Here is a 57,671-nt window from a genome sequence, read left to right as displayed (position 1 = left end):
CCAGTACCGGTGGACGGCCTTGAACTGAACGTGGCCCTGGGGGCCGTGATTCATCAGGGTGCGCCGCCCGAGCGAGCTGCTGTTCTCGTTGACCAGGCCCAGCAGGCCGGGCATGAACGCGCTCGTCCCCGGGGTCACGATGCCCGGGGCCAGCCTCTCCAGGGCGGCGACGATCTCGTTCTGGAGCGCGTCGCGCCCCCGGTCCAGGGTCACCTCGGTCACGGTGCCGAACCCGAGCTGCCCGTGGCTCCGGCGGAAGGGCAGTGGCAGCGGGAGGTCGGCGACGGGCGGGGTCAGGGTCTCCGTGAGGGTCTCGTCCTGGGCGACGGCCAGGTTCGCCAGCCGTGGATGGTTGTGCAGATCGTTGTCGGTGAGAAGGAACTGGACCCCGTTCGGCAGATTGACCGCCAGCTCGGCCAGGGGCTCGGCGCCCCGGCCCACCAGGTTGGTGGCGAACTGCTGGGTGCCCCGGCGGATCGACACCACGAACACCGCCGTGGCGTTGAACGGGTGCATCCTGATCGAGTCCTCCACCGTCACCCGCATCTCGCTGGTGTTGTCCACGGTCTGCTCCGCGTGGGTCGAGCCCGACCCGCGCACCAGCTGGCCGCCGGGGGCGGACCCGGCCGGCCCCTGCCCCTGCGCCCGGAGGGATCCCTGGAGGGAACTCGACGTGCTGACGCCCTCGCTGTGACCGGTGGTGGACTGCAACCAGCGCTCCCCGTCCATCGTGGGTGTGCGCGGCTGGGCCTTCACTCCCGTCAGGTAGCCCCTGACCTCGAGGACGACGTCCTGGCCGGCCCAGATGCCGGAGGTCGCCACCCCCTCGACGACGTAGGAGTCGCGCAGGATGCGCAGGGCGTGGGCGTGCAGGTGCTCGGCCGACAGAGCGCTGTGCAGAACGCCGTTGGCGTGCGACGAGGCCCGGGTCAGGTTCTCACCCACGATCGCCCGGGCGATCGTGGCCGGCCCGGCGGCCAGGACCTCCCAGGCGGCCCGGAACCAGCCGCCGATCACGCCCAGCGCGGTGCGGGGAACCCGTACGACAGCGGCTCCCGGGCCGGCCGGGACCACGTCGCCCGCCGGGACGGCCTCGGCGGCACCCGGCAGCACCTGGGCCGGGACCGCCGCGTCCGGCGGCCGGAGCGTCCCGAAGTTCTCGCGCACCAGGTTCTGCAGGGCCCCGCTGCCCTCGATCCATTCGATCAGGGCGGTTTCCGGCAGCAGGATCTGGCCCTCCCCGGTGAGCCGCACCCGGTCCTCGGGGGTCACCGTCCGCGTCGCCGGCCGCGCGGGCCGGGGCTCCGTGGAGGCCTGGGTCAGCAGCCGGAAGTCGGGCACGGCCAGGGTCATCCGGCCGGGCGCGGGCCCGAGATCCCGCTGTGGGCCGAAGGATCCGGTGACCGTCAGGGTGTGGGTGACCGGCACGTCGAACTGGGTGGTGCCCTGACTCGTCGGGCTCAGCAGGTAGTACTCGTGGCCGGTCCCCACGCTGGAACCGCTGAGGTACGAGGTGGCGCTGCTGCCGCCGACGCCGCCGCCCACGACGGCGCCGTCGGTGTAGTGCGGGTTCGCACCGGGGGTCAGATGACCACCGGACTGCCCGGAGACGTTCGCCTCGACGGTCGCGGCCGCGGGGGTGACGGACGACTGCCACTCCCCGGGGGTGCTCGAGGCGACGAAGTTCAGGGTCTGGACGCCGGGCAGCCGGAGTCCCTGGGTCACGCCGGCCTCGTCACCGCCGGGCTGGTAGCTGCGGCTGGTGTGCAGAGTGGCGGAGATCCGTTCCACGCCGCTGCGGGTGGGCTTCTCGAACGTGAACAGCGCTCCACCGGCGATCGCGTTGTCGACCGACGCGCGCAGCCCGGCCCGGCCCCGGAGCCGGTTCATCTCGCGGACGTTGGCCAGCCGGGCCCGGTCGAGGGTTTCCTGGTGGACCGCCAGGCGGGTGAGCGGGTTGTCGGCCAGCATCTCCAGCGCGTTCGCCACGTGGGTGCCGGGTTCCTGCGGCACGGGCAGGTATCCCTGCTCCCGCAGGAGGGTCTCCAGCTCACGGGCCAGACCGTCGACGCCCGTGACCCGGGTGGTCGTGGTGCTCAGCCCCAGGACCCGCAGGTGCAGCAGTTCCGGCGGAAGGTGCCGGGCCGGCGTCTCGGCCGTGTTCACGAGGGCGTCGTTCGAGGGGATCTGGAGGTTGACCGGGTACGACGCGTTCGGCAACCGGGAGGTCGCCACCGGGAGCAGGGGGGCCCCGGCCGGGCGCACGAGTTCGGCCTGCAGCCGGAAGGTCCCGGCGCTGCGCTGGGTCGGGCCCGCGGCCCGCAGGGAGCGGACGAGTTTGGTGCTGCCGCCGCTGATGAGCGTGTGCTCCGACCGGTACGCCACGGACGCACCGGCCGAGGCGCGGACGTCGGCCACCGGGGACAGGCCGTTGCGGAGCCCGAGGACGAGGCTCAGGGCGAACGACACGGCGTTGGACACGGTCACCGACAGCTGGGCGCGGGAAACACTGACGAGATAGGTCTCGACGACCCCGTTCTCCAGGTTCGGCCCGGCCGGCTGGAGGTTCTCCTCGAGCGGGGTCGAGAAATGCAGGAATCCCAGGGCCGATCCGGTACTGCTCCGCAGATCGGTGGTGGGCATGCCGTCACCGAAGGCGAGGTGCGGGAAGTTGGCCTTGACGTCGTCGGCGGACAGGAAGTCCTTCAGGTCGGCGAGCGAGTCCGGGTGCAGGTCGGCGAGGACGGGGAAGGCGGCCAGGACGTCCTCGACCAGCCGGTGCGCGGAGGGCACGTCCTCGACGCCGACCACCGGTGCGTGCTCGAGAATGCCGCGAACGGCCGGGTCGGGCCGGGTCGGGGCGAGCGCCGCCTCACCCCGGGCGACGGTGCTCTGGGACCGGGGGAACCAGACCCGCAGGCGCTCGCCCCGCACCCCCTCGCGCAGCGGCAACCGGGTCCAGGTGTGGTCGGAACCGGTCTCCAGCAGCCGGAACTCCCAGTTCATCGTGTAGTCGAAGACGTACGAGGGCTCCCGGCTGCGCAGGATCGTGTAGGCGGAGACCCCGCTGCCGGCGGTCACGATCCGGCTGAGCTGGTTGACGACCACCCGCACGAGGCCGTTGAGCGAGATCCGGCCGATCCCGTACCGGTCGAGGTCCCAGTGCCCGGAGGTCGCGAGGCCGCCGGTCCGCAGGTCGCTGCTGCTCGCGCTCGAGAGCTTCTCCGGCGAGGAGAAGGCCCAGCGTTGCAGCTGCACCGCCTGGCCGGACAGGCGTCCGGCCGCGTCGTTCTCCTCGACGGCCGCGGGGTCACTCGCGCGCAGGCGCAGGGCCAGCGCCGGGCCGGCGCCCGGCACCCGCGTCAGCGGGATCTCGAAACCGGCCTCCGAGCGCAGCTCTTCCCCGGCGGTGCTCAGCAGGCGGCTGTCGAGGATCGCGTGCAGACGGGTCCCGAAGGCTTCCAGCCCGACGTGACCGGCCGGGTGCGGGTTCGTGCGCATCGCCTCGAGCAGGCCGTCGCGCATCGAGGCGACCAGCGCGTCCGACAGCGGCCGGATGTTCACGAGCGGGTGGGAGCGCTCGAGGAAGTGCGGCTCGGCGCCGGGGTCCAGGGGCGGCCCGAAGTGCTCGACCTCGTCGGTCACGGGAGGGGGAACGGTGGACGCGGGGACGCCGGCGCCCAGTGGCACCATCTCGTGGATCTCGGGTGGGGTCGCGGACCCGGAGGAGGCCGACCCGCCGGCCAGACCGGAGGGCCTGAGATCGAGCGCCGCGACCGCCCGGTCCAGTGTCGTCCGGGCGGTCGTGAGGTCTCCGGACGACGACGCGGCCCCGGGAAGGAGCATCGCCACGATCGGCACCAGGGAGCGACCCGGCATCCCCATCACGCCCCCGGGGGCGACGAGCGCACGGTTGACCAGCGTGGTCGCCGTCTGAGTGCGGTCGGCGCGCTCGCCGGGCCCGAGTTCCCCGAGCCGCGCGGAGGCGACTTCACTCGTGCGGGTCAGCCACCGCGTCCGCAAGGCCTGCTGGAGCGACGGTTTCGATTCGAGGCCCAGCTCCCGTTCCAGGGCGTCCAGGCCGATCCCGTCGCCGGGGCCCGGATCGGACCTCTGATCGAAAAGGGTTTCGTAGTAACGACTCGTGTCGGCGTCGTGACCCCAGGTGCCGAACTCGATCGCGGTCGTGATCCAGCTGCTGGTGCGCCGCCGCAGGTCCTCGTACCGCGCGACCCGTGCGCCCGGCTCGGAGTGGGTCAGCTCCTGCGCGGCCGAGCGGAAGGCCTCGGTCGCCGTCCGGGCGATCGCCGGGCGCATTCCGAGCCCTTGCAGGAGCTCGAGCAGGCTGCCGGTGTCGGCGGCGATCCGCGCTCCCGACAGCTCACCGGCCTCGTCGACGACGCCGAGTCGCTGGGGGAAGCACCAGTCGCTCAAGGGCGGCATCAGATCTCCCGGCTCGGATGGTGAGCACGATGGATCGTCACCGTTGACGTCTGATTGACAGGTCACGCACGACGGCGCGGCGGGTTCGACGCCGGAACCGGACGGTCCGGCAATCGAACGTCAATGCCGGTCCGGCAGGCTCGGCGCGCATGCGCCCGGGCCGACGGCACGGACAGGTCCACGCCCGGCGGGCCCGGCCCGGCGCTCGTTCCGGGATCATCTCTTGAGAAACATGTTTCAGTGGAGCCCACGTGAAGACCGAGCAGGACGAGCCGACCCCGCCGAAGACCCCCGCCGGTGGTGAGGGGGCCTCGGGGCCCGGCTCGGGAGAAGGACCGGAACCGCGGCCTGAAGTCGGGCCGGGGCCCGAAGCCGGGGCCCGGGTCGGGGCCGGGCCGGGAGGCGGTGCTGGGCCGGGGGACGGTGCTGGGCCGGGGGACGGTGCTGGGCCGGGGGACGGTGCTGGGCCGGGGGACGGTGCTGGGCCGGGAGACGGTGCTGGGCCGGGAGACGAGGCCGGGTCGGGAGACGGGGCTGGGCCGGAGTCCGGGGTCGAGCCGGCGCCCAGGGGTGAGCCCGGGCCCGAGGTCGAGCCAGGGGCGGGGCCGGACCGGGAGCCGCCCTCCGAACCTGGTTCCGGGCCGGGAACCTCGGACTACGACGAGGTCCTGACCTCGTGGAGCCGCTCCGCCCTGGTGCGCCGGCCCTGGGTGCACGTGCCGACCCGAGGGCTCCAGGGCCTGGCTGTCCTCGGACTCGGCCTGGTGGTGGCGTGCGGGACGCTGGTCGGGGGCGTCCAGGGAGTGCGGGCGGCCGCCTCTGCGCTCGGGGCAGACGACTCGTCCACTGCCGTGGCCGGGCCCGCTCCGGTCGGGGGCAAGGGCACTCCCGGCGTCTCCGCCACCGCGGGCGTCTCGGCCGCACCGGGTTCACCGGCACCCGGGAAGAACGGCCCGGCCGGTTCCTCGCAGCTGCAGCCGGTGCCGGCGGGCGACAACCGCACCGCGCCGGCCCCGGCCGGGGGCGGTGGGCAGACGGGCAGCGGTCAGAGCGCCCAGGGTCAGAAACCCCAGAGCCAGAACACCCAGGCTCAGAACCCCCAGGGCCAGAACGCCCAGGACGACGCCACCTCGGGTCAGTCCACGCAGAGCCAGAGCTCCAGCACTCAGCCGGCTGCCGCCGCCGCCCGCACCAGCACCACGACGGCCGCGGGCCCGGTGTACAAGACGGTCGGCGTGATCCGGAACCTGATGACGCACTACTGCGCCGACCTGCCCGGCCGCACCGGGTCGGTCGCCGAGAACGCCCTGGTCGCGCAGTACACCTGCGACGGTTCCACCAACGACAACCAGGTCTATCAGACGGTCACCCAGGCCGACGGCACCTTCCTGCTGCGCAACCTGAGGTCGGGCTGGTGCCTGGACGTCAACGGTGGCGGGGCCGTGGCCAAGGGCACGGTGGTGAACACCCACAAGTGCCTGCTGGGCAGCTCCGACAACCAGATGTTCCGCAAGGAGGCCCACGGCAGCGGGTTCTTCCTGGTGAACGTGAAAAGCAACCTGTGCCTGAACGTCTCGAACCCGGACGGCGTCGACAACAAGGTGCTCGGGATGCGTCTGACGCTCTTCCCGTGCTCCACGAACGACGACCACATCTGGGTCTTCGGGTGAACATGCCGAAAGGGCCGCTCCCGCACGGGGGAGCGGCCCTTCGGGGTGGAAAGCCTAGATGTAGATGGCCTTCGCGCTGACGTTGCTGTTCCAGGCCGTGGCGTAGGAGTAGACGTTGTCCCGGTAGACGAGGATCGCCTCGGCCAGGCCACCGGTGTCCAGGTAGGCCGACCAGCAGTGCCCACGCGGGATCACGGGGGTGGTCCAGTTGTACCGGCTGGGAAAGATCAGGTAGCCGGAACTGACGTTCTGGACGCAGAACAGCACGGTGTTGGTGGCCGCCTGGGCGGGCGGGCCCGCCGAGACGAGGAGACCGGCGGTGGCGAGAACGCCGACGGCTGCCGCCACTGCCTTCTTCTTGATCCTGGTCATGATCACCTGGCTCCGATCGTGGCTGGGGACGAACGCACGAGGCGCCCGGGAGCGGTGGAACGGGCCGGCCGGCGCCGCACCGTGCGGTCGGCCCCGCTCCCGGGGGCGGCCCGGGCCGAGGAGGGAACCGGGCTGAGGCGATTCGACCAGGAAAGAATGGAAAAGTACTGAGCGGCGCCATGATCCGGAACGGAACCGGTGAAGCGGATGTTCAGACGCGAGAGGGCCGCTCCCGCAACGGGAGCGGCCCTCTCCGGGTCAGCGCGCCTTGACGCTGAAGAAGCTCATCGACTCCTTGTCGATGTTCGCCACGCGCAGCTTGCGCTTGTCGGCCTTGAGGTAGCCCCACTCGCCGGCGATGGCGAAGTTCTTGCCGTTCGGCTCGAAACTGAAGCGCTGGTTGGTCTTCTTGCTGTTGCAGACCACGACGTTGACCTTGCCGTTCGTCTTCTGCTGCAGGCAGTAGGCCTTGGCGCCCTCGCTGTCGTTGATGCTCTTGATCGTGTACGTGGTGGCCTTGCTGCTGCCGACCTTCTTGAGCACGAACGAGGTGCCGTCGGCCGAGAGGCCGTTGGACTTGGTGGGCTTGGAGCGGGACAGGTCGGCCGAGCCGTTGCCGCGCACGGTGAGCAGGCGGTCCTTGCCCTGGTACTTCGTCGCCTTGATCACCACGGTCTTGCCAGCCAGCGGCTTGGCCGCGGCGGCCGAGTACGACTGGCCGGAAGCCTGGGCCGGTCCGGTGGCCAGAAGTACCCCGGCGGCGACGGCGGGCACACCCGCGAGAACGGCGACGGTCTTCGCCCGGCGGGAAAGTCGACCCGGGAACATGTTTCCTCCTGAAGGGGCATGGGGAGATCCAGTGCTGCGCTTACCTGCGAAGACTGGGTCAGCGGGGTTGATGATTCGTTGCTGGCCGGTCCCGTTCGCCGGAGTAACGGTGAACTTCCAGTGGATTCGGCGTCCACACGCCGTCCAGCGATCGTTGTCAGGATGCGGGTCATGACGCAGATCCATCACCGTTTCGCCGAGGTCGGCGGTAGGGCGCTCTACTACCGCGAGGCGGGTCCGGCCGGTGCGCCGGTGATCGTGCTGCTCCACGGTTTCCCGGCCAGCTCGTTCATGTTCCGCCGGCTGATCCCGCTGCTGGCCGACCGCTGGCACGTCATCGCCCCCGACCTGCTGGGCTTCGGCCACTCCGACATGCCGCCGGTGACCGAGTTCCCCTACAGCTTCGAGGCGCTCACCGATCTCACCCAGGATCTGCTGCGGCAGCTCGGGGTTCGGCGGTTCGCGATGTACGTGCAGGACTACGGCGCCCCGGTCGGCTGGCGGCTGGCCCTGCGCGACCCGGAGGCGGTGACCGCGATCGTCACCCAGAGCGGCAACGCCTACGAAGAGGGCATGAACGAGGCTTTTTTCGAGACCCAGCGAGGGTACTGGAAGGAACAGACCCCCGAGACCGAGGCAGTGGCCCGGCAGGCCCTGACCCTGGAGGCGACGCGCTGGCAGTACGTGACCGGCGTCGCCGACTCCTCGGTGGTCGACCCGGACACCTGGGAGGGCGACTACGGGCTGCTCACCCGGCCGGGCAACGACCTGGTGCAGCTACGGCTCTTCGCCGACTACGCCACCAACGTCGAACTGTATCCGCGGGTGCAGCAGTACTTCAGGGACAGCCAGGTGCCGTTGCTCGCGGTCTGGGGCCGTCACGACCCGGTTTTCGACCCGGTCGGGGCGCAGGCTTTCGTGAGAGACCTTCCCCGGGCCGAGGTGCACCTGCTCGAGGGCGGGCACTTCCTGCTCGAGAGCGCGCTCGACGAGGTGGCGTCGATCGTGCGGGAGTTCCTGGCCGAGCACCTGGATCGTCGTCGGTGAGTACCGCGAGACCCCAGGGTGGACGCGTCGGTGCCCCGACGCGTCCACCCTGGGTTCGGTGGTGGTCCAGGGAGGTTCAGTTCAGGGCGGGTTCTTCGAGGTGCTGCTCGAGGAAGGCCTCGATGAGCGGCGTGACCTCGTCGAGAGCGCTCTCCAGCAGGAAGTGACCCCCGTCGAGCAGATGGATCTCGGCGTCGGGAAGGTCGGCGGTGAAGGCGAGCGCGCCGGCCGGGCCGAAGATCGGATCGCCCCGGCCCCAGACGGCCAGCAGCGGAACCTGATACGCCCGGAAGTACCGATGAACGCGGGGATACAGCGGTGGGTTGGAGGCGTAGTCGGCGAACAGGGCCAGCTGGATCAGGTCGTTGCCCGAGCGGGAGAGCAGGTGGTGGTCGTGGATCCAGGTGTTGGGATCGACCCGGGTCTCGTCGGCCACCCCGGTCAGGTACTGCCAGCGGGTCAGTTCCAGCGTCAGCGTCTCGCGCACCCCGGCCTCGGTGCGCGGGTTCGGCTGGAGCCAGTACTCCCGCAGCGCCGTGAAGAACTCCGGCTGCAGACCCTCGACGTACGCGTTGCCGTTCTGGCTGACCACTGCCAGCACCGCCTCCGGTGAGCGCAGCGCCAGGCGCCAGCCGACCTGGGCGCCGTGGCCCTGCACGAACAGGCCGTAGTGCTCGATGCGCAGCTGGGCGATCAGGGCCCGGGTGAGGTCGGCCAGGGCGTCGAACGAGTAGGTGAAGTCGTGGGTGGTGGGGGCGTCGGAGAGCCCGAAACCGAGGTGGTCGGGGGCGATCACGTGCCAGCGGTCCGCCAGCCGGGGGATGAGCTCACGGAACATCAGTGAGCTGGTCGGGAAGCCGTGAAGCAGGACCAGGGTGGGGCGTTCGCGGGCACCGGCCTCCCGGTAGAAGATCTGGTGGCCGTCGACCTGGGCGTACCGGTGGTGGGTGGTGACCATGGTCTGTGCTTCCTTCGACCGGTGGTGGGCAGTGCCTCGAACGTAGGCATCCGTTGTTGACGGGTTGTGGAGATCAGCTCTTGAGGATCGCGGCCATGACGCGTTCCAGGAGCCACTGCCGGGCCCGCTCGGTGCCCCAGCCGAAGGTGTCGGACGCGAGCACGAGCTGTGGGTGCCGGAAGTGGAAGTAGATGATCAGGGCCGCGTCGGCGACGGACAGGCCGTCGGCCAGGGCGTCGATGTCGGACAGGGCCTGGGTGACGGCCTGGAGGGCCTCGCGGTGGCGCTGCTCGCCGACGTCCATGAACTCGCGGGCGGGCGTCGAGCTGGCGGAGGCCAGTTCGAGGACCGTCATGATGTCGCCGGCCTCGGCGGCGTGCTCGATGTAGCCGTCGGCCAGCACCGCGAGGATGCCCGGGCCGGTGGGCTGGGCGATCGAGTCGGTGACCACCCGGGCGACCGTGGGGCTGGTGGACCAGACGTCCATCAGGGTCTGCAGCAGCCCTTCCTTGCCGCCGAGCTGGGCGTACACCGTGGCCGGGGAGACCTGGGCCTGCCGGGCGATGTCGGCGACCGTGGTCTGCTCGTATCCCTGCTCGAAGAACAGTTTTCGCGCAGCGTCGATCACGTCCTGCCGCGTCATCCGGGCGTACTCGTCGCGGCGGTTCCGGGGTGCTGTGCGGTCGGGCAACGCACGTCTCCGATCAGAAACTGACTGGAGTCTTACTCCAGTGACTATGGCTGGACTGGTACTCCAGCGAGTAGAGTGTACCCATAAGCTCCATTTCGGCATCTCCGATCTGGCCCGCAAAGGGGTCTTGACCTGGGTCGGGCCATTTCTAAGGGGTCAGAAATGACGGTGACTCAGTTTTCTGCTGACACCGACGGGCGGAGACCAGCGGCGGGCAGTGACGCACTGCGGTTGCAGGTTCTCGGCCCGTTACGGGTCTGGCGCGGTGAGACCGAACTCGAAACCGCGCCGCGCCAGCAGGCTTACCTGCTCGCTCTGCTCCTGGCCCGGGGAGGGCGCCCCACCGGCACCGGCGAGCTCATCGACCTGATCTGGGGCGAGGAGGCACCGGCCAGCGCTCTCAACGTCATCCACAAGTACATGGGGTCGCTGCGGCGTCTGCTCGAACCCGACCTGCCGCCCCGCGAGGCCGGGAAGTACCTGCTCAGCCGCCCCAACGGCTACCTCTGGGCGGGCGGCGCGGACGTGCTCGACCTGCTGCGGTTCCGGAAGCTGGCCGAGAGCGCCCGCGCTCAGGACGACCAGCAGACCGCGCTCGAGCACTACCTCGAGGCCCTCGAGCTGTGGACCGGCCCGGCCGGTGACGGGTGGGCCCACGGCCCGGTCGCCGCCCCGATCTTCGCCGGCCTCAACGACGAGTTCTTCCGGGTCTGCGTCGAGGCGAACGAGGCCGCGCTCGCGCTCGGCCAGGCCCACCGGGTGCTGCGGCCCCTGCACCGGGCCGCCGCGATGGCCCCGCTGCACGAGCCGGTCCTGGCCGGTCTGGTCTCGGCCCTGGGTGAGGCCGGCCACCAGGCCGAGGCCCTCACCCTGTTCGACGGGGTGCGCCGTCGTCTCGCCGAGCACCTCGGGATCGACCCGGGCCCGGCCCTGCGCGAGGCCCACCAGCGGGTGCTCGCACCGGCCCCCGCGGTGACGAGACCGGCCGTGGTCGCGCCGGTCGTGGTGTCCGGGCCCGGCGATCTGCTGGTGGGGCGCGAGCACGAGATCGAAGTGCTGGAGCGCGCTCTCGAGCCGGCCCTGGGCGGCCGGAACGCCGTCGTGCTGCTCGAGGGTGAGCCCGGCGCGGGCAAGAGCCGCCTCCTGGACGAGGTCGCGCACCGGGCGGGGCTGCGGGGCGCGGTGGTGGTGCGGGCGCACTGCCTGCCCGACGAGGGCACGCCCACGATGTGGCCCTGGGTCGAGACGGTCACCGAGCTGCTCGACACGCTGCCGCCCGCCGAGCGGGAGGAGTGGCTGGCCGGCGACCTCGGGCACCTGGTCGGCACCAGGAACCCGGCGGCGCCGCCGAGCCGTTTCCCTCTGCGCGAGCAGGTGCTCGACCTGATCGCCCGGTGGGCGGGTGAGCGTCCCGTCGTGCTGATGATCGACGACCTGCAGTGGGCCGACACCAGCTCCCTGCACCTGCTCGACCACGTCATCGCCCGGCTCCCGGCCGGCACCGCCCTGGTCGCCACCCTGCGCAACCGCGGCCCCGCCGCTCGTCTCGAGCTGGTGCGCACGCTCGCCGCGGCCAGCCGCACCGCCGGTCACCGGCGCGTCCTGGTCGGCCCGCTCGGTCCCGACGAGGTGGCCCGGCTGGTGCATCTGGAGACCGGGACCCGGCCCACCGCCGAGGTGGCGGCCCTCATCCACGCCCGCACCGCCGGGAACCCCTTCTTCGTGCGGGAACTGGCGCGGCTCCTGGCCTCCGACACCGTCATCACCCCGGAGACCGTGCTGGGCCGGGGCGTCCCGATGACCGTGCGCGACGTGGTGCGCGACCGGCTCACCGCCCTCGACCCGCCGGCCCGTGAGCTCCTGGAGATCGCCGCGCTGGTCGGGCGCAGCCTCGAGCTGCCGCTCCTGGCCCGGTCGGCGGCCCAGGACATGATCACCTGTCTCAACCACCTCGAGCCCCTGCGCCGCCTCGGCCTCGTCGACGCCAGCCCCGCCGACCCGTTCTCCTACCGCTTCACGCACGACCTGGTGCGTCAGGCCGTCGCCGAGGAACTCGCGCCCGCGCGGGCGGCCGGTCTGCACCGGCGCATCGCCGACGCCATCGAGCAGATCGGTCTGGACGACGAGTCCGTGCCCGAGCGCGTCGCCCACCACCTGTGGGCCGCGGGACCCCTGGCCGACCCGGCCACGACCGTCACCGCCCTGGTGCGGGCCGGGGCCCGGGCCGCCGCGAAGACCGCCCTGGCCGCCGCCGAACGTCACCTCGGCTCCGCGGTCGAGCTGGCCCGCCGTTCGTCGCTTCCCGAGCTCGAACTCGAGGCGCTGTCCCAGCTGATCGCCGTCGTCGGTATGCGCTCGATGTACGGGATGGCCTCGGCCAGCCTGCTGGAGCGGGCCGAGCAGGTGGCCCGGCAGCTGGGGCGCGAGCGGGAGGCCGCCGGATTCCTGTTCTCCCGCTGGACCGCTCACGGCCAGGCCCTCGAGCTGGACCGCAGCACCCCGCTGGCCCGGCGCCTCGACGAGCTGGGCCGCACCTCCGGCGACGAGGTGGTGCGGGCCTACGGCCAGGCCGCCGCCGGGATCCATGAGTGGTGCCTGGGCAACATCGGCTCCTCGTTCCGGCGGCTCAGCGCCCTCGGTGCCGCCCGTCCCACCGGCGACCCGGTGCGGGACGGGGTGCAGCTCATGTCCTCCGGCCTGTTCGCCGAGATCGCCGCGTACGCGGGGGAGACCTCGACGGCCCGGGCCCTGCTGACCGACCTGAACGCCGCGGCCGGTGACGACCCCTACGCCGTCACCGTCGCCACGTCCTTCGAGGCCCGTACCGCCGTGATCGTCGGCGATCCCGGGTGGGCCCTCCACGCCGCCGGGCGCGGGATCACCGCCGACCCGGACTTCTCGTTCCTGTCGCTGGGGACCTACCTGCGCCTGGCCCGGCACTGGGCGCTGGCGATGACCGGTGCGGACGCGGCCGGGGAGGCGGACGCGGCGGAGCGTCTCATCGCGACCCACCTGGCCGACCCGGTGCGCACCTGCGTGTCCACCTGGTACGGGTTGCTGGGGCAGATGCGCCTGGCGGCCGGTCAGACGAGCGAGGCGGGTGCGGCCCTGGACCGGGCGCACGAGTGCCTGGACCTCTACGGGCAGCGCTCCGCGGAGGGACTTCTCGTGCTGTTCCGGGCTCAGCTGGCCCGGGCCACCGGTGACCGCGCCGGGGCCCGGCACCACGCCCGCCGGGCGCGCACGGTGGCGCTGGGGCAGGAGGCGCACCTGTTCGTGCGCCGGGCCGAGCAGTTGCTCACCGAACTGGGGTGAGGCGAGGCAGGGGGCCGACCGGCCCCCTGCCTCCCGTCCTGCCTTCTCACCGGGCGGCGAGAGCTGCTTCCGGCGAAAGACGCCGGGCCGGTGCGATCGTGCGTGAGCGCCGCAACGCCACCAGGGCGGCCGGGGCGCTGACGCGGTGCTGGGGGTCCGGGTGCATCAGGGCCTCGATCACGGCGTGCAGCGGGCCGATCCGCCGCGCCGCCGCGGGGGTGGTCTCTTCGAAAGGGCTCTCGCCCGTGGCCGCCATGTACAGCGTCACTCCGAGCGCGTACAGGTCCGACGCCGTGCCGAACCGGCCCTCGGCGATGGACTCCGGGGCCAGCACCGACGGGCTGCCCTCGGCGATGCCGGTGATCACGGCGCAGTCGCCGCTGAGTTCCTGGGCCAGGCCGAAATCGGTGATCACCACGCGGCCGTCGTCGCACAGGTGCACGTTGGCCGGCTTCACGTCGCCGTGCACCAGGCCGCTGCTGTGCACCGCGCTCAGGGCCTCGAGCAGACGGATGCCCAGGTCCCGTACGCGGGCTGGGTCCAGCGGCCCGTCCTCGCGCACCACGGTGCCCAGGCAGCGGCCGGGCAGCAGCTCCATCACGATCCAGTCGCGGCCGTGCGAGGCGAGCACCACGTCGATGACCCGGACCACGCCGTGGTGGGTGATGCGCGCGGCGGCCCGGGCCTCCTGCAGGGCCGCGGCCCGGCCGCGGTCGCCGGTGAGCTCCTTCAGTGCCACGACGCGGTCGAGCAGCAGGTCGTACCCGGACCAGACCACGCCCATCCCGCCGGAGCCGAGGCGCGCGCCCAGCTCGTAGCGCCGGGCGACCATGCGGGTGGTGCGGCGGGGCGGCAGGGGGATCGGAAGGGCCGGGGGACGCGGCGGGCGGGCCTCGGGGACGAGGTGGCGGGCCTGCGGGGGGAGTGCGTTCGTGAGGGAGTGCGACACCAGGGGTCCTCCGAGGACGGGAGCTCGAAAAGGGGCCCGGAAAGGGGGCCCGGAATCCCGAGACTAGGCAACGCCTGTGGAGAAATTGTTCACTGCTGGGGAACGAGAAAGGAGCGGTGAACGGGCCTTTGAGGTCCGTCCCCCGCTCCTTCGGGGATGCCGTGCTCAGCAGGCGCTGGAGAGGAAGTCGTCCAGGTAGACCGCCGGGATCAGGGAGCCCTCCGCCGGCAGCGGATCCAGCCCTGGCGCCTGCTGCCGAGCCGAGATCACCCTGGTGACGGGCGAACTGGTGCCCGGTCCGGTCGACAGCGTGACCGCCCACGGGGTGAGGTTGCGGAACGACGACACGTGATTGTCCAGCGCGTTGCCGTTGTCGAACTTCTTGCCGCGGAAGTCCGCGTCGCACGGGGCGCCGCTGGCGAGCCGGGGCAGGATGTACCGGCCCCCACCGTAGTTGGCCTTCTCGTACATGCACATGTACCCCTCCGGGCACAGGGTATCGGCCTGCGCCTGCGAGGAGACGAGGACCGAAGCGGTGCCGGACAGCACCACGGCGGAGACGACGGCGGCGATCCGACCGACGAGTTTCATGCGTGACCTTTCGATGCGCGGGGGCCGGGCCGGCCGCTGGGGCGGCGGTGAACCCACGGCCCTGGACTTCAGCACTACGGGAGAACGAGTGACGTCACGCGCCGGCGGCCGCCCTGACCAGCTCGACCACGTGACCGGGCCGGGAGATGTAGGCGGCGTGACTCGCGGCCACCTCGCTCGTGGTGGCGCCGGCCCGGGCCGCCATACCGCGCTGCGCGTCCGGCGGGATGGTCTGGTCGTCGGAGGCCACCAGGTACCAGCTCGGCTTCACCCGCCAGGCCGGGTCGGTCACGGTGCCGGTCAGGGCCGCGACGCCCCACGGCACCTGCGAGTTCGCCAGGAAGCGGGCCTGCTCGGCGGGCAGGTCGGCCCCGAAAGCGGCCGGGAAACGGGCCTTGTCGATGCTCAGGTAGCCCTCGTCCGGGCCCTGGATCGGGCTGTCGGCCGGGGGCGTCCCGATCAGGGCGGCGACCGACTCGGCCTTGTCGGGGGCGAACGCGGCGACGTAGACGAGCGACGCCACCTTCTCGTGGTGACCGGCCACGGTGATCACGACGCCGCCGTAGGAGTGGCCCACCAGAACGGCCGGGCCGTCGAGCCGGTCGAGCACGTACTGGGTGGCGGCGACGTCACCGTCCAGGGACTCGGTGGGGTTCTGCACGATGTGCACGGCAAAACCCTCGGCCACGAGCTGGTCGTGCACGTCGCGCCAGCCGGAGCCGTCGACGAACGCGCCGTGCACCAGAACCACATTGCGAACGGTTGCTGTACTCACTGGATCTCCCTCGACCGTTGACCGATATGGCAGGAGCCTGAATCAGGGACGTTGACAGGTAGTTGATTCCTTGTGGATGAATACTTTTCACGGGGGCGGGGGTTGTCGCCCTTTCGGAGGCCCGGTTATGGTCGAAATCATTACCGACCCCCGATTCCGGAGTGTGTCCGTGTCTGTCCCCGTCATCCAGTACAAGACCGAGAACCTCGACGGCTTCGAGCTCTTCTATCGCGAGGCGGGGCCGGCCGACGCCCCGGTCGTGCTTCTGCTGCACGGCTTCCCCACCTCGTCGCACATGTTCCGCAACCTGATCCCGTTCCTGGCCGACAAGTTTCACGTCATCGCGCCCGACCTGCCGGGGTACGGCCAGAGCGCGGCGCCCGACCACACGCAGTTCGACTACACGTTCGACAACGCGGCCCTGTACGTGCAGAAGCTGCTGACCAGGCTCGGCGTGACCCGTTACGCCGTGAACGTTTTCGACTACGGCGCACCGACCGCGTGGCGTCTGGCCCTGGCCGATCCGGACGCGATCACCGCGCTGGTCGTGCAGAACGGCAACGCCTACGACGAAGGGCTCGACAACGACTTCTGGGCGCCGATCAAGCGGTACTGGGGCGACCGCACGCCGGAGAACCGGGAGGCCCTGCGCCGTCTGGTCACACTGGATCTCACCAGGTTCCAGTACACCGACGCGATGGCGCACCTCTCGCGGATCTCACCCGACAACTGGGTGATCGACCAGGCCCTGCTCGACCGGCCGGGCAACGACGAGATCCAGTTCGACTACTTCCTCGACTACGGCACCAACCCGCCGCTGTACCCCGCCGTCCAGGAGTGGCTGCGCACGAAGCAGCCGCCGACGCTGCTGGTGTGGGGCGAGCACGACACCATCTTCCCCGGCGCCGGCGCCCACCCCTACAAGCGCGACCTCGACGACCTCGAGTTCCACCTGTTCGACAGCGGCCACTTCCTGCTCGAAGACCGCCCCGACGAGGTGTTCCCGCTGATCCGCGACTTCCTGTCCCGCAAGATCGGCTGAGACGGATTGGGACGGCCCGGGTTCCGGGCCGTCCCGAGAGCCTACCCGCCGAACAGCTTGAGGAACTGCTTGCGGCTGTCCGGGAACGACGTGGTCAGGCTGTGCTCGCCGTACTCGGAGTTGAGGTTGAAGTAGTCGGCGTAGGCCACGTTGTTCGGTGCCCAGGTGATGTAGTCGTGCATGTACTTGATGAACTGCGGGTTGTCGGCGCCACCGGAGTGGTCGGCGTAGACGTCCCACAGCCCCCACTCGGGCAGTGAAACCGGTTTTCCCTGCTGCTTGGCGAAGTTCGTCCAGAACTCCAGACCCCGCGGCCCGCCGTAGATGTTCTCCTTCCAGGCCCGGCTCTGCAGGTCCTCCCGGCACGAGTCGTCACAGTTCCGCGGGTAGGGGTAGATGCCGCTGTGCAGGTCGTACACGTCCACACCGACGTAGTCCACGTATTCGCCGCCGGGGTAGTAGTCCTTGGCGTCGTAGGGGTTGAAGCCGTTGTTCGGGTTCCAGTCGAACTCGAACTGCTGGCCGTCCACCGAGCGCATCGCGTCGACGATCTGCCGGTAGAACGCGATGAACGTGCCCGGGTCGTCGATGCCCCAGGTCCACGACTTCAGGTTGAACTCCCAGCCGACGCGCAGAACGGCCTTGCTCTGGCCGTTCTCGACCAGGGTCTCGGCCAGCTGCACGAACTGGTCGTTGAACTTGCCCTGGGCCCCCTGCTCCATCGCGGCGACCTTCGTGGCGGCCATCGTGTCCGGGAGCATGGGCACCGCCATCACGATCCGGTAGCCACTGTCCTTCCACATGGTCACGTTCCGGCCCGGGTCGGCGATGTCGCTCCAGGTGGCGCGCTCACCGAACACCGTGGCGAACGTGAGATCCCGGCCCAGCCACTTCTCGAACGTCTGCGTGGCCTTCAGGTCGGTGCCGCTGAACAGGCCCAGACGGCCGTCGAGCGGACGCTGCAGGGCGTCGGACTGCCCGGCCGCCGAGACCGTCCCGGCCTGCGGGGTCTGCCTCTCGTGCTGCGACTGGCGCACGGTGCCCACCACGATCAGCGTCAGGCTGGCGAGAAGAGCCACCAGGGCCACGCTCTGGCGGGTGGTGAGGCGGAAACCGCGGCGTGCCGGGCGCCCTCGTCCGCGGAACTGGTGTCCGGGCTGGTCCTGGAGCCTCCGGCGCCGCCTTTTCGGGGCAGTCGCGCGGGTCTGGGGGTCCTGCGACGATCGGGTGACGGAATCGATGTCGGCCCAGGAGCCGTATTCCTGCGTCTTCAGGCCGCGCCCGGTCTCCCGGGGTTCCCCATCGGCATGGTCGTTCCAGCTCATACCCGAAGGATGCGCCGGGGACGTTGACGTCTCATTGCCTGACGTCACGGAAGAGTCCGCCGGGCGGGCCTTCTCGGGCCCGCCCGGCTCAGTTGTCGGCGTTGACCGCCTGGAACAGGGAGTTCACGCTGCCGCCGAAGAACGGGCCGTTGCTGTGCGCGGTGCTGCCCACGGGGCCCCACGATGTGATGGTCTTGAGATAGCCCCAGCCCTCGGCGTTGCTGTAGCTCTTCAGCCACGCCCCACCGGAGGCCCCACCGCCGAAGTTGCAGCCGTAGATGGTCGAGAACGTGTACCCCGAATCCGTGCGTGGCCCGGTGCTCCCGTAGCAGGCCTGCATGACGTTTCCGCTGCTGATGTTCCCCGGGTAGCCGAAGATGCTGACGTCGAAGGCGTACTCGCTGCCGCCGGTCACGATGCCGTGCCCGCCGACCGCGTCCACCAGCTTCTGGCCACCGGCGTTCAGGTAGGTGCTGACGAAGGCGACGTCCGAATTGAGGCCCCGGGGGGTAACTCCGTAGGTCACCCAGTCGGACAGCGTCTGGAAAGTCTTGGCCGAGAACGTGCCGTAGGGCCGGCTCCCGTTCTTGTACCCGGGCACGAAGACCCAGTTCTGGTGCCAGGTGCCGCCCGGCCCGGCGTGCATGCAGTGCCCGGCCGTGGACACGACCCGCTTCGAGCCGCTGTTGACGGCCGAACCCGAGCAGATGTAGTCCTTTCCGTCCTTGGCGTTGCGGTAGAAGATCTTTCCGTTCACGGGCGAGAAATTGGTGACGGGCGGTGCGGCCCGACCGGTCGGCGACGGTTCGGGGGACACGGGCTCGGAGAGCACGACCTCCGGGCCGGCGTCGGCCGCCGGCCTCCCGATCCGGGCGGCCTCGCGGGCGGGGAGCCGCGGGGTCCGGACCGGGGTCGCGTTCTTCATGCGCTCGGGGGTCCAGTAGTCCAGCACGCGCCGGTCGCCGCCGTTGCGGTCCAGAGCGGCCTGGTCGCGACGCTCACCCGCACGGGAGGGGAACACCGGGGCCGGGGCCGAGACGACCTCGTCCACCGGGCCTTCGGTGGTGGCGGCCGAGGCCGGGGTGGACGTGGACAGGGAGAGGGTGCCGGCGGCCAGGACGAGGACCGCACCGGTGACCCATCGCCTCGCTGCTGTGGAAGTGCTCATGCAACCCGACGTTAGGTGGCCGTACTGCATGAGCACTGGACAGCAGCTTCACAGATTTCCGGTCGCCCTCTCCACGTCCACCCGGATCGGCTCCGCCTCTTCGTCCCTCAGATCCAGCTGCACCGCCAGGGTCTCACCGCGCACGAAGTCGTCGTGGGCCCGCACGGCGTCGAGCACCGGGGTCGGTGCCCCGACGGTGACCGAGATGGTGTCCGTGACCTCGAGACCGGTGTCGCGGCGCGCCTGCTGGATCAGGCGCACCACGTCGCGCGCGACCCCCTCGGCCTCCAGTTCGGGCGTGAGCCGGATGTCCAGCGCCAGGGTCACGCCGCGCTGCGACTCCACCACCCAGCCGGTGCGGGGGACCTCGGTGATCACCACATCCTCCGGGCCGATGGTCACGGGCACGCCGTCCACGGGCACCGTCGCCGTACCGGCGGCGCGCATCTGCGCCGCCAGCCGGCCGGGGTCCTGTGCCTGGATCGCCCGGGCGACCAGAGGCGTCCGTTGCCCGAAACGCCGCCCGAGGTGCCGGAAACTGGGCTTGACCGCATGGTCGACCACGGCGTCCGCCTCGTGCAGGAGAAGCAGCTCTCTGACGTTCAGCTCGTCGGCCACGTCGTCGAGCAGCGCCGGTGAGATCGCGGCCGGTACGCCGGCCAGGGCCCGGGCCAGGGGCTGGCGCACCCGGATCTTCCCGGTCTTGCGGGCCGCCCGGCCGGTTTCGGCCAGCACCCGCGTGATCCTCACCTGGGCCTGCAGTTCCGGGTCGAGGAGGCTCAGATCGGGCACCGGCCAGGTGGACAGGTGCACCGACTCGGCGGACTGCGGACGCCGCGGGCGCACGACCTTCTGCCACACCTCCTCGGTGATGAACGGCACGATCGGCGCGAGCAGCCGGGTGAGCACCTCCAGGCACTCGAAAAGCGTTTCCAGGGCGTCGGGATCCCCCTGGGCGAAGCGCTGCCGGTTGCGTCGCACGTACCAGTTGGACAGGTCGTCGACGAACTGGGCCAGCAGTCGCCCCGCGCCGGCGGTGTCGTAGTTCTCCAGGCGGTCGTCGACGGCATCGGCCAGCAGGTGCACCTCGCCGAGGATCCAGCGGTCGAGCGGTGGACGCTCACCGGCCCGGGGCCCGCCGGCCCGGTGAGCGTGGAGGGTGAAGAACGACGCGGTGTTCCAGTAGGTCATCAGGACCTTGCGCACGATCTCCTCGAGCGGGCCGCTGCCCACCCGCCGCGCCGACCAGGGGGAGCCGGAGCAGGCCATGAACCAGCGCAGGGCGTCGGCGCCGTGCGCGTCCATCAGCGGGATCGGCGCGAGGATGTTGCCCAGGTGCTTGCTCATCTTGCGTCCGTCCTCGGCCATGATGTGGCCCAGGCAGACGACGTTCTCGTAGGGCGAGCGGTCGAACACCAGCGTGCCGACGGCCATCAGGGTGTAGAACCAGCCGCGGGTCTGGTCGATGGCCTCGCAGATGTACTGCGCGGGAAAAGTTCTCTCGAAGAGTTCGGCGCTGCCCTCCACGTGTGGGTAGCCGATCGAGGCGAAGGGCATGGCGCCGGAGTCGTACCAGGCGTCGATCACGTCGGGCACCCGGGTGGAGATCTCGCCGCAGTCGGGGCAGGCGAGGGTGATCTCGTCGATGAACGGGCGGTGCGGGTCGAGGCCGGAGAGGTCGCGACCGGTCAGTGCGCCCAGCTCCCGGCGTGAGCCGATCGCGGTGACGTGCTGATTGGCGCAGCGCCACAGGGGCAGCGGTGTGCCCCAGTAGCGTGAGCGCGACACCGCCCAGTCGATGTTGTTCTCGAGCCAGTCGCCGTAGCGGCCGTGCTTGATGTGCTCCGGATGCCAGGTCGTGGACTCGTTCTCGCGCAGCAGGGCGTCACGCACGCGGGTGGTGCGGATGTACCACGACGGCTGCGCGTAGTACATGAGCGGGGTGTGGCAGCGCCAGCAGTGGGGGTACGGGTGCTCGAAATGCTGCACGCGCAGCAGGAGGTCGCGGTCGGTGAGGTCGCGGATCACGACGGCGTCGGCGTCCTTGAAGAACAGGCCGCCGACCAGGGGCACGTCGTCGTGGAAACGGCCGTCGCGCCCGACCGGGTTGACGACGGGCAGGTTGTGGGCCCGGCTGACGCTGAGGTCGTCGGCGCCGAAGGCGGGCGCCTGATGGACCAGACCGGTGCCGTCGGCGGTGGTGACGTAGTCGGCGAGCACCACGATGTGGGCGTCGGGGATGTCGACGAGGTCGAACGGCCGGTGGTAGCGCAGCCCGGCCAGGTCGGACCCGGGAATTCGGGCCAGCACCTCGGGTTCGGCGTCGTGGAGCACGTCGAGCAGCGGTTCGGCGACGACGAAGGTGCCCAGCGGGGTGCGCGCCAGCACGTAGGTGATCTCCGGGTTGACCGCGACCGCCGTGTTGGCCACCAGCGTCCACGGGGTGGTCGTCCACACCAGGAGATCGACGTCCCGCTGCCCCCGCAGCGGGGCCTGGAGCCGGAAGCGCACGAACACCGAGGGGTCGGTGACGGTCTCGTACCCCTGGGCCACCTCGTGGTCGGAGAGCGTGGTCTGGTCGCGCGGGCAGTACGGGGTGACCCGGAAGTCCTCGGTGAGCCGCCCGTCGGCGTGGATCTTCGCGAGCGACCACCACACCGAGTCGACGTACTCGGGGGACATCGTCTCGTAGGCGTTCTCGAGGTCGATCCAGTAGCCCATCCGGTCGGTGAGTTTCTCGAACTCCCCGACGTGACGCAGCACCGACTCCCGGCAGCGCTCGTTGAAGAACGCGACGCCGACCCTCTCGACGTCGGGCTTGCCGGTCAGCCCCAGCTCCTTCTCCACCGCGAGTTCGACGGGCAGGCCGTGGCAGTCCCAGCCGGCCCGGCGGGGCACCGAGTATCCCTTCATGGTCTTGAAGCGGGGGAGGACGTCCTTGAAGACGCGGGCCTCGACGTGGTGGGTGCCGGGGGCGCCGTTCGCGGTGGGTGGGCCCTCGTAGAACACCCACGCCGGGCCGTCGGCGGTGCGGGCCAGGCTCCGCGCGAACACGTCGTTGGCCTTCCACCAGGCGGTGATGCGGTGGTCGAGCTCGGCGAGATCGATGCGCGGAGGAAGGATTTCGGACGGTCGGGTCACGGGGGTGGGGCTCCTCGGGTGCGTCAGGGCACGGCACGGTTACGGTACTGCGGCTTCCGGGCACGTGGAGGTCAAGAATTCGTCCATCCGCCGTCCAGCGTCCCTCCCTAACGTACTGCGCGCCCTGGAGTTCCGACGGAAGGATCGTTCGTGCGATTTGCAATGCGAGCCACGCTGGCCGCCTCGGCAGCGGTGGCGTCCGTGGCCGTGACGGCCCTGATCAGCCCGGCCACCGCTCAGGCGGCGGCCTCCGACTGCAAGTCCGGCCAGGTGTGTCTCTTCGAGAACGCCAACTACACGGGCGGCATGATGACGCTGGAGAACGGGTGCGAGAAGTACCTGGGCGACAACTGGTTCAACAACGGTGTGGCCGCTGACAACCACACCTCGTCAATCATCAACAACAGCGGGTCGGCGGTGTTCTTCTACAACCTGGCCCAGTGGCCGAGTGCCCAGGCGGGCTGGCACTTCGGTGTGAGTGGCAATTCGAGAATGGCCTCACTGGTGCAGGTGACGGGGTTCTGGGACGGTGCCGGCAGCGACGGCAAGGGCTACACCATCAACATGAACGAGGACATCAGCGCCGCCTGCTGATCGCCGTGCCAGGGGCGGCCGGGTTCCCGAGGGAAGCCGGCCGCCCTTTTCTCACTTGTACTCGACCAGCCTGACGGTGCCGGTGAACGTGCCCTCGGCGCCCAGGGCGATGGGGACTGTGCTGTTCCAGAAGCCGTAGCCGATGTAGCGCCCGGCGGTGGAGGTCTGGGTCGCGGTGCCCCCGACGTTGAACCGCACGCGGACGCCCTGCGTGTTCAGGATCGTGTCCCAGCAGGTACCCGGCTTGATCTTGGGTGTGCGGACCCAGAGGTTGCTGCCCGCGGTGTCCTTGTAGATGACCGCCTGCGCCCAGTAGTCGCCCTGGGCGCAGAACCTGATCTGGTTGTACGGGTTGGCGGCGGCCGAGGCCTCGGAGGCGCCGCCGACCGCGACGGCCGTCGTGGCCAGGGCGGCCGCGGCCAGGGCGGCGAGTCGTCGGACGAGAGTGTTGGTGTTGGCCAAGAGTCGGGCTCCTCGGTGTGCGCGGTTGGACCGAGGTGATGGAACCAGGCAGCAATGAACAGGCACTGCATGACGTCTTGATTCGCACTGACGGCCTGTGCGCCGTCACGAGGCGCGCGTCGGCAACCACTGAAAATCAACAGGCGGGGTGCACGATGCGCGTGACGGTCGGTCGCCCGCGCCATCTGCGGTCTGATCCCGCATTTGGCCGTCCGTTCGTGACCGGCCGCACCCGACGATGGCGTCACCCCCCGAATCGCCCTACCGCACTGAGGGAAGGATCCCCATGACCACCACCCGAGTTCCGGTCGTCTTCATCCACGGTCTGTGGCTGCACGCCACGTCCTGGCAGGCCTGGGCCGACCGGTTCGCCGAGCACGGCTACGACCCGGTGCTGCCGGGCTGGCCGAACGAGCCGGCCACCGTCGCCGAGGCCCGCGCCAACCCCGAGGCGGTCGCGGGGATCGGTATCGACGACGTCACCGCCCACTACACGGCGATCATCGACCAACTGCCCAGCGCGCCGGTGCTGGTCGGGCACTCGTTCGGCGGGCTGTTCGTGCAGAAGCTGCTCGGGCTCGGCCTGGGTCGCGCCGGGGTGGCCATCGACCCGGCCCAGATCAAGGGCGTGAAGGCGCTGCCGCTGGCCCAGCTGCGCTCCGGCTCGCCGGTGCTGGGCAACCCGGCCAACCGCAAGCGCTCGGTGGCGCTGACCAGGTCGCAGTTCCGTTACGGGTTCGGCAACGCGGTGAGCGAGGCCGAGTCGGACGAGCTATTCGAGAAGTGGGCCATCCCCTCGCCCGGGCGCCCGCTGTTCGAGGCGGCGTTCGCGAACTTCTCGCGCAACTCCCCGGCCGCGGTGAACACGGCGAACGCCGATCGGGGCCCGCTGCTCATCATTTCGGGTGGTCAGGACCACACGGTGCCGGACGTGGTCACCCGCGGCACGTTCAAGCAGTACGCGGCCTCGTCGGCGGTGACCGAGCTGCAGCAGTTCCCCGACCGGGGCCACTCGCTGGCGCTGGACAACGGCTGGGGCGAGATCGCGGACGCGTCGCTGACCTGGCTGTCCGGGAAGGCCGGCGTCACGGCCGCGTGAGCACCGGCGCCTGAGCCAGGCGGATCGAGGTGACGGCGGGGAGCAGGGCGAACAGGCCTCCGGCCAGGGCCAGTACGGCGACGGCCGGCCCTGCTCCCACCCGCTCGGCGACCAAGCCGGCCAGGAACGCCCCGGCGCCCTGGGCGGTCGCGTTCATCGAGGCGGCGATGCCCATGCCGCGTCCGCGCTGGTCGTTGGGCAGCAGGTCGGCGAACGACGACGCGGCCAGCACGGTCAGCACCGACCAGGCGGCGCCGCTCAGGCCGAAAACCGTCACCACGAGCAGGGGTTGATGGAGGACGCCGGTGGCCAGGAGGGGGAGGGCCGGCACCAGGCACGCGGCCGGGAAGAGCCGGCCGTACCGGCTCGCGTCCACGTACCGGGCGAAGAGGGCCAGGGCGGCGACCGAGAACAGACCCTCGGACGCCATGAAGACACCCACCCACGCGGTGCCCAGGTCCAGGTCGAACACCAGCGGCGCGGCCAGGGCCTTGGGAGCGGTGAGGAAGAGTCCCATCCCGGTGGACAGGAAGATGGCGCGCAGGGCGGGGGAGTGCCAGATCATCGCGAAGGTGCCGGCGGTGCCCCCATCGCCGGAGGTGGAGAGGGCGGCCGGGCGCGCGCGTACCGACACGCGCACGATGACGGCCGCTGCGGCGAAGGTGACGGCGTCCACGAGCAGGCAGCGGCTCGGCCCCACCGTGCTCGCCAGCACACCTCCGGCGCAGAACCCGAGGAGCTGGCCGCCCTGCGAGAGCGATTGCCGCACGGCCATTCCGGCGCCGAAGCGTTCCTGCGGGAGCACGTCGCGCAGCAGGGCCAGACGGGTCGCCGCGTAGGGGCCGCTGAGGAACGACGAGAGGGCCACGCAGGCGCACAGCACCGGCAGCGACAGGCCGGGCAGGGCCATCGTCAGCATGATCAGGGCCCGCGTGGTGTCGATGGCCACGGACACCTGGCGCCGGGGCCGGCGGTCGGCCAGCTGCGAGAGCGTCAGCGCCCCGGCCACGGTGGGCAGGTAGGTCAGGGCGTAGGTCAGGCCGCTGAGCCCGGCCGAGCGGGTGCGCTCGAACACCAGCAGGGCCAGCGCCACCCGGGAGAGCTGATCGCCCACCACCGACAGGGTTTCGGCGGCCAGGAGGGCCGGGAACTCGCGCCCCGAGAGCGGGCTGGGCATGCCGTGACTCCTCGCGTCCGGGTACGTACGACGAATCTCGCAGCCCCCAGTGGACAACGACTTCCCGGCCGGCGGCCCCCGGGGGAATCGCGCGTTCACTCCCCCTCCAGTTGGGGCGTCTTCAATGGATGTCGTAGCCGAGGACGAGGAGGTGCGACGTGAAGCTCGCCGACTGGTGATCGTTGTGTGAATGAGTGTGAATGACTGAGGGGAAAGAGATGTCGACGAAGAAGAAGGCCCTGCGGGCCGGGCTGGCGGCCACCGCCGCGGCCGCGTTCACGATGGGTGCCGCGGGCGCCGCCCAGGCCACGCCGGCCGGGCCGGGGGTGGTCGGCAAGATCATCTCCTCCACGACCGTGGGAAAGACCGATCTCGTGCTGCGCGAGATCACGATCCCGCCGGGGCAGGCCACCGGCTGGCATTACCACGACGGCCAGCTCTTCGGAAAGGTCAAGCAGGGCACGCTGAGTCACTTCGACGACACGTGCGCCTCGGACGGGGTCTACCGCAAGGGCAGCGTGATCCGTGAGCCCGCCGGGTCGGACCAGGTGCACATCGGGATCAACCGCGGCCGTACGCCGGTCGTGCTCGAGGTCCTGTACGTGCTGCCGACCGGTTCGCCGCTGTCGGAGGACGCGGCGAACCCGGGCTGCAGCTTCCAGTAGGCCTGTGGTCAGCCCACTTCCGGATTCTCGGGAGGCCTGAGACGCTCCAGACGCTCGGTCGTCTGGAGCGTCCCACCGTTCTGGAACGTCCGGGCCAGTTCGTGCGCGGTGTGCCAGGTCTTCCAGGCGCTCTCGTGATCTTCGAGGGCGAGCCAGGATTCGATGATCATCAGCAACGCGTCGAACTCGAGCGTGCGGTGACCGACCCGGTTCAGCACCAGGACCGCGTCCTCCAGCTCCTTGATCGCGGAGCGGTAGTCCTTCAGGCCGGTCTGCAGACGCCCGATGTAGACCCGGATCTGCCCCTCCTGCTCCAGGTTCCCGACCTCGTCGTTGCGGGCCAGGGCACTGCGCAGCTGCACCTCGGCCTCCTCGTTGTCGCCGAGCAGGGCCAGGGTGTGGCCGACCTCCGACATCGCGCGGACCTCGCGCATCACGTTGCCCGAGGTCACGAACTGGCGGTGGGCCTGCTGGTACTCGGCGAGGGCCTCCTCGTGCCGCTTGAGCTTGACCAGCACGTCACCGCGGTTGGTGTGGACGTATCCGAGCTCCTCCGGGCGCCGCAGGGCGGTGAACAGCTGACCGGCCTCCTCCAGCAGGTCGAGAGCCTCCTGGTAGCGCCCGAAGAAGAAGTAGGCCCCGGCCAAGCTCCGCAGCGAGTAGGCCTGCCCCTCGCGGTCCTCGTCCCGCCGGGCGGCCTGCAGGGCCGTCGACATGACGTTCATCCAGTCCTGGAAGAAGGCGCCGCGCTGGAAGTACTGCTGCAGGGTCAGGGCCAGACGCCAGGGCTCCACCCCGAAACGGCGGTCGGTGGCCCGGGTCACGGCCTCGACCAGCACCGGCCGCTCGGTCACGAACCAGGCCATGGCCACGTGGAAGTTCGCCGGGGTCTCGGGAGTCACCGAGCGGGCCAGGCCCAGGGGCGGCACCGGACGCAGGTGCGGCCGCACCGCGACGTGGGCCGCGAAACTGCTGTGCTGGTAGTGGTGCAGCAGCCGGGTACCGGCCTCCTGCCGTTCGGCCGGGCTGTCGATCGCCAGGAACAGCTCCTCGGCGTACGCCCTCACCAGGATGTGCGAGCTGTAGCGGCCGGGCTCGATCTCGAGGATCAGGGCCGAGCCGGTGAGCTCGTGCAGCAGGCCGCGGGTGGTGGCCAGGTCGGTGCCGAGCAGGCTGGCGCAGGCCGCGTCGGAGATGGCCGGGCCGATCCGGATCGACAGGTAGCGGAAGAGCCGGGCCGCCTCCTCGCCGAGATGCCGGTACGACCAGGCGAAGACACTGCGCGGGTCGTTGTTGGACTCGTCGTGCCCGAACGCCTCGAGGCGGGGCGCGTCGCGCAGCCCGTCGGCCACGGCCCGCAGCGAGAACCACGGCCGGGCGGCCATCTGGGCGGCGACCAGGGCCAGTGCCAGCGGGAGCCGGCCACACAGCTCGACGATGTCGTCCACGACCGCCGGGTCGGGGCTCTGCCCGGTCAGGGGCAGCCGGGCCAGCAGGATCTCGCGGGCGGCCTCCACCGTGGGCAGATCCATGAGCAGGAGCCGCGCGCCCTCCACCGCCGCCAGCCCGGCCAGCGGGGTGCGGCTGGTGACGAGCACCAGGCTGTGGGCCGAGTTCGGCACCAGGGGCCGCACCTGCTGCACCGCGTGCGCGTTGTCGAGCAGCACGATCATCCGCTTGCCCACGCTCAGGCTGCGGTACATGCCCACCTGGGCCGCCACCTGCTCCGGCACCGACGCCGCCGGTACCCCGAGCGAGTGCAGCAGGAGGGTGAGTGCCTCACCGGTGGAGACGCTCTGCTCACCGTCGCCGGAACCGCGCAGGTCGAGGTAGAGCTGACCGTCGGCGTGCTCCGGGGCCAGCAGGTGGGCCAGGTGCACGGCGAACGTGGACTTGCCCACGCCACCCATCCCGCTCAGCGCGACCACCAGCGGAGCGGCCTGGGGCTCCTCGCGTCGACGCTGCAGCAGTCCGGTGACGACGTCGGTCTCGTCCTCCCGCCCGACGAAGACCGGAAGGTCGGGCGGCAGCTGCGCAGGGCGCACCACCACCGACGCCGGCGGGTTGTAGACCTCGTCGTAGGTGGACTCACGCCGATCGGTATCCGGCTCGGCGGTGACCGGGGCGACGGCCAGCAGACGCTGCTGCACCGCGCGGCACTCCGGGCCCGGCTCCAGGCCCAGCTCCTCGTCCAGCCGGGTGCGCAGCGTGTCGTAGACGGCGAAGGCCTCGGCCCGGTGCCCGGCCTCGTGCAGCAGGGTCATGAGCCGCGCGTGCAGGGGCTCGTTCAGCTGGTCCCACGAGGCCGCCCGGCGCAGCGGGGACAGCAGCCGGTCGGCCATCCCCAGCCGCATCGCCAGGTCGGCGGCCTCCATCGCCACCTCGAAGAGCTGGCGGTTGAGCGAGGAGAACACCGCGGTGGCCGGGCCGGAGTCGGCCAGGTCGGTGGCGCACGGGCCGGACCACAGCTCGATCGCCTTCTGGTAGAGCTCCAGCGACTGCGCGTAGTCGTGATCGCGGCTCAGGGCCCGGGCGCGCTCGACCAGGTCGCGGAACGCCACCACGTCGCTGGCCTCCGGGCCGGCGGTGAGGCGGTAGCTGTTGCCGTGACGGACCAGCCAGGAACTCTGCTCCCGCGCGGCCAGATCGGGTTCGACCAGGCGGCGCAGGGCCCCGATGTAACGGTGGATGACGTTCACGGCACTGGCCGTGGGCTCGTCACCCCACAGCACGTCGACCATCTCGCTCACGCTGACGGGCTGCCCGGCGCGCGCCAGCAGCAGAGCCAGCAGACAACGCTGCTGGCGGGGACCGGTCTCCATCTCCACGCCGGCACGCCAGAATCGCAGCGGGCCCAGGAGCTGGAACCAGTACTCCGTCGGTGGCTCTTGGGCTCCTGTGGACATGGGGGGAGCATAGATCCATCGGGGATCGGTGATCGCCGGGCGGATCCGTCCTCTTCAGGCACTGGTCGAACGGGCAGCCGACCGTGAGTGGGCGGTGGGTGGCCCGAGATCCTCGCGCGCACCCACCGCCGTCGTCAGGGCGGTCCCGGGGGATCTGCGGAACCACCCCGCTCACCGGACCCGGCGTGCGAAACCCGGTCCGGCGCGTCCTCCGTCGAAATCAGGCGTCCTGCCACCGGCGGATCAGGGCGGCCTGACCGAAAGGCTCACCCCCGGTGTCGGGAACATTCCAGACCGTGACCTGCTCGATCCAGAACTGCCGCCCCGAACGGGCCACCCGCAGACCCCGGTAGTCGTCGGTGAACCCGTTCTCGGCCACCCCCTGAAGCAGCGCCGCCCGGGCCGACCGGTCTTCCGGACCGGCCGACAGCCGCGAGGGCAGGCCGGTGAACTCGTCCCAGTCGTACTCGAACAGCTTCTGCGCCTGCAGGTTCGCGTAGACGAAGACCGGGTCGTCCGAGAACTCGTGCGCCAGCAGGGCGAACGGCGCGACGTAGAGCCAGACCGGGAGTTCTCCCCGGGAGAGCCCCTCCGGCGCGAGCGGACGTCCCACCGTAGCCACGTGACTACGCCGGAGCAGATCGGCGAACTCCTCGCCGCGCGGGTTCATCCCGGTGCTCACTCGACGAAGATGTCGACGGACGGGCGCATCTGCGCGCAGACCCGCAGCACCTCGTGCACCGGGTGCTCCTCGAACGCCGTGAGCAGGCCGAGGTCGAGGTCGGCCCGCGGGTCCTCCAGTGCCGGGTAGGCCACCTGTGTGAGCAGGTAGTCGAACCGGGGCGCCCACTTGCGCGAGCCCAGCCGGGCCGTGGTGGAGCAGTTGTCCACCATGAACGCCACGCCCCGGGCGTGCATGTACGGGTTCAGCGAGTCGGTGGCCTCGATCACCGACTCGTTCGCGATCTCCGAGTACGGGTGCCCCTTCTCGAAGAACGTGTCGATCTGCGCCATCATCACGCCGCAGAAGATACCGGCGGTGCCCGGGTCGAGAACCAGCTTCTCGTCGTCGCGGGTGCCGCGGGCCACCTCACCGGCCTTCCACATCGGGGAGCCGTCGATCGTGCCCATCCCGAAGCGCTTCAGCCGCTCACCGGCCAGGATCACGCTGCGGATCTCGTTGCCCGAGGCGACCTCGTCGTAGATCTCGTGCACCAGCTCCAGGCCCACCGGGTAGGCCGCCGCGTACGCACGCCGGAAAGCGGTGCGCTCCTCACCGTCGAACCGCCGGTACAGACCCAGCAGCCCCTCCTTCGAGACCGTCCGCGAGATCGGGCCGGTGACGCAGTCGACCGAGTGACGGTACGCCTCGGTCTCGTCCAGGCCCTGCTCTCGGAAACGCCGGTACAGGCTCTCGACGATGCCGTGCACCCCGCCGAGCAGGATGGCGCGCTCGCCGGTCAGGTCGGACAGGTACTCCGAGCGCAGCGTGGTCTGGAAGGTGTAGGGCGCACCGAGGCCGATCGACCAGCCCAGGGCCCGTTCGGTGGCGCGGCCGCTGACGTCCTGCTCGATCGCGAAACTGGCGTTGATCCCGGCCCCGTTGGTCTGCGCGCCCTGGAGGTACAGGGCCCGCACCGAGGCGCCCATGCCCTTGGGGCACACGGCGATGACGTCGATGTTCTCGGGGAACCGGGCGCCCTGCTGGTCGAGGAAGCCGAGCAGGAAGCCGTGCGAGAGACCGAGGGTCGCGCCCGGGCGCAGCGCCGCGAAGATCTGCTCGTGCAGCTCGACCTGGGCGGCGTCGGAGATCAGCAGCAGCACCAGGTCGGACGCGGCGATCACCTCGAACATCTCGCCGAGGGTGCCGTTCTCCTCGGTGAAACCGGCCGCGCGGGCGGCCTCGCGCGAGCCGGAGCCGGCGCGCAGGCCCACGACCACCTTCAGCTTCCCGGCCAGGGAGTCGCGCAGGTTCTGGGCCTGCGCGGAACCCTGCGGGCCCCAGCCGATCACGGCGATCTGGTTGACGCCCTCGAAGGCGCTCGGCAGCCGGTCGAAGAGGTGACGGCCACCGCGCACGATGGCCTCCCGGCCGTCGGCCAGGGTGATGTACTCCCTTTCGAAGACGGAGGTTTCGAAGGTGAGCATGGGAATTCTCCTTGCGGACCGGTACACGTGACTCTTTGAAGCGCCCGGGGGAGGGACCCCGGGCGCACCCCGGCGCCTGACCGCCCGGGCACGTCCAGTGCATCAGCGCGGGCTGGACTGCGAGTGGATCCGGGCTGCCCGCCCGTTCAGACCGGAGGAAGCCGGTTCCCGTTGCGAGCGCAGCCGCCCGATCGCGTAGTGGGCGCGGGACTTCACCGTGCCCTCGGCCAGGCCGAGGGCACGGGCGGTCTGCGTCTGCGAGTGATCGAGGCAGTACAGGTGCACCAGCACCTCCTGATGGTTGCGGGACAGTCCCCTCAGCAGGGCGACGGTGTCGTGGTCCTGCAGGACCCGCTCGAACGCGTCCTCCTGGTGGGTGTCGGCCGTGTCGTAGGTCTGGGCCTCGAACGACTCGACCGGCAGCGGCGGGCGGCGGCGCCACAGGTCCACGACCTGGTTGCGGGCCACCCGGAACAGCCACGGCCGCACCGCCCCGGCCGGGATCCGGCCCCGGTGCTGCCAGGCCCGGGCAATGGTCTCCTGCACCACGTCGTCCACGCGGGACTGGTCACCGCGCATCAGGTTACGCACGTAGACGTGCAGGAACGGGCGGTGCTCGGTGATCAGGGCGTGGGCGAAGTCGTCGCCGGGGCGGTGGGTGGGCACGCTGTCACGATCGGGGACACCGGTTGACGCGCGATTGCTGGTCAGATGAGGTCGGCGCGGAAGGCGTAGGCCACCGCCTGCCAGCGGTTGCTCAGCCCCAGGCGGTTCATCAGCAGGCTGAGGATCCGCTTGACGTTGCCCTCCGAATAGTTCATCCGGGTGGCGATCTCGGGAACCTCGAGGCCCTCGGCGAGCATCCGCAGGATCGTCCTCTCCCGTTCGTCCAGGGCCGGGCCCGCCCCCGCCCCCGCGCTCGCCACGCGCACGCGCCCGGCGCCCCGGGCCGCCTGCCGGATCCGGGCGGCGAGCAGTTCCGGGGTGGCCTCGGAGCGCAGCAGCACCCCGGCCGGGTCCGCGCCCGGATCGCCGTCGGCCTCCTCGAGAATCAGGACGCAGGGCCGCCGCAACGCCTCGCCCCGCCTCTTCAGCACGTCGGTCAGGCTGGACGCCACGATCACCAGGACGTCGGCCCGGGTTCGCTGGGCGGCGGGCAGGACGCGGATCGCCGAATCGGGTTTGAGCAGGGTGGCGACCGCGTACTCACTGAGCTGGTCGGGCGCCTCGATCACGACGGTCGTCACCGTCGCACGGGCTTTCGGCCGGACATGCGTCATCCTTCGAGGGGCAGGGGCGAGAAGGTCGGTGAGGCAGTCGCAACCACGCGCCTCGAACGGAACTACGCCGGACGGTTCGCATCCGTTCACCGCGCCCTTTCCGGTCGGCATCCGGATCGACATCGACGTCGGCCGTGCACATCGGCCCAGGACGAGATCGCGTCGACCACCTGGGTGACGGGGCTGCTGGGGCTCCGGCAGGGACGACAGGTCTGCCCTTCCGGCCAGATCGCCGCCGTCAGGGTGCCGACGGGTGGGCGGGCGTGCTGTCATGTCGGGTCCGGCCCGGCCGGAGGGTCCGGAGTCAAGCCGGAGCGAGCTGCATCCCTCCGGCCGGTTCCCGGTCTCCTTGCGTCCCCTTCACCGTCGAGGAGTGCCGGCGTGCCCGACCCGCAGATCACCGACGACCGGCTGCGCGCAGCCGGTTTTCGAGACGACCTCATCGTGGTCCTTGGAGAAGAGACGTGAAACCCACTGACGTGAGCCCCGACCCGCGGGCGCAGGACGACGACGGAAGGGACGAGGCGCAGGTTCCGGCCGTGGACGACGACCTGGCGACCGTTCTGCTGCAGGTGACCGAACGGGACGAGGAAACCGGGACCGAGGGGGAGCAGGGCGACACCTTCGCGCAGGAGACATGGCCGGCGCCCGACCGCGACGAGCAGCAGGCGGCCTTCCTGGCCTCCTCGAACACCGGCCGGCTCGGCCGGATCCCGGCGCTGAGCTTCCCGACCCGCGGGGTCAAGGGCGTCGCGGTGATGGCCGGCAGCCTGGTCGCGGTGGCCGCGCTGGTGTTCGGCGGGGTGAAGGGTGTGCAGGCGATCGCCGGCTCGTTCGGCGACGAGGAGAAGCCGGCCGCCACCGTGGCGGCTGTCGCCCCCACGGGGTCACCGTCCCCCACGCCGACCGGGGTCCGTCCCACCCGCGAGCGCGCCGCGTCCGGAACCCCCTCGCGCGCCGACGATCCCGCGGTCGCGGATCCCGCGGCGCAGCCGGCCGGTGGCGGCGCGAAGGCGCGGCCGGAGGAGACGGCCGGAACCGGCCCCACCGCCGGGGACGATGCCCCGGTGACCGGGGGGACGAAGGCGACCGACGCGTCCTCAAGCTCGAAAGCCAGCACCACCGCGGCCGCCACGATCGTGACCACGAGCGTGGGGGTGCTGCGGAACCGGGTGACCGGCCTGTGCGCCGACCTTGACGGCACCGGCACGGTCGCCGAGAACGTGCTGGTGCGCCAGCGCGCCTGCGCCCCGGGCAGCGGCGACAACCAGGAGTACCAGACCGTCAAGGACCCGGACGGCTCGTTCCTGCTGCGCAACGTGAAGTCGCAGTGGTGCCTCGACGTCAACGGCTCCGGCACCGTCAGCTCCGGCATCTCGGTGAACACGCACAACTGCCTGTTCGGCACCCGGGACAACCAGATGTTCCGGGCGCAGGCCCAGGGCAGCGGGTTCTACCTGGTGCACGTCAAGAGCGGGCTGTGCCTGAACGTGGCCAACCCCGACGGCAGCAACCAGGTGGCGGGGCTGAAGCTGACGCTGTACCCGTGCCACCCCGACGACGACCACGTCTGGAGCTTCGGGTGAGTGCTCTGAACGCCGTACGTACGAGGCGGCTCGCGCGTTCACTCCGGGGTCAGCGCCTGTGAATTGATTATGCAGTCGGGGTTGCCAGTGTGGTTGGCGGACAGACATCGGCCGACCGGGACGCATCGCTGGGTGCTCCGGGCGGCCCCGACAAGAGGAGCCCGGGACATGCCGTCGCGCCGTGGGTTGTGGTTCTCCGTGCTCGGCCCGGTCCGGGCCTGGTCGGGTGCCCAGGAACTCGACCTGGGCACCCCGCAGTGCCGTCTGACCCTCGGGGTCCTGCTGCTGCGCGACGGGGGCAGCGTGCTGGTGGACGAGCTGGTCGAGGCCCTGTGGACGCAGACGCCTCCCCGCTCGGCGGTTCCCGGGGTGCGCACATTCATCTCACGGCTGCGCCGGATCCTGGCCGAGGCCGGGCACCCGGACGTGATCGAGGCCCGGCAGGGCACGTACCGCCTGCTGACGGGGGAGGACACGGTGGACGCCCGGTACCTGCGCCGCCAGCTGCAGCTGGCCGCGGCGGAACAGCAGGCCGGTGACCTGACGGCCGCCGCGTCGTCGCTGCGTCTGGGCCTGGCCCAGTGGCAGGGAACCCCGCTGGGTGAGGCGGACGGGCCGTTCGCCGAGCAGCAGCGGGCCGGTCTGCAGCGGCTGCGGCTGAGTGCTCTGGAGCAGTGCGCGAGCGTCGACCTGGCCCGGGACGAGCCCGGCTCGGCGGTGGCCACCCTGTCCTCGGTGATCGGCGAGTACCCGTTCGACGAGAGGTTGCGGGAGCTGCTCATGCTCGGGCTGCTGCGCACCGGGCGGCCGGCCGACGCGCTGCGCCTGTTCCACAGCACCAGCCGCCTGCTGGGCGAGGAGCTCGGGGTGGACCCGGGCCCGGCCCTGCAGACCCTGCACCAGGAGATCCTGCAGAGCCGCCCGGTCGTGGTGACGCCGGTCCTGCGGCGCGTCCCGGCCGTTCTCGCCTCGGTACGCCCGCTGCACGGGGTGACCCCGGGCTTCATCGGCCGGGCCGACCTGATCCGCCGCCTCGCCGACCAGGTCACGACGCCGGGGGGCGGGGCGGTCGGCCTGGCCGGGCTCACCGGCACCGGCAAGACCGCCCTGGCCGTGCAGCTGGCCCACCATCTGCGCGAGCAGTACCCCGACGGTCAGGTGCTGGCCTCGCTGCACGGGCGGGACGAAGAGCCGGTTCCGTCGGGACTCGTGCTCTCCTCGCTCCTGGGGATCTGCGGTGGGGCGGCCGGTGACCCGGCCGAGGCCTGGCAGGCGCTGTTGCGCGAGCGCCGGTTCCTGATCGTCCTCGACGACGCGCACGACGCCGAGCAGCTGGCCCCGCTGCTGCCCCGGCAGCCCGGTTCGTCGGCGGTCGTGGTCACCAGCCAACGACCTCTGCGTGACAGCCGGGTGCGGACCTGGTGCGACCTGCCCGCCCTGCATCCCGACGAGGCCCTCGACCTGCTGCGCGACCTGCTCGGCCCCGACCGCGTCGACGCCGACCCGCAGGCCGCCCGGCACCTGGTCGGCCGCCTCTCCGGCCTGCCGTTCGCGATCCGTTACGCGGCGGCCGTGCTGGAGAAGAGGCCGCACTGGTCGCTGGCCTCGGAACGGGTCACGGCCCTGGTGCTGGCCGGGGCGGGCACCGACTCCCCGGCCCCGCCGGCCCGGCAGCTGCAGCGGGCCGGCCGGCGCCTGCCCGCCGACCTGGCCCGCGCGTTCAGCCTGATGTCGCTGACCGACGGGGGACGCCTCACCGTCACCACCGCGGCCCTCCTGCTCGACGTCGGCCCGAAACGGGCGCAGGATCTCCTGGAGGGTCTGCTCGATCGTGGCCTCATCGCCCGGCGGACGCCCCTGAGCTACGAGTACCCCTCCCTGGTCCGCGAGTACGCGCGTACCGTCGCGGTGGTGCGAGCCCGCCCGGACGACGACGAGTTACCCTCGCTAGGACTGATCTGTGCTTGAGCGCCTGGAAATCCGCCAGCTGAGACACTTCTCGGCCCTGGCCAAGACCCGCAGCATCACCGCCGCCGCCCGCAGCCAGGGCATCGTGCAGTCCGGCCTCTCGAACTCGATCCAGATGCTCGAGCGGGAACTGGGCGCCGAGCTCTACGTGCGCGGCACCCGCCCGCTGCGGCTGACCGCCGCCGGTGAGGCGCTGGTCGGGCCCGCCCGCCAGGCCATCGAGGCGGTCGGCGCCGCGCGCCGGGCCGTGCTCGACACCCAGGAGGTGCTCAGCGGCCGCCTGCGGCTGGGCCTGACCCGCTGCGCCCAGCACATGCTTCCCCTGGCCCGCCACCTCGGCGACTTCCTGGCCGCCCACCCCGGCATCGACGTGCGCGTCTGCTCCGCCGCCGAGGCCCGGCTGATCCGCATGGTGGAGGCCGGGGAACTCGACTGCGCGGTGGCCGCCCTGCCCGAGAAGGCCGGGCGCCTGCGGATGTTCCCGATCGTGACCGAGCAGCTCACCCTCACCTGCGGACCGGGACACCCCCTGGCCAACGCCCTCGAGGTCTCGCTCGACGACCTGGCGGGCCAGCACTTCGTGGAGGTGCCCGCGACCTGGGCCTCGCGCAAGCTGATCGACGAGACCTTCCGCGACGCCGGGCTCGAGCGCCGTGTCCTGGCCGAGGTCGACGACTGGACGCTGATCCTCGACCTGCTGGCCACCGGCACCGGCCTGGGGTTCGTGCCCTCGCGGCTGCCGGCCCGCATCGGCAACGGCCGCACGCCGGGCGTGCGCCAGATCCCGGTGAGCAACCTGCACCTGTCCACGGGGGTCGGGGTGATCCTGCCGGCGTACTCCGAGACGGCACCGGTGGCGTCGGCTTTCGCCCGGGACCTCGGGGTGCGCGACGACCACGGGACGCCGGGCGCACGCGCGAACGGCTGAACGGCGGCCGGGCATCTCCCCGGCGAATGCCTGACATCTCCCGCACAGATCAGTTTCTGCGTATCTGGGCTCGCACCTGCGAAGAAAGTGTGCTGACGACGCCGGTGGTCGCGTGCCGCAGTTCACAGCATCACGGGGAAGAGAGTTCCGGCTCGGAAAATATGGGCATACTGTGCCCGATTTCGTGCTAGGGACATCAAGAATCGCGGCGGAGACATGCACACTGACACCTCAGCCCCCGAAACCGCCCACACCCCGGACCCCGGAGAGACCATCGAATCATCACTGCGCGCCCAGGTTCTCGGGCCGGTGCGGATCTGGCGCGACGGCGTCGAGCTCGATCTCGGCCCCCGTCAGCAGCGCTGCCTGTTCGCCCTGCTGATGGCCCGGGCCGGGCAGCAGGTCGGCATGCGGGAGATCGTCGAGATCCTCTGGGCCGGCAACCCACCGGCCAGCGCCGTGAACATCGTGCACAAGTACGTGAGTTCACTGCGACGGCTGCTCGAACCCCGGGTCGCCGCTCGCGACAGCGGATCGTGGCTCGTGCGCCAGGGCGGCGGCTACCAGCTCACCGACGACCCGGGCATGAGCGACCTGGTGCGCTTCCGGGCCCTGGTGGGCCGGGCCCAGGTCGCCGCCCGAGCCGGCGACGACGCGCGCGCCCTGGCGCTCTACCGGGACGCCCTGCGCCTGTGGAACGGGCGCTACGCCGGTGACCTGGCCGAAACCGCTTTCGAGGTAGCCGAGTTCGACAGCATCAACCGCGAGCTGTTCGACGCCGCCGCCCAGGCCGCCGGGCTCGCCCTGCGGGTGAACGACCCCGCCGGGCTGCTCAGCCTGCTGCGCCGCATCGCCTCCTGGGACCCGCTGAACGAGCCCCTGCAGGCCCAGCTCGTCGAGGTGCTCGACGCGGCCGGGCACAAGGTGGAGGCCCTGGCCGTGTACGACGCCGTGCGCGCCCGCCTCGACGAGGAGTTCGCCCTCGAGCCCGGGCCGGAACTGCGCGGCGCCCGCCAGCGGGTGCTGAGCCGGGCCCTGGCCGCGGAACCGGGGACCGGCCGCCGCCACGACGACCCGGTGCGGGCCCTGCCCCCGATGCGCAGGATCGGTGACACGGTGCGCCCGGCCGCCCGGATCCGCCCGGCCCAGCTGCCGCCCGACCTGCCGGTCTTCGTGGGCCGCGAGAGCGAGATGGCGTTCGTGGAGAACGCGGTGCAGCGGGAGACCGGCGGGCCGGTGGTCGTCGGGATGAGCGGCATGGCCGGCGTCGGGAAGTCCACCCTCGCGGTGCATCTGGCGCACACTCTCTCGGCCGGGTACGAGGACGGGCAGATCTACCTCGACCTGCGCGACGGCGCGGGGGCCGAGGTACCGACCCCGGACGCGCTGGCCACCATCCTGCTCTCGCTGGGCATCCCGGCCACCGACCTGCCCGGGCAGGTGGACGCCCGGGTGGCGCTCTACCGCAGCCTGACCGCGGGCAAGAAGATGATCGTGCTGCTCGACAACGCCCGCACGATCCAGCAGGTGCGCCCGCTCGTGCCGAACTCCGCGCACGGGCTGGTGCTGGTGACCAGCCGACCGCCGCTGCCCGGGCTGGCGGCGGTGGAAGGGGCCGGCCTGCTGACGGTCGAACTGCCTTCGGCCGAGACCGCCCGGCAGATGCTCGCGGCCCGGCTGCCCGAGGGCGGGCCCGCCGAGAGCTGCGTGCTCGACGACATCATCAACCTGTGCGGCCGGTTGCCTCTGGCGCTGGCCCTGGTGGCGGCCCGGGCCTCGGCCTTCCCGGGGCTGGCGCCCGCCGAGCTGATGACGCAGCTGTGCCAGGTGCCCTCGCGGTTGGAGGCCTTCGCCCGGGACGGCGGCCCGGAAGACCCACGCAGCCTGTACATCTGGTCGTACGAGCAGCTGAGCGAACCGGCGGCCCGGCTCTTCCGGCTGCTGGCCCTCAGTGACGACGAGACGGTGACGGTGCCGGTCTGTGCCAGCCTGCTGGGGGTGGAACCGCCCGAGACCCAGTCTCTGTTGAGGGAACTCACCGAATCGTCGTTGCTCTGCGAGACGGCGCCGGGGCGGTTCGGCTCGCAGGTGCTGGTGCGGGCCTACGCCCGGGAGCTGCTGGCCGCGACGGACAGCCCGGACGAGCGGTCGAGCGCCGCGAACCGGCTGCACCACTACCTCCTGCACCGGGCCAACTACCAGATCTGAGAACTAGGGACGCGCCTGGAGGACAGTTCTCGGGTCGAGATGCCTTCCGCGCTCGACCACCTCGACCAGGGACGGCCTCCCGAGCGTGGCCCGGAGCCGCTTCAGCTCGGCGTCGTCGTCGGGATCGGGCACCTGCCCCAGTGCGGCGAAAGCGGCTTCGCAGAGCCCGATCATGAGCGCGGCGCTCTCGTGGTCGCCCTGTGCCGAGGCCAGTGACGCCTGGGCCAGGCAGACGTAGGGCAGCAGGTCGTCCCACTCCTGCTCGAGCACCGAGCGCCGGAACCGCCGGACGATCTGCGCCGCTCGCTCGAGATCCCCCAGGCCGAGCTCGCACATCGCCAGGTTGTAGTACTCGGTGGCCACCGTGCGCTCGTGACCCAGGGCCAGGTTCAGGGCGATGCTCTGCTCGTAGAGCAGACGGGCGCGGGGCAGGTCGCCGCTCATCCGGCTGACGGCGGCGAGCACGTGCCGGGGGCGCTCCTCGAGGGCGCGGTCGCCGCTCGAGGCCGCGACCGCGAGGGCCAGCTCGGCCAACCGCCCGGCGGCGACGAGATCACCGCCGCGCAGGGCGACCCGCGCCAGGTAGTAACGGGATTCGACCTGGCCGGCCAGATCGCCGTCGGCGGTGCTGCGCCGCAGTTCGGTCTCGGCCAGGCCGGTGACCGCCGCGGTGTCACCCGCACGGAACGCCGCCTGGGCCGCATCTGCGAAAGGCATGAGAAAACTCCGTTTTTGATCGATCACGCCGGTCCGTCGACCAGGATACCCCGGCCGGCGCGTGCTCGATGATGCTCAAAAACCGCTTGTCATCGACAATCCCGCGTCAACGTCGGCCAGGCATCCTGCTACCGGGCCGGCTCCGCGCCGCGCCCAGGAACGGAGAAGGATCATGGAACCGGAACACCGCGAGGCGGCCCTGGCCGACATCACCGCTCAGCTCACGCGCAAGGGCCCCACGAGAGTGCGGTTCTCGTCACCCGAGAGCACTCCTGCGGCCGAGATCCGGGCGGAACTCGAGGCGTTGCACCGCCGGGGCCGGCGGGAGCGGGTGCGGGCCGAGCTCGAGGCGCTACGCCGCGAGGGTCTGCGCGCCCTCCTCGGTGACGAGCCGATGCTGGGGGACAAGCCGTGAACCGCCCGGCGCCGGTGCCGGCCGAGGCTGAGGGGATCGAGGCCGAGGCGCTATACCAGCTCGCGAGCGCTGTGCCCGAGCTGGTTTCGGACTTGCTGGGCCTCAGTGTCACCCGGTTCGCGGGCGGGGTGGTGCTGTCGATGCGTGAGGACGCGTCGGACCGCTGGAGTCGCGCGGTGGGTCTCGGGTTCGCCGAGCCGATCACGTTCGACCTGATCGGCGACGTGATCGACATCTGGGAGGCCAATCGGGGCACGTCCGGCACGCTCGGGCTGGCGCCGTCGGTACTGCCGGGCAACTGGGACCTCATCGCCTCGGCGCACGGGCTGCGCCCGCGAGACGTCCGGGTGCGGCACGTCGGGCGCATCGACGACCTGGACCTGGGCACGAGCGGGGTGCGGGCCGGGGCGATCGAGCCCGGCGAGGTCGAGGAGTGGTCGCGGATCATGGCTGCCGGCCAGCCTCCGGCGATGCGGGACCTCTACACGGCAGCGGTGTTCAACCCGGCCTTCCTCAGCTTCGCGGCCTGGGACGGGCAGGAGATGGTGGCCGCCGCCGGGCTCGTGGTGCGGGATCGGCAGGCTCTGCTGAACTGCGGGCCCAGTGCACCCGGCCACGAGGGGGCTGCGGTGCGGGAGGCGCTGACCCGGGTGCAGGTCGAGGCCGCGGCCATGGCTGGGTGCGACTGGGTCTCGGCCGGAACTGGACCGAGCGGTGCGGCTTTCGAGGCGATGCGCCGAGCGGGGCTGCGGGCGGCGTACCGGCGCTCGGACTGGGCCTGGGTGGGCTGAGAACGCGCACGGGCCCTGGGAGTCAGGTCTCCCAGGGCCCGTGCGCGCATCTCAGACGGTCGCGTCAGCCGTGCCTCGGTCGGCCTCGTAGTCGTCGGCCGCGGTCGCGTCCACGCCCTGCGGGGCTCCGGCCGAGCGCAGCACCGCCGTCAGCACCACCACGACCACCAGGTTGACCAGCAGGGCCACGAAGCCGACGTAGATCTGCTTGTCGGAGTCGAATCCCGCCAGCGCGAGTTTGTAGGCGGAGCCGCCGAAGTGGGCCTTGCCGTTGTTCGGGTTCGGGATCTGGTACAGCATCCCGATCCCGACGGCCAGACCGGCGACCAGGCCGGTGCTGAGCGCCCACGGGTGCAGCCAGCGGGTGAAGACCCCGATCGCCACGGCCGGGAGGGTCTGCAGGATCAGCACGCCACCGATGAGCTGCAGGTCGATGGCGAACTGGGGGTCCAGGAAGAGGATCACCGCGACCGCGCCGATCTTCACCACCAGCGACGTGAGCTTGCTGACCGACGCCTCCTGGCGTGCCGACGCGTCCTTCCGCAGGTATTCCTTGTAGATGTTACGGGTGAACAGGTTCGCGGCCGCGATCGACATGATCGAGGCGGGCACGAGGGCGCCGATCGCGATGGCCGCGTAGGCGACGCCGGCGAACCAGTTCGGGAACATCTGGTCGAACAGCTGCGGCACGATGGTGTTCGTGTCGGCCTTGCCGCCACTGGTCACGGGCTTGATGCCGGCCGCCAGGGCCATGTAGCCGAGCAGGGCGATCAGGCCGAGCAGGAACGTGTAAGCGGGAAGGGCTGACATGTTCTTGCGGATCGTGTCGCGGTTCTTCGCCGCCAGCACGCTGGTGAGCGAGTGCGGGTAGAGGAAGAGCGCGAGGGCCGAGCCGAGGGCCAGGGTGATGTACTGCAGCTGGTTGTTGGCGTTGAGCAGGATGCTGCCCCTGGGCAAGCCGGTTTTCGGGTTCGTCTGCGCCAGAGCCTGTTCCGCGCTGCCGAAGATGAAACCCCAGCCGCCGAGCTTGTACGGGATCACGATCACCGCGACGATGATCACCAGGTAGATCAGGGTGTCCTTGACGAACGCGATCAGGGCCGGGGCGCGCAGACCCGAGTTGTACGTGTACACGGCCAGGATCAGGAACGCGATGATGATGGGCAGGTGCCCGTGCACGCCCATCACCTTCAGCACCGCCTCGATGCCGATGAGCTGCAGCGCGATGTAGGGCATGGTGGCGACGATGCCGGTGATCGCGACCAGGAGCGCCAGGGTGGGTGAGCCGAATCGGCCGCGCACGAAGTCGGCCGGGGTGACGTAGCCGTGGCGGTAGCTCACCGACCACAGACGGGTCATCACCATGAACACGATCGGGTACATGATGATCGTGTACGGCACCGCGTAGAACCCGATGGCACCCGAGGCGAACACCAGGGCGGGAACGGCGACGAACGTGTAGGCGGTGTAGAGGTCACCGCCGAGCAGGAACCAGGTGATCCAGCCGCCGAAGTTGCGCCCGCCGAGTCCCCATTCGTCGAGGTGGTCGAGCGATTCGGCGCGGCGCCAGCGGGCGGCCACGAAACCGAGGCCGGAGACGATCGCGAAGAGCGTGGTGAAGACGATCAGTTCGGTGACGTGATCGGAGGCGTTGGGCATGTCAGCCCTCCCGCTTCGTCTTCAGGTGCACCACCGCGGTGCAGCCGACACCCAGCAGCACGAAGGCGAGCTGGAGCCAGTAGAACAGCGGGAAGCCGAAGAGTTCCGGGGTCTTGCTGTTGAACAGCGGGGTGCTGAGCGGGATCACGATCGGTACCAGCAGGAGCCAGTACCAGTGACTGCGGTTGGGCATGCTTCTCGGTGTTCCTTCTGATCGGGGTTTCACAGGAGCGGGAGTACGGCCTCGACGAACGCGTCCGGTTCCTCGAGACTGGCGAAATGGCCGCTGTTCTCCAGGATCACCAGCCGGGATCCGGGGATGCGGTCGTGCAGCATCTGGGCCCACACGGGTCCGCAGATGAAGTCGTGACGGCCGGTCACGACGAGTGTGGGAACGCGCAGCCGGTGCAGCTCCTCGCGGTAATCGACGATGGTGGACCCGAACGTCACCGGCCAGGAGCGCACGGCCCGGCGCAGCGGCTCGAATTCGTCCTGGCGGGCGAAGAAGTCGGCGAAGTACACGGGAAGGGCCCGGCGCAGCAGGGCGGTCTTGCCGGGCTCGTCCAGCCCGGCGGAGTCGGTCACGATGGCCTCGACGACGTCGGCGGTCTCCGGCACCGAGGGGTCCCGGTAGGCGAGCGTCGCGTCCCGGGCCGCCAGCCAGAAGGCCGCGTCGGTGACGGGGGTGCTGCTGTAGAGCACGAGCCCGGCGACCCGCTCCGGGAACCTCAGGGCGAAACGCTGGGCCACGACGCCGCCGTGCGAGTGCCCGAGCAGGTGGGCGCGTTCGATGCCGAGGTGGTCGACCAGGGCCTGGAGGACGTCGGCGTAGGTGTCGTCGTACGTCGCCTTCCCGGGGAGCGGGCCGGAGGCGCCGGTTCCCAGCGGCTCGGGGTAGATCATGGTGAAGTGCTCTTCGAGCGCCGTCGACCGCAGGTAGGCGTAACCGACGCCGGGGCCGCCGGAATGGGCGATCATGACCGGGCCGGACCCGGCGACGTGGTAGATCACGTGGGTGTCGCCGAGCGGCAGGGAATGCGTTCCCGGCGTGAGGGGGTGAGGCGTGATGGTCACGCTCTCATCGTGGGCAGCGGGTCTTGATCGCCAGTGGAGCGAATCTTCCGGACCCGGGTCCAGTGGTTGTTCAGTGCGGGGCGCCGGCTCGTTCAGTGGCGCTCCACTGGATGTGCCTACCCTGGGACGAATGAGACATACGCGGAGTGGGCGGGCTGTGGTCATCGGGGGATCCGTGGCGGGGCTCCTGGCGGCGCGGGCCCTGCACGAGACGTTCGACGAGGTCGTGGTGCTCGACCGGGACGCGCTGCCGGGCGCGCCGGAGGTCCGGAAAGGCGTGCCGCAGGGCGGGCACGTGCACGGGCTCCTGGCGCGGGGCCGGGCGGCGCTGGACGAGCTGTTCGAGGGGCTGAGCCAGGAGCTGATCGACCGGGGCGCGCCGGTCTTCGACGTGCAGGACGACATGGAGTGGTGGGTGGACGGACGGCCTCTCGCCCGGGCCGCCTCCGGCATGTTCGCGCTGGCCCCGAGCCGGAGCCTGCTGGAGTTCGCGATCCGGCGCCGGGTGGAGTCACTGCCGAACGTGCGCGTGCTGGCGGGCCACACGGTGACCGGGCTGCTGATCACGTCGGACGGGTCGCGCTGCAACGGCGTCCGTTTCACCGACGACATGACGCCGGGCTCGGTCGAGGAGGCCGATCTCGTGGTCGACGCCACGGGGCGGGCCGCGCGGGGCCGGATCTGGCTGGAGGGCCTGGGCTTCCCGCCGGCGCGTGAACAGCGGATCGAGACGCAGGTGACCTACGTGACCCGTCGCTACCGCCGCGAGCCGCACCATCTGGGCGGGATGGCGGGGCTGTCGATCGGGGCCTATCCCGGCAGTTCGCGCAGCGCCTTCACCCTGGCCCAGGAAGACGATTCCTGGGTGGTCACGATCACCGGCCGCTTCGGGGCGGTGCCGCCGACCGATGACGCGGGAATGCTCGACTGGGTGTCCGATCTCGCCAGCCCGGGCATCGCGGAGATCATCCGGGACGCGGAGCCGCTGAGCGAGCCGGTGAAGATGCGCTACCCGGCCAGCACCCGCATCCGCTACGACGAGATGGAACGCTTCCCTTCGGGTCTGCTGATCGTGGGCGACGCACTGTGCTCGTTCAATCCGGTGTACGGCCAGGGTATGACGGTCGCCGCCCTGGAGGCCCTGCTGCTGGGACGGCTGCTCAAGGAGGGCACGGACGACCTGTCCGCCGAGTTCTTCTTCGCGGCGCAGGCTCTCATCGACGTCCCCTGGTCGACGGTGGCCGCGACCGATCTGCAGTTCGCCGAGACCGTCGGTGACCGTTCCGGCCTGGATCCGGAGCGGGGTGCCTACCTGGCGCACCTGCGCCGGGTCGCCGCCCAGGATGCGGTTCTGGCCAGTGCCTTTCTGCGGGTCGCCCAGCTCGTCGACCCGCCCGCAGCCCTGTTCGCGCCGGAGATCGTGCAGCGGGTGGAGGTGGCGGGATGAGCTCCATGAAGAAGAGGTCGCTGATGGCAATGTTGTTCGCGATCGTCACCCTGGCGGCCTGCGGGGGTGGCGAGGGCACCCCGCCTCCCGGTTCGGAGAACCTCGGCCCCGACACGATCGCCGACTCGGTCACCCTCGACCAGATCCAGGTCATCGGCTCGCACAACAGCTATCACCTGGAGGCCGTGAAGCGGGAGAGCAACTTTCGCAAGGCCATCGTCGGTGACACCGCCGACGCGCTGGAGTACACCTACGCGTCCGTCGGCCAGCAGCTGGGCCAGTTCAACGTGCGGCAGCTGGAGTTCGACGTCTGGTTCGACCCGGAGGGTGGCCTGTACGCCAAGCCGCTGATCCGTACCCTGACGCTCGGCGGCTCGCTGGGCCAGGAGATGCGGGCGCCGGGCAACAAGGTGCTGCACATCCAGGACATCGACTACCACAGCAACTGCGTGACGTTCCGGGAGTGCCTGCAGGAGGTCAAGACCTGGTCGGACCGGCACCCGGAGCACATCCCGATCACGTTCCTGATCGAGTTCAAGGACACGCCGCTCACCTGGACCGCCGCGCAGAAGCAGGAGGTGCGCGAGCAGCAGGCCGAGATCACCGAGGGCAAGCCGGCCTCCGAACGCAAGAAGATCGTGGCATCGGTGAAGGAGGCGCTGCTGGCCGACCCGGTGCCGTGGACCTCGTCGCGGATGGACACGGTTGACGCCGACATCGCCTCGGTCTTCCCGGCCCAGGAGATCATCACCCCGGATCTCGTTCGCGGTGACGCCGCCACCCTGGAGTCCGCGGTGCTGGGGAAGGGCTGGCCCACCGTCGGCGAGAGCCGGGGCAAGGTCATGTTCCTGATGGACAACTCCGGCGCCTACCGCACGGAGTACCTCAAGGGCCATGACGGGCTCGAACGGCGCATCCTGTTCACGAACTCGACGCCAGGTCAGCCCGACGCCGCGTTCGTCGAGCAGAACGACCCGACGGGCGCGAACGCGGCCCGCATCCAGGATCTGGTGCGTCAGCACTACCTGGTGCGCACCCGGGCCGACCAGGACACCCTGCAGGCGCGCCGGAACGACACCCGTCTGCGCGACGCGGCGCTGGCCAGTGGCGCTCAGTTCGTCAGCACCGACTACCCGGCCCCCGGGATCGCCGCGCGGTTCAAGAGCGACTACGCCGTCACGCTTCCCGGCGGCGTCTCGGTGCGGTGCAACCCGGTGAACGCGCCGGCGGAGTGCGCGGCCGGACAGTGACGACCACGATCAGGAGGAGCTGAGTCCATTGTCGCAGCAGGAGAATTCCCGGCGCCCGTCGCCGGCGGACACCGCCCGGGACCGGTTGCTGGAGAGGATCGGGCAGCGGCGCGAGGAGGTGGAGGCCTACCTCGCCGAGAAGCGCCCGCTGGTGAAGCGCCTCCAGCGCATCACCGTGCTCAGCAGCGCGGTGAGTGCGGTGGCCGCGGCCGGGCCGGGCATCGGGGGCAGCGCCCTCACCGACACTCTCGAGGACTTCTTCGGGCTCCCGGCGTCGCTGGAGATCTGGCGAGTCCTGTGTCTGGTGGCGATGCTGCTGGCGGGCGCGGCGGCGTTCAGCGCCCGCACGCTGGGGTCCGACGAACTGACCCAGGGCATCGTCGGGGCCACGGCCCTGTCCAAGGAGCTGGAGGATCTGGCGACCCTCGTCGAGTTCGGGCAGGTGGACGTGGACGCGGCGGTCGAGTTGCTGCGCGGCATCAGCGCCCGGGTGCCGGTGCCGGGCTGAGGGCGCCGACCACGGCAGGGCCCGGACGTCCGGGCCTGCCGTCCGGGCCTGCCGTCCGGGCCTGCCGTCCGGGCCTGCCGTCCGGGCCCGGACGGAGGAGTCAGTGTTCCTGCGACCGGGCCGCACTCGGCAGGTAGCCCAGTTCGATGGCCAGCCGGGTGAGTTCGGCCTTGTTCCCGGCGTTCAGCTTGGTCCGGATGCGTTTCACGTAGGTGTTCACCGTGGACTCGGACAGCCCCAGCCGTGTGCTGATCTGCCCGTGTGTCAAACCCTGGGCGACAAGGCGGAGCATGTCGGCCTCGCGGTCACCGAGCGGCTTGGATTCCCGTCGCGGATGCGTGAGCTGGGAGACGAGTGGCTGCAGCAGGGCGGCATCGACGTGAACACAGCCGGCGAGAACCGAGTTCATCGCCGTGAGCAGGCCGTCGGTGTCGGTGTCGCGGGTCACGAATCCGATCAGGCCCTGACTGAGGGCCGCACCCAGTTCGGGAAGGTGGCCCGGTGAGCAGATCGCCAGAAGACGGCCGGGCACCGGCACTCTCAGGGGCGCGAGGACCCCGGCGGGACGTGCGGAAAGGTCCAGCACCGTGACGTCGGACGGGATCTGCGGGCTCAGGGCGTCGATAGTGGTCTCGTTCTGCACCACCTCGAAGCCACCCTCGCGTTCCAGTACATGGATCAGGCCCATGCGGATGACCAGGTTGGGGGAGACCACGGCCACGGCCGGAGGGGCGTCAGGCATTGCTGGTGACGTCCTTTCGAGGTGGTGATGACGGGTGCGGCGTCGGGTCCCGGGGCCGGCGGCGGGCTGTGCCGCGCGCGAGTTCCGCCGCCGGCGGGCCGGATCACCAGTCGGGGTTCGCCATGGCTGCAACACCTCCTGTTCGTCGCTCGTCGAAGTCCCGACCTCACCGGCTTTCTCGGCGGTCGAGCTCAAGGAGAGTCAACCCGCAGGCACTGGACGGGCGCTGGAGAGGACGAAGGGTGCCGTTCACTCGTTCTTCAGCCCCGGGTCACCGAGACGAAAGTAGCTCGGATCAGCAGGAGGTCGCGCTCTCGAGGTGCCATCCGGCGGTGATGAACGCGAACGTGAACCGGGCGACGGGACGCCCGTCCGGCAGGACGTAGAAGTACTCGGCGCGGCTGCTGGTCTCGGCGCCGCGGATGAGCCGGGCCTGCGGGTGTGCCGTCCGGACGTGGGCCTCGCCCAGTCGTTCGGACGCCTCGCGCGGTGATGGAGCGGGTTGCGTGGATGAAAACCTGACCGTGGTCATGGGTTCGGATCTTGAACAGTGTGGGGAGAGGGGGCGGGACGGCTCTGGTGATGTCGCGAACCAGCACAGCCCGGCGGCCGCGGCGGCGGCCGAGGCCAGGACGGGCACGCTCAGGCGGCGGGCCCCGGTGATGACGTTCATGATGACCTTCCGTGGTGCTGTACCGAGGCTTTCACCGTAGGAGAGCGATCGGCAGTCGCGGTGCCTCTGGCCGGAAGGTCACCGATCGTCGCCTCTCCGGCCAGTGTCCCGCCCCGGCGGCCGGACGCGGTTGTCCTGCCTGCCTAGGCTTGTGAAAGCCACCCGCCACGCCAAGGATTGGCCCATCGATGAGCAACGCCGCCCCACCGTCAGTCACCGTCGTCATCGCCTGCCGCAATGCCGCGGACACGTTGTGGCTCCAGCTCGAAGCACTCACCCGGCAGTCGTACGCCGGCGCCTGGGAAGTCGTCATCAGTGACAACGGATCGACCGACGGGTCCCGCACCGTTGCGGAGTGCTTCCGTGGCCGTCTGCCGGGCTTGCGTATCATCGACTCCTCCAGCCGTCCGGGGGCCGGGCCGGCACGCAACGCGGCCGTCGCCGTCGCCCGCTACGACCACCTCGCCTTCTGCGACGCCGACGACGAGGTCACCCCGACCTGGCTCGCGGCCCTGGGGCAGGCGCTGACGGTGAACTCCTTCGTCGCGGGTCGGTTCGAGCCCAGCAAGCTGAACTCGCCCCGCGCCTACCGTTCGCGGCCTCTGCAGCAGAACTCCGGGCTGCAGGAGTCGCCGTTCGGGCCCGGCCTGCCGCACGCGGGGGCGGGCAACCTGGCCGTGCGTCGCGACGTCTTCGAGGCGGTCGGTGGTTTCGACGCCGAGGTCGGGACGCTCGAGGACACCGACCTGTGCTGGCGGATCCAGCTGGCCGGGACTCCACTGGTTTTCGAGCCCCAGGCGATCGTGCACGTGCGGCTGCGCTCGTCGGTGGCCCCGGTGTGGCGGCAGGCGTGGGCGTACGGACGCGCGTCGGCACTTCTGCGGACCCGGTACGGCAACGTCTCCGAGGGCTCGGGGGACCCGGTCTCGCTGCCGGTCCGGCTGCTGCGGCTGCTCGGCCAGGCGCGGCGTCCCGAAGCTCTTGTCTGGGTGCTCGCCTGGCACCTGGGGCACCGGTCGCTCGGTCCGCAGGAGGGGCTGACGGCGTTGCCCGCCGCCGCGCGACCCTCAGGCCCGCGACGCTGAGCGCGCGGTCGGCACGGCGCCGCGTCGATCATCCGCGGGCGAGGCCCTAGGCTCCGAGATGCCCAGCCCGGACCGGTGACCGTCTGACGGTGGTGCTGATCGCCCGCAGCGCCCCGGGTCGCGTCAACTCGGCGATGCGACGGCTCAGCAGGGCCGCTCGCGCTGGACCCACGGTCGCCCCGACCGCCTCACGCAGCAGCTCGTGGGTGAAGCGGAACCCGTCGGCGCCGTCGGCGCCGGTGATGCCGTCGTGGGCCGGATCCAGAAGGCCCAGCCCGACAGCGGGTTCGAGCCGTTCGAGGGTGAGCTGCACCTCGGCCGGGGACTCTCGGCCGGGCCGCGCCGAGGATCCGCCCGTCGCGGTCCGCACGGTCCGGGTCAGGAGGTCGGGGTCGACGTCCCGGCCGATCAGGGCCGCGACCTGAAGCAGAGAGCGTTCGTCGGGGGTCAGGCTGGTCATGCGCTGCCGCACCACGTCGCGCACGGCCACGGGAACGCCCTCGCCCCTGGTGTGCGCGAGTTCCCGGGCGAGAAAGGGGTTACCGCCCGCCCGCTGGGTCAGGCGGCGCAGAGCGGCTCGCTCGACGACCCGGCCGGTCTCCTGGTGCACGAGGTCGGCGATCCGGTCGGGGTCGAGCGGGCCCAGGGTCAGGCGCCGCTGCCCGGGGACGCGGCTCAGGGCCGTGAGCGTGCGTACCAGGTCGGGCGCCGGCAGCGGTGCGCGATCGCGCAGGGCGGCGAGGATCACGGTGCGGGCGGGAGAGCGGACCGCGAGATGCCTGAGCTGACGCAGAGTCTGCGGGTCGGCCCACTGCAGGTCGTCGATCACGAGCAGTACCGGCCGGTCACTGCGCTCGAGCAGGTCCACGGCCTGGTCCAGGTGCTCGAAGCCGGGCTCGATCTCCCGGAACGCGGTGGTCCACGGCCACATCGGAGGCATGGGGTCGTTCTCCGGGGCGCGGCCCCGGGCGACCAGCAGCCCCAGCCGGGCGGCCTGGGCGCAGGCGGCGTCGAGCAGGTGCGTCTTGCCGATGCCCGGTTCGCCCTCGACCACCACGACGGTGGCCGATGGCCTGGGCGTCGTGAACGTGCGCCGCAGCAGGTCGAGTTCGGGCCGGCGGCCGGATCCGTCCGGTCCGTCGCCCGTCCGGTGCAGCACCTGCCGCCGTGCCCGGGTCAGGGCCGTCCCGGGCTGGACGCCCAGATCGCCGGCCAGTCGCTCCCGGGTCGCCGCGAACACCGCCACGGCCTGCGCCGGGCGATCCGCGGTGGCCAGCAGCTGGATCAGGCCGGCCTGTACCGCCTCGTTCAGCGGAGCGATCCGGGCCGCCAGGTGAAGCGCGGGCAGGACGGACTCAGGCCTGCCGAGGCGCGTCGCGAGGCGGGCTGCCTGCACACAGGTGTCGAGGAACTCGGCATCCAGCGCGGTGAGACCGCGCACCGCGGTTTCGGATCGTGCACTCTCACCCACGCGTCCCTGCCACAGGGCCAATGCCCGGGACAGATGATCGAGCGCCTCGGCGGGACGGGCCCGCGCTTCGGCCACGAGCCGGCGGAAGGTCACGGCGTCGAGCTCGGCCGGGCCCACCCGGAACAGGTAGCTGCTCTCGCGTCGCAGCAGGTACGTCCCCTGAGCCCGGGGCGGCAGTCCTGGCTCGAGCAGGTGCCGCAGCGCGCTGACGTACTTGTGCACGATGTTGACGGCCGAGGCGGGCGCCCCGTCGCCCCAGAGCAGGTCGACCAGCCGGCCCGTGGTGACCGGACCTCCCTCGCGGGCCAGCAGCAGCGTCAGGAGTGCGGTCTGCTGCGGCGGCCCGGTGTCCAGTTCGACATCGTCACGCCAGATCCGGGCCGGGCCGAGAATCTGGAACCGCAGCTCTCCTTCGGGCGCGTGGCCGTCCATGATGCTCCCGTTGTCGGAATCTGGATGATCGGAGGACCACCTTCCGGGGACGACCGGGAGCGACGGATCAGTCAGACGACTTATCCGGTGTCTGTTCTCGGCCCAGGGCGTCCCGCAACGAGGCCCGCGAGCTGACGCCGAGTTTGGGGAAGATCTTGTACAGGTGCGCCCCGACCGTGCGTGGTGACAGGTACAGGCGTGCGCCGATCTCCTTGTTGCTCAGGCCGCCCGCGGCCAGCTCGGCGATCTGACGTTCCTGGGGGGTCAGGGACTGGCCACCGCCTGGACCGGTCGCCCGCAGCTCGGCCCGGGTGCGCTCGGCCCAGGCCGCCGCACCGAGCCGCTCGAACGTGCCCAGAGCCCCGGCGAGCGCGCGGCGAGCCGCCCCGGTTTCCCGGGTCCGCCGAAGCCGTACCCCCTGGGCCAGCTGGATCCGGGCGTGCTCGAAGGGGTGGTCGGGCCCGGCCGGGTGCGAGACTGCGGCCTCGAACATCTCCCGGGCCGCCGCCGGGTCGGCGGTGATCGCGAGTGCGCCTGCGGTCAGGAGACCGAGGCGGGGCGACAGGGTGAGCAGCCCGGCGTCGCGCGCGGCCTCGGCGTGGCGACGGGCCTGCTCGGTGCGGCCGGTGTGCCAGGCCGATTCCACCAGGTCGAGCAGGGTGCGGGTGGCCAGTTGCGAGTAGGGGGCGAAAGTGCCCGGTTCGGTGATGGCGGTGGCGTACGCGTAGGCGCTCTCGGGGTCGCCGGCGCCCATCGCGGTGGCCGCGCCGATGGCCGCGGCGTAGTCGGTGAAGAAGACCAGCCCCCGGGGCCGTCCCCAGGAGTCGATCGATGCCTGCAGTGCCCGGGCCGGTTCCACCTCGCCCCGGAAGGCGGCGAGCAGACCGAGGTAGGCGTGGAAGGTCTGCGCGAACATCTGGTACCCGTGGCGCAGGGTGAGGTCCAGGCCGCGGCGTCCGGTGGCCTCGGCCTGTGCCCAGTCGCCCGACCAGAACTCGTCGAGCATGACCATCTGCAGAGTGACCATGACGGTGGTGACGGCGCCGTCGTCGCCCTCTCGCTCGACGGCCCGGCGCAGGAAGGCCCGGTGCTCGCCGAGCACACCGACCGACGAGGCGGAGACCATGAGCCGCATGGACTCCCAGGGGCCGACCGGGGCCGACCCCGCGAGCACCTCCCGGATCCGGCGAGGGACGTCGTGGCCGCGGCGCAGGGTGTCGCCCCAGGCGTCCAGGGCGATGGCCGAGGGCTCCTCGACCAGTTCGGGGAAACGGGCGAAGAGCACTTCGGTGCGGTGCCAGCGCGCCGGGTCGCCGGCGAACTGGCTCATCGGCAGGAGCAGGCCCAGGGCGCGCCGGGCCAGCGGTTCGGCGAGGGTGCCGCTCTCGAGCAGGGTGCAGATGCGGTGGTGATTGCGGACGGTGTCGCCGTCACGGTAGAAGGCGATGTAGCCCTCGCTGACGACGGCCGCGGGATCGTCCGAGCCGACCTGCTCCGCCAGATCCTGCGCCGCGTCGAGAGCGCCGGCCTGACCGGCCAGGTAGGCGGCTTCGGCCAGCCGCCGGGAGCGGTCGCCGGGCCGGCGACTGAGTTCCGCCGCCCGGGTCAGCCAGGTGACGGCGACCGTGGCCCCGCCCCGGCGGGTGGCCGAGGCCGCCGCGTCGTCCAGGGCAGCGGCCACCTCGTCGTCCGGCTCGACCGTGGCCGCCGCCAGGTGCACGGCCCGGCGCTCGGGATCGTCGCGGTGTCGTTCGGCCAGGTCGAGGTGCACGGCCCGGCGCTCTTCGGGGGAGGCAGCCTGGACCACGGCCGAGCGGGCCAGCGGATGCTGGAACGTCATCTCGCCGGTGGCCGGGTCGGGCGCCAGCAGCCCGCTCTGCCCGGCCACCCCGACGTCCCGCAGACGGTAGTGGGCGGATCCGGCCCCGTCGAGTGCCGCCCGGAGCAGTTCCCGGCGTTCTCCCGGGGGCAGCTCCCGCAGTCTGGCGCCGAACATCTGCTCCAGCCGGCGGGGCAACCCCACCGCCCCGGGGGCCAGCAGCGGTGCGCGGGGTAATTCCAGCAGGGCCAGGGGGTTTCCGGCTGCGGTCTGCAGGACCAGGGCACGGTGACCGGCGCTGAGCCCGGCCCAGCGCCGGTCGAGCAGCCGGGCCGAGGCCTCCGGCGTCAGTGGTTCCAGACCCAGCTCGGGCAGGCCCGCGCCGTCGAGCGGCGAGTCCTGCCCGGTGCGCAGTGCGACGGCCATCCGGATCGCGGTGCCGGACAGGCGGCGGGCCACGAATGCCAGCACGCGGGCGCTGGGTTCGTCGAGCCAGTGCCCGTCATCGACGAGCAGGAGCAACGGGGTGTCCCGGTCGAGGACGAGCAGCTCGAGCACCGCGATACCGAGCGCCATCACCGTGGGCGAGGCGCCCGACGTCACGCTGAACGCGACGTCGATCACCGCGCGGTGCTCCGGGCCCAGACCGGCCGTCGAGGGCAGCAACGGGAACAGGAGCTGGTGCAGCCCGGCGTAGGTGAGGTCGCTCTCGGCCTCGGAACCGGCACACCGCAGGACGCGAAAATCCGTGGCCTCGGCGGCCAGGGCCTCGAGCAGCGCGGTCTTGCCCAGACCGGCGTCACCGCGCAGCAGCAGAACGGGCCGGGAACGGTCGGCGAGAAGACCCGTTACTCGGGTGTACTCTTCCTCTCTTCCCAAGAGCCACGACCGTTCCACGGTGAAGACCTTATATCGGTACCCGGCGACCCAAAACCGACACGGGCACGTCGGTGAGATGTGCCGGCCAACCCGGCCGAGGCTCCTCGCGAGGAACGGTTCTCAGGAGGAATCCGCCGGCCCCGGCCCGGAGAACGTCGAAGGCGTCGTTGTCCGTGTCAAAAGTCTTCAGCACGAGCACCTTCGGGTCGTTCGGGCGAGCGCACAGGATCCTGGTCGCCTCGACCCCGTTCATGACCGGCCCGCGGATGTCCATGACGGCTACGCGGGCCAGTTCTTCGAGCGGGCCACGCTCTCGGTCAAGGCGACCAGCTCCTGCTCGAGCACCGGGTGCGCCGTCTCGAGCTGCTCACCCCGCGCGATGTCGAGCACCCGGCAGTTCTCGGCCGTGCTGATGATGTGCGGCAGCTGGAAACTGCCCGGGCGTCAGGCCGTGGCGGTCGCGCAGCCGGGCGTCGGCCACGGTGTGGAGCCGGGTCTCGGCCCGGACGACGTCGAAGAACATCTCGGTCGCCGGTGTCACGCGATCCTCTTCAGATTCCCGGGAATCCGCATCCGAGGAAGCCGGTCGACCCCGTCACGACAGATTCCTGAGAAGGATCTTCCCGCGGCGTCGAAACCGCACGCGATGGAAGCGAGCCGCCATGTCCACCGAGACCGTCACCCTCCAGGCGCGCCGTGCGTCGTGGCGCGTCTCAGGTGCTGGGGCGGGCAGTTGGTCCCTTGGGAGGGGCGGTCGCCAACGGATCGACCGAACTCGCATGGAACCGCCCCGCACGTCCGGAGCCTCCGGAGGTGCGGGGCGGTTCAGGCCGCCGCGATCGCGCGGATCGGGGACTGCCGCAGGCCCACGTCTCGTGGCTGAGAAAGCCGGGATGAAGACGGCCGCGCGTCTCAGCCCAGAGGCAGGCCGGTGAGAACGGCGAAGGCGATGGGGTTGGCGTACTCGTCGACGTGGGTGATCTGCCCGTCTCGGATCTCGAACTTGAAGACGTACACGTTGCGGTAGGGGGCGTCGCTGCCGGCCTGGACGAGGTCGCCCTCGGCCTGGAGGAAGACGGCCGTTCCGTCGTCCGTCACCGAGTACCGCTGGTTGAGCAGGCTCACGCGGGAGAAGTTGCCGGCGATCGTGTTCAGGTAGCTGACCACTTCGGCCTTGCCGTTGAACACGAACCAGGGTTCCGTCTTCCCGGTGTTCGAGTAGGGGATGACCTCGACGACGTCATCGGCCAGGTGGGGCGCGATCAGGTCGGCGTCTCGCATCTCGAGTGCCTCGACAAAGGTCTTCGCAAGGTCAAGAGCGGTGGTCTGGTTCGCGGTCACAACTGTGTCCATTCCGGTTGCGGGAGTTGTCGTCGCGAAGCAATCTGCCCGAAAGAGTGCTCGTGCTCAAGGCTTTAGACCAGGTCGATCTGTCCCCGTCTCCGTGGTTCTCCGATGTGCTTCTGCCGGGTCGTAACCGGGGACAAGTTGTCCCTGGTTGTTGTGGGCCTTCAACCGGCTGCGCGTCCGCGTCAAGCTGATGGCGACCCCACACCTGATGGCACGAAAGCTGGTTATTCGCATGAAGGCAGTCCGTTTCCACGAGTTCGGTGCCCCGGACGTCCTGCGCTACGAAGAAGTGGAACAGCCCGTCCCCGGCACGGGGCAGGTGCGGGTCCGGGTGGCCGCGACGTCGTTCAACGGCGTCGAGGGCAACATCCGCGCCGGACGGATGCAGGGCCCGTTCCCGGTGAAACTGCCGCACACGCCGGGTATCGACGTGGCCGGCACGGTGGACGCGCTGGGGGAGGGCGTCGACGGGCCGGCGGTCGGTACTCAGGTGGTCGGTTTCCTGCCGATGGCCGAGACCGGAGCGGCGGCGGAGTACGTCCTGGCCCCGGTCGACGCGCTGGCCCCGGCGCCCCGGAGTCTCCCGCTGTCCGATACGGCGGCCCTGCCGCTGGTCGCGCTCACCGCCTGGCAGGCCCTGTTCGACCACGCCAAACTCACTGGTGGACAGCGCATCCTGATCAACGGGGCGGGTGGCGCGGTGGGTGACTACGCCGTCCAGCTGGCCAAGGACGCGGGTGCGTACGTGATTGGCGTCGCCGGCCCGGGCGGCCAGCACAAGGTGCGCACCGCGGGCGCCGACGAGGTGATCGACCACGCCACCACCGACGTGGTGGCAGCCGTCACCGAGACCGTCGACGTCGTCCTCAATCTCGCTCCTGTCGACCCGGCCCGGCTCGCTGCACTCGTCACCGTGATCCGTCCTGGTGGCGTCCTGGTGAACACCACCGTCTGGATGCCGGCGCCCAGCGACGAAGAGCGCGACGTGCGGGGGATCGACGTGTTCGTGCGCAGGGACGCGGCCCAACTGGCCCAGCTGGTGACCATGGTCGACGAGGGCAAGCTGCGGGTGGACGTCGCCCGGCGGGTGCCGCTGGCCGATCTGACCCAGGTGCACGAGCAGGCGGGCGCGGGGACGTTGTCGGGCAAGGTCGTCGTTCTCGTTGCCGTCCCGGAGAACTGATCACCGCTCCCTTTCATTGTCGGCACAGAAGTTTTCACGAAGTGAGGAACCGCATGGACATCTGGACTCCCGCCCGGGTCGGGGCGCTGGAACTGCCGCACCGGCTCGCCATGGCCCCGATGACCCGAGACCGGTCGACGCCCGAGGGCGTCCCCACGGAACTGAACGTCGAGTACTACCGCCAGCGCGCGTCGATGGCCCTGATCGTCACCGAGGGAACCCAGCCGTCCGCCGACGGGCAAGGGTATCTGCTCACCCCGGGTATCTACACCGAGGCGCACACCGTCGGCTGGCGGAAGATCACTGATGCCGTGCACGAGGCCGGCGGCCACATCATCGTGCAGTTGATGCACACGGGCCGTATATCTCACCCGAGCAACACCCAGCACGGCCGTCAGTCGGTCGCCCCCTCGGCGGTGCGGCCGCAGGGTGCGATGTTCACCGCGAGCGGTCTGCAGGAGATGCCGGCGCCCCGGGAACTGAGCGTGGCGGAGATCGGCGAGGTGGTGCGTCAGTTCCGCCAGGCGGCGTCTGCGGCCATGGCGGCCGGCTTCGACGGCGTCGAGATCCACGGCGCCAGCGGATATCTGGTGCACCAGTTCCTTTCCAGCAATGCCAACCGGCGCACCGATGAGTACGGTGGAACCATCGCCAACCGGATCCGGTTCGCGGTCGACGTGGTCTCGGCCGTGGCTGATGAGATCGGGGCGGACCGCACGGGGTTGCGGGTCTCCCCGGGCAACCCGTACAACGACATGGCCGAGGACGACACGCACGAGCTGTACCTGGCGCTGGCCGCGGCTCTGTCCCCGGCGAATCTGGCCTATCTGCACCTGGTGC

Annotated in this window: 46 protein-coding genes (2 of these 46 only partly in view); 19 read left to right on the top strand and 27 right to left on the bottom strand. The window is 71.1% G+C overall.

From position 1 onward, the window contains the following. Positions 1–4,443, bottom strand: the 5' portion of a protein-coding gene (locus tag J2S57_RS33560) for a hypothetical protein (RefSeq protein ID WP_307250314.1). Its footprint begins 2,100 nt before the window's first position; only the first 4,443 of its 6,543 coding nucleotides appear in the window; the start codon lies at positions 4,441–4,443; its stop codon lies beyond the left edge, outside the window. 251 nt (positions 4,444–4,694) lie between these two features. Here J2S57_RS33560 and J2S57_RS33555 point away from each other — a divergent pair, with 251 nt between their 5' ends. Beyond that, positions 4,695–6,113: an RICIN domain-containing protein gene (locus J2S57_RS33555; RefSeq protein WP_307250312.1), complete on the top strand. Its 1,419-nt coding sequence runs from the start codon at positions 4,695–4,697 to the stop codon at positions 6,111–6,113. Between the two features lie 54 nt (positions 6,114–6,167). Here the strand turns inward: J2S57_RS33555 and J2S57_RS33550 are convergent, their stop codons facing one another. Continuing rightward, positions 6,168–6,485 (bottom strand): hypothetical protein, encoded by a 318-nt coding sequence (locus J2S57_RS33550; protein ID WP_307250310.1) that lies wholly within the window; start codon positions 6,483–6,485, stop codon positions 6,168–6,170. Positions 6,486–6,743: 258 nt separating this feature from the next. Continuing rightward, positions 6,744–7,313 (bottom strand): ricin-type beta-trefoil lectin domain protein, encoded by a 570-nt coding sequence (locus J2S57_RS33545; RefSeq protein WP_307250308.1) that lies wholly within the window; start codon positions 7,311–7,313, stop codon positions 6,744–6,746. Positions 7,314–7,484: 171 nt separating this feature from the next. Here J2S57_RS33545 and J2S57_RS33540 point away from each other — a divergent pair, with 171 nt between their 5' ends. Then, the gene (locus J2S57_RS33540; protein WP_307250305.1) at positions 7,485–8,360 is read left to right on the top strand and encodes an alpha/beta fold hydrolase; all 876 of its coding nucleotides are present in this window, start codon (positions 7,485–7,487) and stop codon (positions 8,358–8,360) included. A gap of 76 nt (positions 8,361–8,436) precedes the next feature. Here J2S57_RS33540 and J2S57_RS33535 read toward each other — a convergent pair whose 3' ends face one another. Both J2S57_RS33535 and J2S57_RS33530 read right to left on the bottom strand, forming a co-directional pair. Continuing rightward, positions 8,437–9,318, bottom strand: coding sequence for an alpha/beta fold hydrolase (locus J2S57_RS33535; RefSeq protein WP_307250303.1), 882 nt, complete (start codon positions 9,316–9,318; stop codon positions 8,437–8,439). A gap of 73 nt (positions 9,319–9,391) precedes the next feature. Then, positions 9,392–10,009: a TetR/AcrR family transcriptional regulator gene (locus J2S57_RS33530; protein ID WP_307250301.1), complete on the bottom strand. Its 618-nt coding sequence runs from the start codon at positions 10,007–10,009 to the stop codon at positions 9,392–9,394. 162 nt (positions 10,010–10,171) lie between these two features. On the opposite strand from J2S57_RS33530, the gene J2S57_RS33525 reads away from it, so the two are divergent. Further along, complete coding sequence (locus J2S57_RS33525) at positions 10,172–13,324, top strand: ATP-binding protein (protein WP_307250299.1); 3,153 nt, start codon at positions 10,172–10,174, stop codon at positions 13,322–13,324. Positions 13,325–13,370: 46 nt separating this feature from the next. Here J2S57_RS33525 and J2S57_RS33520 read toward each other — a convergent pair whose 3' ends face one another. From J2S57_RS33520 to J2S57_RS33510, 3 genes are all read right to left on the bottom strand, one after another. Then, entirely contained in the window at positions 13,371–14,273 is a 903-nt protein-coding gene (locus J2S57_RS33520; RefSeq protein WP_307250297.1) for a serine/threonine-protein kinase, read from the bottom strand. A gap of 165 nt (positions 14,274–14,438) precedes the next feature. Next, positions 14,439–14,864 carry a peptidase inhibitor family I36 protein gene (locus J2S57_RS33515; protein ID WP_307250295.1) on the bottom strand — a complete coding sequence of 142 codons (426 nt, stop codon included), beginning with the start codon at positions 14,862–14,864 and terminating at the stop codon, positions 14,439–14,441. Between the two features lie 94 nt (positions 14,865–14,958). After that, complete coding sequence (locus J2S57_RS33510; RefSeq protein ID WP_307250293.1) at positions 14,959–15,639, bottom strand: alpha/beta fold hydrolase; 681 nt, start codon at positions 15,637–15,639, stop codon at positions 14,959–14,961. 127 nt (positions 15,640–15,766) lie between these two features. On the opposite strand from J2S57_RS33510, the gene J2S57_RS33505 reads away from it, so the two are divergent. Further along, a complete protein-coding gene (locus J2S57_RS33505) occupies positions 15,767–16,681 on the top strand; it encodes an alpha/beta fold hydrolase (RefSeq protein WP_370882528.1) in 915 nt (304 codons plus the stop codon). A 41-nt stretch (positions 16,682–16,722) separates the two neighbouring features. Here the strand turns inward: J2S57_RS33505 and J2S57_RS33500 are convergent, their stop codons facing one another. The 3 genes from J2S57_RS33500 to ileS form a co-directional block, all read right to left on the bottom strand. Continuing rightward, complete coding sequence (locus J2S57_RS33500; RefSeq protein WP_307250289.1) at positions 16,723–18,006, bottom strand: glycoside hydrolase family 26 protein; 1,284 nt, start codon at positions 18,004–18,006, stop codon at positions 16,723–16,725. 88 nt (positions 18,007–18,094) lie between these two features. Continuing rightward, complete coding sequence (locus J2S57_RS33495) at positions 18,095–19,174, bottom strand: trypsin-like serine peptidase (protein WP_307250287.1); 1,080 nt, start codon at positions 19,172–19,174, stop codon at positions 18,095–18,097. A gap of 48 nt (positions 19,175–19,222) precedes the next feature. Then, positions 19,223–22,315, bottom strand: coding sequence for an isoleucine--tRNA ligase (gene ileS, locus J2S57_RS33490; RefSeq protein ID WP_307250285.1), 3,093 nt, complete (start codon positions 22,313–22,315; stop codon positions 19,223–19,225). A 150-nt stretch (positions 22,316–22,465) separates the two neighbouring features. Here ileS and J2S57_RS33485 point away from each other — a divergent pair, with 150 nt between their 5' ends. Beyond that, positions 22,466–22,909 (top strand): peptidase inhibitor family I36 protein, encoded by a 444-nt coding sequence (locus J2S57_RS33485; RefSeq protein ID WP_307250283.1) that lies wholly within the window; start codon positions 22,466–22,468, stop codon positions 22,907–22,909. A gap of 51 nt (positions 22,910–22,960) precedes the next feature. Here the strand turns inward: J2S57_RS33485 and J2S57_RS33480 are convergent, their stop codons facing one another. After that, positions 22,961–23,371, bottom strand: coding sequence for a hypothetical protein (locus tag J2S57_RS33480; RefSeq protein ID WP_307250281.1), 411 nt, complete (start codon positions 23,369–23,371; stop codon positions 22,961–22,963). A gap of 286 nt (positions 23,372–23,657) precedes the next feature. Between J2S57_RS33480 and J2S57_RS33475 the strand changes: the two genes are divergently transcribed. After that, the gene (locus J2S57_RS33475; protein ID WP_307250279.1) at positions 23,658–24,470 is read left to right on the top strand and encodes an alpha/beta hydrolase; all 813 of its coding nucleotides are present in this window, start codon (positions 23,658–23,660) and stop codon (positions 24,468–24,470) included. On the opposite strand, the gene J2S57_RS33470 is transcribed toward J2S57_RS33475, so the two are convergent. Then, the gene (locus J2S57_RS33470; protein ID WP_307250277.1) at positions 24,457–25,647 is read right to left on the bottom strand and encodes an MFS transporter; all 1,191 of its coding nucleotides are present in this window, start codon (positions 25,645–25,647) and stop codon (positions 24,457–24,459) included. The two genes, J2S57_RS33475 and J2S57_RS33470, sit on opposite strands and share 14 nt — an antisense overlap. A 200-nt stretch (positions 25,648–25,847) precedes the next feature. On the opposite strand from J2S57_RS33470, the gene J2S57_RS33465 reads away from it, so the two are divergent. Then, entirely contained in the window at positions 25,848–26,312 is a 465-nt protein-coding gene (locus J2S57_RS33465) for a cupin domain-containing protein (protein WP_307250275.1), read from the top strand. 8 nt (positions 26,313–26,320) lie between these two features. Here J2S57_RS33465 and J2S57_RS33460 read toward each other — a convergent pair whose 3' ends face one another. The 5 genes from J2S57_RS33460 to J2S57_RS33440 form a co-directional block, all read right to left on the bottom strand. Beyond that, complete coding sequence (locus J2S57_RS33460; protein ID WP_307250273.1) at positions 26,321–29,218, bottom strand: AfsR/SARP family transcriptional regulator; 2,898 nt, start codon at positions 29,216–29,218, stop codon at positions 26,321–26,323. A 220-nt stretch (positions 29,219–29,438) separates the two neighbouring features. Next, positions 29,439–29,900, bottom strand: coding sequence for an MEKHLA domain-containing protein (locus tag J2S57_RS33455; protein WP_307250271.1), 462 nt, complete (start codon positions 29,898–29,900; stop codon positions 29,439–29,441). Further along, on the bottom strand, positions 29,897–31,366 hold the full coding sequence (locus J2S57_RS33450; RefSeq protein ID WP_307250269.1) for a hypothetical protein: 1,470 nt from the start codon (positions 31,364–31,366) through the stop codon (positions 29,897–29,899). Before J2S57_RS33450 ends, J2S57_RS33455 begins: the two co-directional genes overlap by 4 nt. A gap of 102 nt (positions 31,367–31,468) precedes the next feature. After that, positions 31,469–32,032 carry a sigma-70 family RNA polymerase sigma factor gene (locus tag J2S57_RS33445; RefSeq protein ID WP_307250267.1) on the bottom strand — a complete coding sequence of 188 codons (564 nt, stop codon included), beginning with the start codon at positions 32,030–32,032 and terminating at the stop codon, positions 31,469–31,471. 41 nt (positions 32,033–32,073) lie between these two features. After that, positions 32,074–32,613: a helix-turn-helix transcriptional regulator gene (locus J2S57_RS33440; protein WP_307250265.1), complete on the bottom strand. Its 540-nt coding sequence runs from the start codon at positions 32,611–32,613 to the stop codon at positions 32,074–32,076. A gap of 497 nt (positions 32,614–33,110) precedes the next feature. On the opposite strand from J2S57_RS33440, the gene J2S57_RS33435 reads away from it, so the two are divergent. From J2S57_RS33435 to J2S57_RS33420, 4 genes are all read left to right on the top strand, one after another. Then, complete coding sequence (locus tag J2S57_RS33435; RefSeq protein WP_307250263.1) at positions 33,111–34,232, top strand: RICIN domain-containing protein; 1,122 nt, start codon at positions 33,111–33,113, stop codon at positions 34,230–34,232. 168 nt (positions 34,233–34,400) lie between these two features. After that, positions 34,401–36,200, top strand: coding sequence for an AfsR/SARP family transcriptional regulator (locus J2S57_RS33430; protein WP_307250261.1), 1,800 nt, complete (start codon positions 34,401–34,403; stop codon positions 36,198–36,200). After that, complete coding sequence (locus J2S57_RS33425; protein WP_307250259.1) at positions 36,193–37,128, top strand: LysR family transcriptional regulator; 936 nt, start codon at positions 36,193–36,195, stop codon at positions 37,126–37,128. The genes J2S57_RS33430 and J2S57_RS33425 overlap by 8 nt, the downstream gene beginning before the upstream one ends. Before the next feature lie 216 nt (positions 37,129–37,344). Continuing rightward, entirely contained in the window at positions 37,345–39,336 is a 1,992-nt protein-coding gene (locus J2S57_RS33420) for an AfsR/SARP family transcriptional regulator (protein ID WP_307250257.1), read from the top strand. Positions 39,337–39,339: 3 nt separating this feature from the next. On the opposite strand, the gene J2S57_RS33415 is transcribed toward J2S57_RS33420, so the two are convergent. Continuing rightward, positions 39,340–40,053, bottom strand: a complete 714-nt coding sequence (locus J2S57_RS33415) for a hypothetical protein (RefSeq protein WP_307250255.1) — start codon at positions 40,051–40,053, stop codon at positions 39,340–39,342. A gap of 172 nt (positions 40,054–40,225) precedes the next feature. On the opposite strand from J2S57_RS33415, the gene J2S57_RS33410 reads away from it, so the two are divergent. Together J2S57_RS33410 and J2S57_RS33405 are read left to right on the top strand one after the other, a co-directional pair. Continuing rightward, positions 40,226–40,468, top strand: a complete 243-nt coding sequence (locus J2S57_RS33410) for a hypothetical protein (RefSeq protein WP_307250253.1) — start codon at positions 40,226–40,228, stop codon at positions 40,466–40,468. Beyond that, entirely contained in the window at positions 40,465–41,259 is a 795-nt protein-coding gene (locus tag J2S57_RS33405) for a hypothetical protein (RefSeq protein ID WP_307250251.1), read from the top strand. Before J2S57_RS33410 ends, J2S57_RS33405 begins: the two co-directional genes overlap by 4 nt. Positions 41,260–41,310: 51 nt before the next feature. Here J2S57_RS33405 and mctP read toward each other — a convergent pair whose 3' ends face one another. Genes mctP through J2S57_RS33390 form a run of 3 tightly spaced genes read right to left on the bottom strand, consistent with a single transcriptional unit; the run spans position 41,311 to position 43,992 of the window. After that, entirely contained in the window at positions 41,311–42,918 is a 1,608-nt protein-coding gene (gene mctP / locus J2S57_RS33400) for a monocarboxylate uptake permease MctP (RefSeq protein ID WP_307250249.1), read from the bottom strand. A 1-nt stretch (position 42,919) separates the two neighbouring features. Then, the gene (locus tag J2S57_RS33395) at positions 42,920–43,111 is read right to left on the bottom strand and encodes a DUF3311 domain-containing protein (protein WP_307250246.1); all 192 of its coding nucleotides are present in this window, start codon (positions 43,109–43,111) and stop codon (positions 42,920–42,922) included. A 29-nt stretch (positions 43,112–43,140) separates the two neighbouring features. After that, positions 43,141–43,992 carry an alpha/beta fold hydrolase gene (locus J2S57_RS33390; RefSeq protein WP_307250244.1) on the bottom strand — a complete coding sequence of 284 codons (852 nt, stop codon included), beginning with the start codon at positions 43,990–43,992 and terminating at the stop codon, positions 43,141–43,143. A gap of 130 nt (positions 43,993–44,122) precedes the next feature. On the opposite strand from J2S57_RS33390, the gene J2S57_RS33385 reads away from it, so the two are divergent. The 3 genes from J2S57_RS33385 to J2S57_RS33375 are packed head-to-tail and all read left to right on the top strand — an operon-like array spanning position 44,123 to position 47,197. Further along, positions 44,123–45,439 (top strand): FAD-dependent oxidoreductase, encoded by a 1,317-nt coding sequence (locus tag J2S57_RS33385; RefSeq protein ID WP_307250242.1) that lies wholly within the window; start codon positions 44,123–44,125, stop codon positions 45,437–45,439. Beyond that, the gene (locus tag J2S57_RS33380; RefSeq protein ID WP_307250240.1) at positions 45,436–46,689 is read left to right on the top strand and encodes a phosphatidylinositol-specific phospholipase C1-like protein; all 1,254 of its coding nucleotides are present in this window, start codon (positions 45,436–45,438) and stop codon (positions 46,687–46,689) included. Before J2S57_RS33385 ends, J2S57_RS33380 begins: the two co-directional genes overlap by 4 nt. Before the next feature lie 28 nt (positions 46,690–46,717). Further along, a complete protein-coding gene (locus tag J2S57_RS33375; RefSeq protein WP_307250238.1) occupies positions 46,718–47,197 on the top strand; it encodes a hypothetical protein in 480 nt (159 codons plus the stop codon). 100 nt (positions 47,198–47,297) lie between these two features. On the opposite strand, the gene J2S57_RS33370 is transcribed toward J2S57_RS33375, so the two are convergent. Together J2S57_RS33370 and J2S57_RS33365 are read right to left on the bottom strand one after the other, a co-directional pair. Further along, on the bottom strand, positions 47,298–47,939 hold the full coding sequence (locus J2S57_RS33370) for a response regulator transcription factor (protein WP_307250237.1): 642 nt from the start codon (positions 47,937–47,939) through the stop codon (positions 47,298–47,300). A 295-nt stretch (positions 47,940–48,234) separates the two neighbouring features. Beyond that, positions 48,235–48,471: a hypothetical protein gene (locus J2S57_RS33365; protein ID WP_307250235.1), complete on the bottom strand. Its 237-nt coding sequence runs from the start codon at positions 48,469–48,471 to the stop codon at positions 48,235–48,237. Between the two features lie 329 nt (positions 48,472–48,800). On the opposite strand from J2S57_RS33365, the gene J2S57_RS33360 reads away from it, so the two are divergent. Continuing rightward, a complete protein-coding gene (locus tag J2S57_RS33360) occupies positions 48,801–49,697 on the top strand; it encodes a glycosyltransferase family 2 protein (RefSeq protein WP_307250234.1) in 897 nt (298 codons plus the stop codon). A gap of 46 nt (positions 49,698–49,743) precedes the next feature. Here J2S57_RS33360 and J2S57_RS33355 read toward each other — a convergent pair whose 3' ends face one another. The 3 genes from J2S57_RS33355 to J2S57_RS33345 form a co-directional block, all read right to left on the bottom strand. Then, positions 49,744–51,600 carry an ATP-binding protein gene (locus J2S57_RS33355; protein ID WP_307250232.1) on the bottom strand — a complete coding sequence of 619 codons (1,857 nt, stop codon included), beginning with the start codon at positions 51,598–51,600 and terminating at the stop codon, positions 49,744–49,746. A 67-nt stretch (positions 51,601–51,667) separates the two neighbouring features. After that, positions 51,668–54,298: a helix-turn-helix transcriptional regulator gene (locus tag J2S57_RS33350; protein ID WP_307250230.1), complete on the bottom strand. Its 2,631-nt coding sequence runs from the start codon at positions 54,296–54,298 to the stop codon at positions 51,668–51,670. Positions 54,299–55,210: 912 nt separating this feature from the next. Further along, the gene (locus tag J2S57_RS33345; RefSeq protein ID WP_307250229.1) at positions 55,211–55,639 is read right to left on the bottom strand and encodes a nuclear transport factor 2 family protein; all 429 of its coding nucleotides are present in this window, start codon (positions 55,637–55,639) and stop codon (positions 55,211–55,213) included. A gap of 241 nt (positions 55,640–55,880) precedes the next feature. On the opposite strand from J2S57_RS33345, the gene J2S57_RS33340 reads away from it, so the two are divergent. Beyond that, complete coding sequence (locus J2S57_RS33340) at positions 55,881–56,831, top strand: NADP-dependent oxidoreductase (RefSeq protein WP_307250227.1); 951 nt, start codon at positions 55,881–55,883, stop codon at positions 56,829–56,831. 53 nt (positions 56,832–56,884) lie between these two features. Next, a protein-coding gene (locus J2S57_RS33335) for an alkene reductase (RefSeq protein ID WP_307250225.1) crosses the window boundary here: on the top strand, positions 56,885–57,671 show its 5' portion. Its footprint extends 278 nt past the window's final position; the window shows 787 of its 1,065 coding nt (coding positions 1–787); its start codon is at positions 56,885–56,887; the stop codon falls past the right edge of the window.

Source organism: Kineosporia succinea, assembly GCF_030811555.1.
Classification (GTDB): Bacteria; Actinomycetota; Actinomycetes; order Actinomycetales; family Kineosporiaceae; genus Kineosporia; species Kineosporia succinea.
This window is presented reverse-complemented; position numbering and strand designations above follow the sequence as displayed.

Excerpts from the sequence above, each read along its gene's own strand:
- J2S57_RS33550 (WP_307250310.1), bottom strand. The coding sequence starts at position 6,485 with ATGACCAGGATCAAGAAGAAGGCAGTGGCGGCAGCCGTCGGCGTTCTC.
- J2S57_RS33545 (WP_307250308.1), bottom strand. The coding sequence starts at position 7,313 with ATGTTCCCGGGTCGACTTTCCCGCCGGGCGAAGACCGTCGCCGTTCTC.
- J2S57_RS33540 (WP_307250305.1), top strand. The coding sequence starts at position 7,485 with ATGACGCAGATCCATCACCGTTTCGCCGAGGTCGGCGGTAGGGCGCTC.
- J2S57_RS33535 (WP_307250303.1), bottom strand. The coding sequence starts at position 9,318 with ATGGTCACCACCCACCACCGGTACGCCCAGGTCGACGGCCACCAGATC.
- J2S57_RS33525 (WP_307250299.1), top strand. The coding sequence starts at position 10,172 with ATGACGGTGACTCAGTTTTCTGCTGACACCGACGGGCGGAGACCAGCG.
- J2S57_RS33515 (WP_307250295.1), bottom strand. The coding sequence starts at position 14,864 with ATGAAACTCGTCGGTCGGATCGCCGCCGTCGTCTCCGCCGTGGTGCTG.
- J2S57_RS33505 (WP_370882528.1), top strand. The coding sequence starts at position 15,767 with ATGGTCGAAATCATTACCGACCCCCGATTCCGGAGTGTGTCCGTGTCT.
- J2S57_RS33500 (WP_307250289.1), bottom strand. The coding sequence starts at position 18,006 with ATGAGCTGGAACGACCATGCCGATGGGGAACCCCGGGAGACCGGGCGC.
- J2S57_RS33495 (WP_307250287.1), bottom strand. The coding sequence starts at position 19,174 with ATGAGCACTTCCACAGCAGCGAGGCGATGGGTCACCGGTGCGGTCCTC.
- J2S57_RS33475 (WP_307250279.1), top strand. The coding sequence starts at position 23,658 with ATGACCACCACCCGAGTTCCGGTCGTCTTCATCCACGGTCTGTGGCTG.
- J2S57_RS33470 (WP_307250277.1), bottom strand. The coding sequence starts at position 25,647 with ATGCCCAGCCCGCTCTCGGGGCGCGAGTTCCCGGCCCTCCTGGCCGCC.
- J2S57_RS33465 (WP_307250275.1), top strand. The coding sequence starts at position 25,848 with ATGACTGAGGGGAAAGAGATGTCGACGAAGAAGAAGGCCCTGCGGGCC.
- J2S57_RS33460 (WP_307250273.1), bottom strand. The coding sequence starts at position 29,218 with ATGTCCACAGGAGCCCAAGAGCCACCGACGGAGTACTGGTTCCAGCTC.
- J2S57_RS33450 (WP_307250269.1), bottom strand. The coding sequence starts at position 31,366 with ATGCTCACCTTCGAAACCTCCGTCTTCGAAAGGGAGTACATCACCCTG.
- J2S57_RS33430 (WP_307250261.1), top strand. The coding sequence starts at position 34,401 with ATGCCGTCGCGCCGTGGGTTGTGGTTCTCCGTGCTCGGCCCGGTCCGG.
- J2S57_RS33420 (WP_307250257.1), top strand. The coding sequence starts at position 37,345 with ATGCACACTGACACCTCAGCCCCCGAAACCGCCCACACCCCGGACCCC.
- J2S57_RS33415 (WP_307250255.1), bottom strand. The coding sequence starts at position 40,053 with ATGCCTTTCGCAGATGCGGCCCAGGCGGCGTTCCGTGCGGGTGACACC.
- J2S57_RS33410 (WP_307250253.1), top strand. The coding sequence starts at position 40,226 with ATGGAACCGGAACACCGCGAGGCGGCCCTGGCCGACATCACCGCTCAG.
- mctP (WP_307250249.1), bottom strand. The coding sequence starts at position 42,918 with ATGCCCAACGCCTCCGATCACGTCACCGAACTGATCGTCTTCACCACG.
- J2S57_RS33395 (WP_307250246.1), bottom strand. The coding sequence starts at position 43,111 with ATGCCCAACCGCAGTCACTGGTACTGGCTCCTGCTGGTACCGATCGTG.
- J2S57_RS33385 (WP_307250242.1), top strand. The coding sequence starts at position 44,123 with ATGAGACATACGCGGAGTGGGCGGGCTGTGGTCATCGGGGGATCCGTG.
- J2S57_RS33380 (WP_307250240.1), top strand. The coding sequence starts at position 45,436 with ATGAGCTCCATGAAGAAGAGGTCGCTGATGGCAATGTTGTTCGCGATC.
- J2S57_RS33370 (WP_307250237.1), bottom strand. The coding sequence starts at position 47,939 with ATGCCTGACGCCCCTCCGGCCGTGGCCGTGGTCTCCCCCAACCTGGTC.
- J2S57_RS33365 (WP_307250235.1), bottom strand. The coding sequence starts at position 48,471 with ATGACCACGGTCAGGTTTTCATCCACGCAACCCGCTCCATCACCGCGC.
- J2S57_RS33360 (WP_307250234.1), top strand. The coding sequence starts at position 48,801 with ATGAGCAACGCCGCCCCACCGTCAGTCACCGTCGTCATCGCCTGCCGC.
- J2S57_RS33355 (WP_307250232.1), bottom strand. The coding sequence starts at position 51,600 with ATGGACGGCCACGCGCCCGAAGGAGAGCTGCGGTTCCAGATTCTCGGC.
- J2S57_RS33340 (WP_307250227.1), top strand. The coding sequence starts at position 55,881 with ATGAAGGCAGTCCGTTTCCACGAGTTCGGTGCCCCGGACGTCCTGCGC.